The 57,671-nt window shown below is 50.1% G+C and carries 47 protein-coding genes, 2 tRNA genes and 1 pseudogene (1 of these 50 running past the window's edge); 17 read left to right on the top strand and 33 right to left on the bottom strand.

Going from position 1 to position 57,671, the window contains the following annotated elements; translation table 11 throughout:
* From gerPC to H583_RS37145, 4 genes are all read left to right on the top strand, one after another.
* On the top strand, window positions 1-692 hold the 3' portion of the coding sequence (gene gerPC, locus H583_RS35195; RefSeq protein ID WP_028559978.1) for a spore germination protein GerPC. The gene continues 106 nt to the left of window position 1, outside the view; 692 of the gene's 798 nt are visible here — the last part of the coding sequence; its start codon lies beyond the left edge, outside the window; the stop codon is at window positions 690-692.
* A 14-nt stretch (window positions 693-706) separates the two neighbouring features.
* Window positions 707-931, top strand: coding sequence for a spore gernimation protein GerPD (locus H583_RS32250; protein ID WP_036708874.1), 225 nt, complete (start codon window positions 707-709; stop codon window positions 929-931).
* Window positions 932-1,390, top strand: coding sequence for a spore germination protein GerPE (locus H583_RS32245; protein ID WP_051236158.1), 459 nt, complete (start codon window positions 932-934; stop codon window positions 1,388-1,390).
* Between the two features lie 110 nt (window positions 1,391-1,500).
* Window positions 1,501-1,650 carry a hypothetical protein gene (locus tag H583_RS37145; protein WP_169456470.1) on the top strand — a complete coding sequence of 50 codons (150 nt, stop codon included), beginning with the start codon at window positions 1,501-1,503 and terminating at the stop codon, window positions 1,648-1,650.
* A 200-nt stretch (window positions 1,651-1,850) separates the two neighbouring features.
* Here the strand turns inward: H583_RS37145 and H583_RS0107795 are convergent, their stop codons facing one another.
* From H583_RS0107795 to H583_RS0107770, 6 genes are all read right to left on the bottom strand, one after another.
* Window positions 1,851-3,821 (bottom strand): glycoside hydrolase family 15 protein, encoded by a 1,971-nt coding sequence (locus H583_RS0107795; RefSeq protein WP_028559977.1) that lies wholly within the window; start codon window positions 3,819-3,821, stop codon window positions 1,851-1,853.
* A 58-nt stretch (window positions 3,822-3,879) separates the two neighbouring features.
* Window positions 3,880-5,355, bottom strand: a complete 1,476-nt coding sequence (locus H583_RS0107790) for a glycogen synthase (RefSeq protein WP_028559976.1) — start codon at window positions 5,353-5,355, stop codon at window positions 3,880-3,882.
* A 6-nt stretch (window positions 5,356-5,361) separates the two neighbouring features.
* Window positions 5,362-6,477, bottom strand: coding sequence for a glucose-1-phosphate adenylyltransferase subunit GlgD (gene glgD, locus H583_RS0107785; protein WP_051236156.1), 1,116 nt, complete (start codon window positions 6,475-6,477; stop codon window positions 5,362-5,364).
* On the bottom strand, window positions 6,478-7,638 hold the full coding sequence (locus H583_RS0107780) for a glucose-1-phosphate adenylyltransferase (RefSeq protein ID WP_028559974.1): 1,161 nt from the start codon (window positions 7,636-7,638) through the stop codon (window positions 6,478-6,480).
* A 12-nt stretch (window positions 7,639-7,650) separates the two neighbouring features.
* A complete protein-coding gene (glgB, locus tag H583_RS0107775) occupies window positions 7,651-9,564 on the bottom strand; it encodes a 1,4-alpha-glucan branching protein GlgB (RefSeq protein WP_051236154.1) in 1,914 nt (637 codons plus the stop codon).
* 295 nt (window positions 9,565-9,859) lie between these two features.
* Window positions 9,860-10,591, bottom strand: coding sequence for a metallophosphoesterase family protein (locus tag H583_RS0107770; RefSeq protein ID WP_028559972.1), 732 nt, complete (start codon window positions 10,589-10,591; stop codon window positions 9,860-9,862).
* A gap of 304 nt (window positions 10,592-10,895) precedes the next feature.
* Between H583_RS0107770 and H583_RS35190 the strand changes: the two genes are divergently transcribed.
* Window positions 10,896-13,310 (top strand): septation ring formation regulator EzrA, encoded by a 2,415-nt coding sequence (locus tag H583_RS35190; protein WP_028559971.1) that lies wholly within the window; start codon window positions 10,896-10,898, stop codon window positions 13,308-13,310.
* 155 nt (window positions 13,311-13,465) lie between these two features.
* Here the strand turns inward: H583_RS35190 and H583_RS0107760 are convergent, their stop codons facing one another.
* Both H583_RS0107760 and H583_RS0107755 read right to left on the bottom strand, forming a co-directional pair.
* Window positions 13,466-14,482: a Gfo/Idh/MocA family protein gene (locus tag H583_RS0107760; RefSeq protein WP_028559970.1), complete on the bottom strand. Its 1,017-nt coding sequence runs from the start codon at window positions 14,480-14,482 to the stop codon at window positions 13,466-13,468.
* Window positions 14,483-14,495: 13 nt separating this feature from the next.
* Window positions 14,496-15,266, bottom strand: a complete 771-nt coding sequence (locus H583_RS0107755; protein WP_028559969.1) for a sugar phosphate isomerase/epimerase family protein — start codon at window positions 15,264-15,266, stop codon at window positions 14,496-14,498.
* A 209-nt stretch (window positions 15,267-15,475) separates the two neighbouring features.
* On the opposite strand from H583_RS0107755, the gene H583_RS32235 reads away from it, so the two are divergent.
* Window positions 15,476-16,345, top strand: coding sequence for a helix-turn-helix domain-containing protein (locus H583_RS32235; protein WP_081667047.1), 870 nt, complete (start codon window positions 15,476-15,478; stop codon window positions 16,343-16,345).
* 46 nt (window positions 16,346-16,391) lie between these two features.
* On the opposite strand, the gene H583_RS0107745 is transcribed toward H583_RS32235, so the two are convergent.
* The 3 genes from H583_RS0107745 to helD all read right to left on the bottom strand — a co-directional run bounded on the left by H583_RS0107745 (window position 16,392) and on the right by helD (window position 19,706).
* Complete coding sequence (locus tag H583_RS0107745; RefSeq protein WP_028559968.1) at window positions 16,392-16,670, bottom strand: DUF1294 domain-containing protein; 279 nt, start codon at window positions 16,668-16,670, stop codon at window positions 16,392-16,394.
* On the bottom strand, window positions 16,667-17,284 hold the full coding sequence (locus H583_RS0107740; RefSeq protein ID WP_028559967.1) for a DUF4309 domain-containing protein: 618 nt from the start codon (window positions 17,282-17,284) through the stop codon (window positions 16,667-16,669). The genes H583_RS0107745 and H583_RS0107740 overlap by 4 nt, the downstream gene beginning before the upstream one ends.
* A 73-nt stretch (window positions 17,285-17,357) precedes the next feature.
* The gene (gene helD, locus H583_RS0107735) at window positions 17,358-19,706 is read right to left on the bottom strand and encodes an RNA polymerase recycling motor HelD (RefSeq protein ID WP_028559966.1); all 2,349 of its coding nucleotides are present in this window, start codon (window positions 19,704-19,706) and stop codon (window positions 17,358-17,360) included.
* A 243-nt stretch (window positions 19,707-19,949) separates the two neighbouring features.
* On the opposite strand from helD, the gene H583_RS0107730 reads away from it, so the two are divergent.
* From H583_RS0107730 to H583_RS0107705, 6 genes are all read left to right on the top strand, one after another.
* The gene (locus H583_RS0107730) at window positions 19,950-20,426 is read left to right on the top strand and encodes a glutathione peroxidase (protein ID WP_028559965.1); all 477 of its coding nucleotides are present in this window, start codon (window positions 19,950-19,952) and stop codon (window positions 20,424-20,426) included.
* A gap of 166 nt (window positions 20,427-20,592) precedes the next feature.
* Window positions 20,593-20,668 (top strand) — tRNA-Thr (locus H583_RS0107725).
* A 4-nt stretch (window positions 20,669-20,672) separates the two neighbouring features.
* Window positions 20,673-20,749: transfer RNA gene (locus H583_RS0107720), tRNA-Pro, on the top strand.
* 328 nt (window positions 20,750-21,077) lie between these two features.
* Complete coding sequence (locus tag H583_RS32230; protein WP_081667046.1) at window positions 21,078-22,922, top strand: DEAD/DEAH box helicase; 1,845 nt, start codon at window positions 21,078-21,080, stop codon at window positions 22,920-22,922.
* The gene (locus H583_RS0107710) at window positions 22,919-23,899 is read left to right on the top strand and encodes a YqhG family protein (protein WP_028559964.1); all 981 of its coding nucleotides are present in this window, start codon (window positions 22,919-22,921) and stop codon (window positions 23,897-23,899) included. The genes H583_RS32230 and H583_RS0107710 overlap by 4 nt, the downstream gene beginning before the upstream one ends.
* Window positions 23,900-24,177: 278 nt before the next feature.
* A complete protein-coding gene (locus tag H583_RS0107705) occupies window positions 24,178-25,092 on the top strand; it encodes a hypothetical protein (protein WP_028559963.1) in 915 nt (304 codons plus the stop codon).
* Between the two features lie 101 nt (window positions 25,093-25,193).
* On the opposite strand, the gene H583_RS0107700 is transcribed toward H583_RS0107705, so the two are convergent.
* On the bottom strand, window positions 25,194-25,391 hold the full coding sequence (locus H583_RS0107700) for a YqzE family protein (RefSeq protein ID WP_028559962.1): 198 nt from the start codon (window positions 25,389-25,391) through the stop codon (window positions 25,194-25,196).
* A gap of 198 nt (window positions 25,392-25,589) precedes the next feature.
* Here H583_RS0107700 and H583_RS0107695 point away from each other — a divergent pair, with 198 nt between their 5' ends.
* Complete coding sequence (locus H583_RS0107695; protein WP_245585873.1) at window positions 25,590-26,312, top strand: N-acetylmuramoyl-L-alanine amidase family protein; 723 nt, start codon at window positions 25,590-25,592, stop codon at window positions 26,310-26,312.
* Here H583_RS0107695 and H583_RS0107690 read toward each other — a convergent pair.
* A complete protein-coding gene (locus tag H583_RS0107690) occupies window positions 26,280-27,071 on the bottom strand; it encodes a divergent polysaccharide deacetylase family protein (protein WP_028559960.1) in 792 nt (263 codons plus the stop codon). The genes H583_RS0107695 and H583_RS0107690 overlap by 33 nt on opposite strands.
* A 158-nt stretch (window positions 27,072-27,229) precedes the next feature.
* Window positions 27,230-30,340 (bottom strand): alpha-mannosidase, encoded by a 3,111-nt coding sequence (locus H583_RS0107685; protein ID WP_028559959.1) that lies wholly within the window; start codon window positions 30,338-30,340, stop codon window positions 27,230-27,232.
* A gap of 36 nt (window positions 30,341-30,376) precedes the next feature.
* Between H583_RS0107685 and H583_RS32225 the strand changes: the two are divergent.
* Both H583_RS32225 and H583_RS0107675 read left to right on the top strand, forming a co-directional pair.
* A pseudogene (locus tag H583_RS32225) lies at window positions 30,377-32,221 on the top strand (CocE/NonD family hydrolase).
* A gap of 109 nt (window positions 32,222-32,330) precedes the next feature.
* Window positions 32,331-33,440 carry a substrate-binding domain-containing protein gene (locus H583_RS0107675; protein WP_028559958.1) on the top strand — a complete coding sequence of 370 codons (1,110 nt, stop codon included), beginning with the start codon at window positions 32,331-32,333 and terminating at the stop codon, window positions 33,438-33,440.
* 306 nt (window positions 33,441-33,746) lie between these two features.
* On the opposite strand, the gene H583_RS0107670 is transcribed toward H583_RS0107675, so the two are convergent.
* The 12 genes from H583_RS0107670 to cyoE form a co-directional block, all read right to left on the bottom strand.
* Window positions 33,747-34,079 (bottom strand): hypothetical protein, encoded by a 333-nt coding sequence (locus tag H583_RS0107670; protein ID WP_028559957.1) that lies wholly within the window; start codon window positions 34,077-34,079, stop codon window positions 33,747-33,749.
* Between the two features lie 778 nt (window positions 34,080-34,857).
* On the bottom strand, window positions 34,858-37,182 hold the full coding sequence (locus H583_RS32220; protein WP_051236149.1) for a glycoside hydrolase family 95 protein: 2,325 nt from the start codon (window positions 37,180-37,182) through the stop codon (window positions 34,858-34,860).
* Between the two features lie 148 nt (window positions 37,183-37,330).
* Window positions 37,331-39,679, bottom strand: coding sequence for an AraC family transcriptional regulator (locus H583_RS0107660; RefSeq protein ID WP_028559956.1), 2,349 nt, complete (start codon window positions 39,677-39,679; stop codon window positions 37,331-37,333).
* Window positions 39,680-39,961: 282 nt separating this feature from the next.
* Window positions 39,962-41,533, bottom strand: coding sequence for an extracellular solute-binding protein (locus H583_RS0107655; RefSeq protein ID WP_028559955.1), 1,572 nt, complete (start codon window positions 41,531-41,533; stop codon window positions 39,962-39,964).
* A gap of 80 nt (window positions 41,534-41,613) precedes the next feature.
* Entirely contained in the window at window positions 41,614-42,495 is an 882-nt protein-coding gene (locus H583_RS0107650; RefSeq protein ID WP_028559954.1) for a carbohydrate ABC transporter permease, read from the bottom strand.
* Window positions 42,496-42,524: 29 nt separating this feature from the next.
* Entirely contained in the window at window positions 42,525-43,436 is a 912-nt protein-coding gene (locus H583_RS0107645; RefSeq protein WP_028559953.1) for an ABC transporter permease, read from the bottom strand.
* A gap of 505 nt (window positions 43,437-43,941) precedes the next feature.
* Window positions 43,942-45,456: a glucose-6-phosphate dehydrogenase gene (gene zwf, locus H583_RS0107640; protein WP_028559952.1), complete on the bottom strand. Its 1,515-nt coding sequence runs from the start codon at window positions 45,454-45,456 to the stop codon at window positions 43,942-43,944.
* A gap of 106 nt (window positions 45,457-45,562) precedes the next feature.
* Window positions 45,563-46,141 carry a peroxiredoxin gene (locus tag H583_RS0107635; protein ID WP_036708838.1) on the bottom strand — a complete coding sequence of 193 codons (579 nt, stop codon included), beginning with the start codon at window positions 46,139-46,141 and terminating at the stop codon, window positions 45,563-45,565.
* Window positions 46,142-46,158: 17 nt separating this feature from the next.
* The gene (locus H583_RS0107630; protein WP_028559950.1) at window positions 46,159-46,404 is read right to left on the bottom strand and encodes a glutaredoxin family protein; all 246 of its coding nucleotides are present in this window, start codon (window positions 46,402-46,404) and stop codon (window positions 46,159-46,161) included.
* 60 nt (window positions 46,405-46,464) lie between these two features.
* Entirely contained in the window at window positions 46,465-47,409 is a 945-nt protein-coding gene (gene trxB / locus H583_RS0107625) for a thioredoxin-disulfide reductase (RefSeq protein ID WP_028559949.1), read from the bottom strand.
* Window positions 47,410-47,548: 139 nt separating this feature from the next.
* Window positions 47,549-48,277: a winged helix-turn-helix domain-containing protein gene (locus tag H583_RS0107620; protein ID WP_028559948.1), complete on the bottom strand. Its 729-nt coding sequence runs from the start codon at window positions 48,275-48,277 to the stop codon at window positions 47,549-47,551.
* 193 nt (window positions 48,278-48,470) lie between these two features.
* Window positions 48,471-49,385 carry a heme o synthase gene (cyoE, locus tag H583_RS0107615; protein ID WP_028559947.1) on the bottom strand — a complete coding sequence of 305 codons (915 nt, stop codon included), beginning with the start codon at window positions 49,383-49,385 and terminating at the stop codon, window positions 48,471-48,473.
* 261 nt (window positions 49,386-49,646) lie between these two features.
* On the opposite strand from cyoE, the gene H583_RS0107610 reads away from it, so the two are divergent.
* Together H583_RS0107610 and H583_RS0107605 are read left to right on the top strand one after the other, a co-directional pair.
* Window positions 49,647-50,144, top strand: a complete 498-nt coding sequence (locus H583_RS0107610; protein WP_081667052.1) for a DUF420 domain-containing protein — start codon at window positions 49,647-49,649, stop codon at window positions 50,142-50,144.
* Between the two features lie 312 nt (window positions 50,145-50,456).
* Window positions 50,457-50,972 (top strand): SRPBCC domain-containing protein, encoded by a 516-nt coding sequence (locus tag H583_RS0107605; protein ID WP_028559945.1) that lies wholly within the window; start codon window positions 50,457-50,459, stop codon window positions 50,970-50,972.
* A gap of 144 nt (window positions 50,973-51,116) precedes the next feature.
* On the opposite strand, the gene H583_RS0107600 is transcribed toward H583_RS0107605, so the two are convergent.
* The 7 genes from H583_RS0107600 to H583_RS36000 form a co-directional block, all read right to left on the bottom strand.
* Window positions 51,117-52,187 carry a heparan-alpha-glucosaminide N-acetyltransferase domain-containing protein gene (locus tag H583_RS0107600; protein WP_028559944.1) on the bottom strand — a complete coding sequence of 357 codons (1,071 nt, stop codon included), beginning with the start codon at window positions 52,185-52,187 and terminating at the stop codon, window positions 51,117-51,119.
* Window positions 52,188-52,211: 24 nt separating this feature from the next.
* Window positions 52,212-52,706, bottom strand: coding sequence for a GNAT family N-acetyltransferase (locus H583_RS0107595; RefSeq protein ID WP_028559943.1), 495 nt, complete (start codon window positions 52,704-52,706; stop codon window positions 52,212-52,214).
* A gap of 5 nt (window positions 52,707-52,711) precedes the next feature.
* Window positions 52,712-53,575: an AraC family transcriptional regulator gene (locus tag H583_RS0107590; RefSeq protein WP_028559942.1), complete on the bottom strand. Its 864-nt coding sequence runs from the start codon at window positions 53,573-53,575 to the stop codon at window positions 52,712-52,714.
* Window positions 53,576-53,733: 158 nt separating this feature from the next.
* Window positions 53,734-54,063: a chaperone CsaA gene (gene csaA / locus H583_RS0107585; RefSeq protein ID WP_028559941.1), complete on the bottom strand. Its 330-nt coding sequence runs from the start codon at window positions 54,061-54,063 to the stop codon at window positions 53,734-53,736.
* A 38-nt stretch (window positions 54,064-54,101) separates the two neighbouring features.
* The gene (locus H583_RS0107580) at window positions 54,102-55,016 is read right to left on the bottom strand and encodes a DMT family transporter (protein ID WP_028559940.1); all 915 of its coding nucleotides are present in this window, start codon (window positions 55,014-55,016) and stop codon (window positions 54,102-54,104) included.
* Window positions 55,017-55,273: 257 nt separating this feature from the next.
* Window positions 55,274-55,984, bottom strand: a complete 711-nt coding sequence (locus H583_RS0107575) for an AraC family transcriptional regulator (RefSeq protein WP_028559939.1) — start codon at window positions 55,982-55,984, stop codon at window positions 55,274-55,276.
* A 221-nt stretch (window positions 55,985-56,205) separates the two neighbouring features.
* Window positions 56,206-57,557 (bottom strand): IS1182 family transposase gene (locus tag H583_RS36000; RefSeq protein ID WP_245585872.1). Its coding sequence is split into 2 segments (ribosomal slippage): window positions 56,206-56,990 and window positions 56,990-57,557, totalling 1,353 coding nucleotides; the frame shifts between segments, so codons are not numbered across the junction.
* Window positions 57,558-57,671: the final 114 nt, after the last annotated feature.

The raw sequence follows: 57,671 nt of genomic DNA, 5'->3' as shown, positions 1-57,671 counted from the left end.
AATATGAAGCTTTGCAGACACAGGTGAATCAAACCTCGGCAAAGCCAACTTACAATATTGAGCGGCTGGAGTATCATTTTGATCAATTGAAGGTGCAAAGACTTGACGGGACATTGAATATCGGAATGGCCCCTCCCGGAGGAAGCAGCCTGCAGGACAGCATTGACCAGTTGAATGTCCCCGGTGCGCCGCCTGTGCCAGGGACGGATGTATCGTCGCCTGTGAACGGGGAAGGGACGGATGTTACCGGCAGTCTGGGGGCTTCTCCTTCGAATCCTCTTACCCCTTCCCCGTTATATCAGGAGGTATTCCGTCAGGTGAACGACTATCTGGACCGCACAGCCCCGGGGGTTATTGACCAGATGGCAGCCGCTGGCGGGATCACTCTTGATCCATATCACCGCAGTCTCATTATTGAAGATATGCGGAAGCAGCTCTCGCCGCGCATTCAATTTTACGTTACATCCGCAGCCAAGCAGGACTCATCTTCCCTCGACCAGCAAGCGCTTGCCCAGAGCATCGCGCAAAAAACAATACGGGATATAGAAACAGCCATACAACAATATATCAGCAAGCTTCCGGCACAGGCATCTGCCGCTCCAGCACCTACAGCCGAGACAGGAACTATACCGACAGGCGGAACAATCGTGACCGAGCACTCCGGCGTAGAGCCATTTGAAGGGACGGAATAAGGGGGTATGTAATGATGAAAGTCCACATTGAAAACCATTGCTTGTCTGTAGGCAATATCCAAGTGCTTGGGGTGTCCAGCTCATCCCTTCTTCAGATTGGGGATACCGAATGCATAACCCTGTATTCCATGTTCGACACACCGCCGGAATCAGTCATTGTCGGGCCGCTCGTCCCGCTCGCACCTCCCGAGAACGCAGCAGGGGCAGAAGGCGAGACCACCGAAGGGCAGGGAGATTAAATGCAGCAGTGCGGCTCCAGAACCTCTTGTGTAAAAAAAATAGATGTCACGAACGTCTCCCTCTCCGGTATTGTGCAGTTGGGTGATCACTCGGATTATACCCCTGTACTGCGGGCGCTCGCGGTTCAGCGCGAGACTGACCATGGCAAAGAAGATAATGTTTACTTTGAATCCTATCCAATCTTTTCCCGTGAACTGCCCGATGCATGCGACTATCCGTTCTTCCGCCAGCAGACCGATGATGCCTATGTGGATTTATACACTGTAAATCACAATCCGAACATTACAGTTGGCAGCATACATGCCCTTGGCATAGGCGCATCCTCATTGCTGCAGATCGGCAACGGCTGTCAGGTGAAGACCGAATCCCGGATTAAGAATATTCGCCAATTTGCCGCTGCACATCCCTTTACCCGAATGAGGCCGCTCCAGCCCGGGGCAAATGTTTTCCCAAGGTAAGATTTTTTTCCTGCAGAATGGTACAACTGTCCATAACATTTTGCTCCCCCCTACATATATTGGGTATGTGATCAGCAGCATCACAACTACCATTCAGGAGGTATTACAAAATGGGATATAATGTTGGCGGAGTTGGCGGAGTTGGCGGAGTCGGCTGTGGTTACGGACCAGGTGTCGGCGGTGCCTTTACAAGCACTGGTGCTATCCTCGTTCTGTTCATCCTGTTGGTTATCATCTTGAAAGGCTGCGGCCTCTACTAGGAGCAGCGTTTCCCCCATTCGGTGTAACCGGCTGTCGTCGTCCATGATGGATGCAGCCGGTTGCCGTCAGGCATAACGAGCATACCTGCCAGGTTCAAGGGATACATGCTTACCAGCAGAAGGCTGTCACCACATAGGGGGCAGCCTTCTTGATTAGAGCAATTGAGCCGCGGCTCTCTGATTGTTCAACTTGAACCGGCCTATGCCTGGCTTCCGGTAAGCGACTTATATTTCTGCGTATACTTGCAGACACATTGTACATAGGTGGCATGTGACCAGGTGAGCGGTGCAACAGATAACGGGGAACCATCATGCGGGCTGAGCTGCTCCGGCAGCACTCCGCTTGGGAGCGCATGCCGAAGCACCCACTTCAGCGTGTTGCGCGGCGCATCCAGATCCTCCAGCTTCTTTGCTGAATCAATCTCGAAGGCCGCAACCCATAATGTGCAAATAATCCACGGATTACCCGGGACCCGTTCAATATCTCCGGACTGCTGAAAATAATAGTCATTGGTATATCTGGCGATCCCGCCGACATCGGTACGGACAGCCAGCCCCTGCCTGATCGCCGCAATCGTCCGGATGACTCTGCTGTCCTGGACAGGCAGCACGCCGAACTCCCATATTCCGAAGAGGCTGCTTTCCAAAGTCATATCCTTTACCCATTTTCCGTCCTTGCAGATCAGGCCGCGGGCAAACCGGCCATGTTCCTCATCCCACAAATGCTCCAGCATGGCATCCTTGACCATGTCTGCCGTTCTCCGGTACCGGTCACTGCGCTCATAGTCCCCGAATAAATCGGTAAAGAATGAAGCCGCCATCAAACCGCCATATACAGACGCTACCGTATATGTCCAGATGCCGTAACGCTCCTCCCACAAGTCATAGCTTGGCTTCGGCAGACCCAGTGACGGCTCGATATACTCACTAAGAAAGTGAGCCGCCTTGCGGATCAGATTACTGTGCAGCGACTGCGGCAGTTCAATCACCTGATGCCGGATATAGTCCTTCCACAGCGCATACAGCACCAGCGCTGTCTCATCCTCCTGCAGCGGAAGACGTTCGGCTCCCTGAACGATATAGGGATGCCAGCTCGACCCTACCGTTCCATCCGGATTGTACTTGTGATACAGATACCCCTCCGGGGACAGCGTGTCTGCGCAAAAATGAAAAAACGGAGCAATCACGCTCTGGTAGCCCGCCATGGACATGGCATCCGCAATGAGCGCCCCGTCGCGCGGCCACATATAGCTGTAATGATCCCGGTTGTACTGCAAAATATCGGTATCATTGGCAGCCAGTATAGCGCCGCGCTCATCAATTTGCGTGCGGACAAGCAGCAGGCTTTGCTTATAGGCCCGCACCACTTCTTCCGGCAGGTCGCCAAAATCCGACCCGGCCCGCTTCAGCCAGTGGTTCCAGTAAATGACGATGCGGCTGAGCAGTTTCTCCGGGTTGCTCTCCTGAACATATTTGTTCAGTTCCTTGACTTCGGACAAATTGCTGCCTATCGACATCCAGTAATAGAAGGTCTGATCGCTGCCGGCACCTGTTATGGCACGAAGGCTGATGACGCTGTCTACAGAGCCTTGGGCAATCGCATTGCCCATCAGCACGCCGTCCTCAGCATCGCGCCATGTACCCTCCGCAGAGCCGAATCTTTTGATTCCTGTAGAATATTGATAGATTCCGCCCTCCTCGGAACAGCCGTTGAACATGAAGTAAGAGGAACGCTTATAGTGAAACAGCGTACGGTTCTGCGGATAATAAGCAGCCGTGTCGCCAACCTCGGTACCGTCAATCATCAAATCCTGATGGAAAAACAAACGGATTTCACGGTCATACTCAGCCAGATTGCGGACGACCACCCGCTTGATAAAGATATGTTCCCGCTGATGTATGCCTTCATTTATTTGCAGTTCCAGTTCAAGCTGCCTGTGGGTAGCTGTAACATTCGTCACGAGCGAATCCTCAATGTAATCCAGCTTGAACTCCCACTGCGGTTCATCCAGCCAGGAGAAGCTTCCTTCTACCCACACGCCGACCCGGCAGCGCTGCCCCCCGACATGATTCAACTGTCCGACATAAGGGAAATAAATATCCCGGATATAGCTGTGATTATCCAGATTGACCAGCAGTTTTCCGTTACCGACTACCAGATGACGGGCCATTTTCCTTTTCTCCCTTCTTAGCTGTATAAAGTTGATGAATCACTTGCGAGTCGTGCCGCTAACTATCCTGATTTTCAGAAGAAGACCACAGTTCCTTGTAAAGATGCATATATGCCATGGCCGAGTTTCCCCAGCCGTAGTCCCCGGCTGCGATGGAATGTTGCAAGGCAGCCCAATGCCTGGCATCATGATAGACTTCAAGCGCCTGCCCGACCGCAGCAAGCAGCTGACCCGGATGGTAATCTTCAAATCCAAATCCGTTGCCTTGCCCGGTCTCCGGGTTATAGGGCCGAATTGTATCCTTCAACCCTCCGGTAAGCCGGACGACCGGAACCGTGCGGAATTGAAGCGCGATCAGTTGGCTGATCCCGCACGGCTCGTACAGCGAAGGCATCAGCAGAAAATCCGAACCCGCATAAATTTGCTTTGCAAGACGATCATCAAAGACCGTATGTACGGACAGCGATTCAGGATGCTGCACCGCAGCACTCCGAAAGAAATTTTGATAGTAATCCTCTCCTGAACCGATAACGGCAAGCTGAATGCCGAGAGAGAGCAGCTGAGAGAGCTGTGCAATAATCAGATCCAGACCTTTTTGCCGTACCAGACGGGACACGATTGCAAACAACGGTGCAGCGCCGTCTTCCCGCAGCCCAAGCCTCCGCTGAAGAGCAAGCTTGTTCGCTCTCTTGCCCGCCCAGGACTTGTAAGGAAATACAATTTCATGATCCTGCATCGAATCATAATATGCCGTATCTATGCCGTTGCAGATGCCCAGCACCTCATCCTGACGCGTGAGAATGACAGGAGACAAGCCTGCCCCTCCCGGCTCCCCCCGGATTTCTGCAGCATATGACGGGCTGACGGTCGTCACCCGGCTCGCGGCTACCAGTCCCAGCTCCAGGCAGCTCACGGTTTCATCATTTTTTGCAGCCGTATCACCGCCTGTATGCAGCTGACCAGTCTGCGACCAGGCCTCATCGTATTTGCCGCCCAGCCATTGCCTGAACTGCCCCTTCTCATCCCTGCCCTGATAGTGCATATTATGAATGGTCAATATGGAAGGCATAGTCCGCTCACGGCTCCCGGATTGCCTTGAATTTCTCATCAACACAGGAAGCAGCGCAGTCTGCCAGTCATGGCAATGGATAATATCCGGAGCGAACTGCAGGCCCGGGAGCACCTCTAGTACAACCAGACAGAAAAAGATATAGCGCTCCGTCTCATCCCCATAGCCGTAAAGCGTTGAGCTGCCAAAATAATACGCATTCTCGATCAAATAATAGTGAATGCCTTCTACATCCGCCTCCAGCAAACGCCAAGGATGCGGCACGCCGCCGATCTCCACCCTGCCCTGCATGACCTCCTGGAAGGCGCGGCGGTGAACCGCTGCGATTTCACGATGGCCGGGCAGCATGACCCGAACATTCGCTCCCAGGGGACCCAGCGACTTGGGCAAGGAGCCTGCGAACTCCCCCAGCCCGCCGCTTTTAACCAGAGGGACGGCTTCTGATACGACAAACAATATGTTCATCTCCGCTCAAATCACCTTTCGCTTGACTGCGATAAACGGAGAATCATGGACACCGCGAATATCCCGCCCGGCCTCAATATGCACTTCCTTGTCCAGAATGACATGGTCGACCGCGCTGCCGATGCCGATCTCTCCGTTTTGCATAATGATACTATTGCGGATAACTGCCCCCTTGTTAACATGCACACCCCGGAACAAAATACTGTTGATGACGGTCCCTTCGACGACACAACCATTGGCAATCAGCGAATTGATGCTCTTGGCTCCTTCCATATACGACGCCGGAGGCTCATCTTTGACTTTCGTGTAGATCGGACCAGGTGTGAAGAACAACTCCCGCCAAACCGCCGGGTCGAGCAAATTCATGCTGTTGGCATAATAGCTGGCAACCGTATTAATTACACCCAGATACCCCTCATATACGTATCCCCGCACTTCCAGCTTATCCAGCCTGCCCATGATGGCATGGCGGACGAGATGATCCTGGCCTTCAGCAAGCGAGGTCTCCACCAGTTCCAGCAGCAGCTCCTTTTTCATCACGTACATCTCCATCGAGATCAGATCGCTCTTCAATCGGCCGTAATGATCCTGCATCGCAATGATCCGGCCGGACTCATCCATTTTAACTTTGCGTGCCCTTCCCGGGAGCCCTTCCCCGGCCCGGCTGCAAATCGCTGTAATGTCCGCCCCGCTTGCGATATGTGATCTGACGACGCGATTAAAATCAATATTGCAAATCATGTGGCTGCGGGTGATGACGACAAATTCAGCCTGGGAGCGCATGAAGTAATCCCGGTGTTGGAAAAATTGATATAAATCTCCCTTCCGCAGGTCGCTCATATCATCTGCAATGGGAGGTAGCACAAACAAGCCGTTCTGGCGATGATGCAAGTCCCAATGCCTTCCCGATCCGAGATGGTCCATCAGGGAACGGTACTTGGTGTGGGCAAATACCGCCACCTTGGAAATACCGGAGTTCACCATACTGGATAATGTAAAATCAATAAGCCGATAGCGGGCGCCGAACGGGACAGTAGCCGGACACCTGCCCGCTGTAAGCGCCTCTAGCTCATCCGGCTCGTGAATCAGATTGATGACGCCGAGAATTTGATCACGCTTCATCTACTCCACCCCCATCAGCGTCTGATTGGACGATATATACTCATCGCTGGCGACGACTGTAATCTCGCTGCCATCCGGTGAGCCGATCGTTACATTATCCCCAATATGTGCGCCCTCTCCTACGATCGCCCGGAATATTTGGGCCCCTCTGCCGATCTTTGCTCCCGGCATCACCACCGATTCACTGATGAGTGTGCCCGGCGCCGCCTCCACACCATAGAACAAGACCGATCTGTCGACGATACCTTCTATGAAGCAGCCTTCCGACACGAGAGATGCAGTAACTTCGGCGTCGCCCGATACGTAATGGGCAGGACGGTTTGGATTGACGGAATAGATGCGCCAGTCACGGTCATACAAATCAAGCTGCGGATGCTCCTCCAACAGATCCATATTGGCCTCCCATAGACTTTCAATTGTCCCGACATCCTTCCAGTACCCGTTAAACGCATATGCACACAGCTTCTTGCCGTCAGCGAGCATCGCCGGTATGATGTCCTTGCCGAAATCATTGCTCGACAACTTGGAAGCCTCATCACGGATCAGATATTGCTGAAGCACATGCCATGAGAAAATATAGACGCCCATAGAAGCTAGATTACTGGCTGGTGTTTGGGGTTTTTCCTCAAACTGTACAATCCTGTCCTCGTCATCCACATTCATGATGCCGAACCGGCTAGCATCTTTCCAAGGCACCTCAAACACGGCAATTGTGACATCCGCTCCCTGTTTTTTATGATGTTGGAGCATCAGATCGTAATCCATTTTATAAATATGGTCACCGGATATAATCAGGACATATTCCGGGTCGTAGCGGTCGATAAAGCCCATGTTTTGATAAATCGCATTCGCTGTCCCTTTGTACCAGGTACCGCCTTTGGACTTGACGTACGGCGGAAGCACGGCCATCCCTCCGTCCCGCCGGTCCAATCCCCACGGGCTTCCAATGCCCAGATACTGGTTCAGTACAAGCGGCTGGTATTGGGTCAGCACCCCCACGGTATCAATGCCTGAATGAGCGCAATTGCTTAATGTAAAGTCTATAATCCGGTATTTACCGCCAAAATGAACGGCGGGCTTCGCCAAATCCTTAGTCAGCACGCCCAGTCTTTTCCCCTCACCACCGGCCAGCAGCATTGCGATCATTTCTTTCCGTACCATGGATACCACTCCTTAATGAGGTAAGCTCCCCGCCTCAGGCTTCAGTATGATAAAACCAAACGGGGGAAGTTGCAGGGTAACGCTAAAATGACGGCCATGCCAGCCTGGTTCTGCTGCCGTACAGCAGGTGCCGCAGCCTTGCTGCAAGCCGAGGCCGCTCTCATCACTGCGAAAAACAATCCGGTAACTGCCTCCCTGCGGTACGCCAAAACGGTACAAATCAATCGGGTATGCGGAGAAATTGCACAAAATGATCAGGAAGTCTCCGTTTTGCCTTGCACGCCGGATGAAGGCAATGACGGACTGCTCCGCGTTATGAACGTCAATCCATTCGAACCCTTCCGGCTTGCAGTCCAGCTCCCACAAGGAAGGCTCGCTGGCGTAAAACCGGTTGAGTGCTTGCGAATACAGATGCAGGCTCCGGTGCAGCTCATAGTCATGCAGCATCCAGTCCAGCTGCTCCCGGTCCTTCCATTCGTCAAATTGCCCCCATTCGCCGCCCATAAACAGCAGCTTTTTGCCGGGATGCGTCATCCAATAGCCAAAAAACAGCCGGAGTTGGGCAAATTTTTCCTCATAGGTGCCTGACATTTTATTCAGGAGCGACCGCTTGCCGTGGACAACCTCATCATGAGAAAGCGGCAGTACAAAATTTTCATTAAAGGCATATACCAAAGAAAAGGTGATCAGGTGGTGATGATGGCGTCTGTCTGCCGGATGAAGGGCCATATAGCGCAGCATGTCATTCATCCAGCCCATATTCCATTTGAAATTAAAACCCAATCCCCCCGCATAGGTCGGAGCGCTGACCCCAGGCCATGAGGATGAATCCTCGGCTATCATCAGAGCATCGGGATAATAGTGAAATACGACCTCATTCAGCTTCTTCAAAAAATGCAATGCCGCCAAATTGTCCTTGCCGCCATATTCATTGAAAGTGAACATCGATTCCGGCTTATCAAAGTGAAGATCAATCATGCTCGCGACCGCATCAACGCGCAGACCGTCAAGATGGAACATTTCCATCCAGAAGATCGCGCTGGACAACAGAAAGCTTTGTACCTCCGCCCTGCCGAAATCGAATGCCAGTGTCCCCCACAGCGGCTTCTCGGCGCGCTTCCAATCCGCCCCTTCATACAGCGGCGTACCGTCAAATTCCCGAAGTCCGTGATCGTCCTTGCAAAAGTGTCCAGGCACCCAGTCCAGAATAACGCCCAGGCCCGCCTGATGGCACCGGTCCACAAACCGCATCAGCCCCGCAGGATCTCCATAACGGCTTGTTGCCGCAAAATAGCCTGTCGCCTGATACCCCCATGAGGCGTCAAGCGGGTGCTCAGTTATCGGCATCAGCTCAATATGGGTGTAGCCCATTTGCTGCGCATAACTTGCCAGATGATCTGCCAGCTCATCGTAGGAATAGAAGTCTTCTTCCCCCTTAATTCTCCAGGAGCCAAGATGAACCTCGTAAATAAGCAGCGGTTTACTGTAAATATTGCGCTGCGGCCTGCCCTGCATCCATGCGGCATCACGCCACTGGTAACACTTGAGGGAAGCTGTAACAGAGGAAGTTCCCGGCCTGCGTTCCGCATGAAAAGCGAACGGATCTGCCTTGAGCAGGCGGACTCCCGACAAGGTTTCAATCTCGTATTTATACAGCTCACCTTCACCGATATGCTCAATAAAGGTCCACCATACCCCGGTTGTGCCAATCGGCTCCATCGGGTGAGATTGACCGTTCCATCCGTTAAAGCTTCCCGCTACCCCGACAGAACGTGCTTGAGGTGCCCAGAGTGCAAAACGCACCCCTTTTTTACCTCCTGCTTCCATGATATGCGCGCCAAACGTATGATAGCTGTGGTACAAACTTCCTTCATTAAAAAGATATAGATCCGTCCTGGACAAACCAGCTAACGGCGCATCTGTCATCCAAGCAGCACCCCCTGGACCAGAGTATGTGAAACAGGTGTAAATGTAGGATTAAAAAGTGTGGTGATAAAAATTTCAAAGCCTGTCTGAAGTGGAGGGGACAGGCTTTGAAGCTTGATGTCGAATTTGTGAGGTTTGTGTGAGATTTCGTCAGGTTATTAGCGATGTTTCCCTAATTATACTATGAATCGTGGAACTTTACATCCACATTTATCATGACAGTATCAAATTAATGTTAATTTTATTAACACAAATTTACATGGAGTTTAAATTTGTCCCGTTCTTTCGCCCATACTCAATCTTTCAGCCCCCGGTACTTCGCTGTCCGGATTTCCCGAATGTAGTTGTCCAAATCCGGCATTCCGGCATCTACGGCATCCTGGACCGCCCTTTCGTTATCGTAAGGCACACGTACAAGCTGAATGCTGAACGGGGCGGCAGCTTCGGAATCACGCTCCCCCTCCAGAATGGCGTAGGAAGCCTGCGGAATTTCCAGCGGATTGCCTACACTGCCCACATTAAATAGGGTTTTGCCGGTAAAATGCTGCATGTAGGCATTATGAATATCTCCGTACCCTGCCACGTCCGCCTGCAGGCTGCCGCTCGTATGCTCCGAAGCCTCAAATAGCGATATTCTGGCATCCACACTATCCCAGGGCTGAATACGTTCGTAAACACTTCGCGGGGAAGCATGAAACAGCCGGATTAATCTGCCGCTCATGTAAAATTCTACGGAGAACGGGAGCGACTTCAAATAATTCATCCGTTCTTCTCCCAGCTTGCGTTGATGCCATTCCAGCGTTTGATTGTCAGTGGGGTTCGATATAAAATCATCCCAGTTTCCGCGGATGACAGTCTGGCAGAGCGCACGAATGCGGTCCACGGACGTATCCGAATCCGGCCCCTTTCCCACCAGATCGCCCAGGCAAATCAGCTGGCGGATTCCGCGTTGCTCCAGATCCCTCGTTACTGCATCAAGGGCAGGCATATTTCCGTGAATATCCGATAGCACGGCTATTTTCTCCATGTCATCCTCCTCATTTCTCCCGAATGCTTGCTTCTTTGTCTTTCTGGCGCTCTCCTCAGAGATTTACAGCAACAGCCCAGTCTTCTATGCTTTTATCTGACGGAACAGGGAATGAAGCAGTCTATTGCACGCAGGCAAAAAATATGTGTTTGATTACGTAAAGTTCGCGAACCTTTTATTTATTTCCTGCATGCTCCCGAATATCCCGGGCATTTGATTTTTGGGAACGCAGCAGGTATGTTAAACGTATCTATTAAAAGTTTGCAATATTCATTATGCAACTTTGCCGGAGGAGGCTTCACCATTGAAAAAAATCGTTATCCTGCTAATGCTGCTTGTCCTCGCGCTGCCTCAACTTACCGCAGCAGCAATCCCCGGGAAGTCCGGGCATGTTGTAGACCAGGCAGCACTGTTTCCGGCAAATGAGATTCAAAAGCTCAGCCAACAGGCCGAAAAGGGTCCGTATGCCTTTTATATTCTCACCGTTGACAGCCTGGAAGGAGCATTGCCGGAGGATTACGCTTCACAGGTCTACAAGGACTGGCGGCTCACCGGGAACGATGTGCTGCTGCTCATTGCCAAAGAAGAGCGTGCGGTTGAAATAAATTACAGGAATAAAGCTCTTGATGCAGCATTTGCTGCCCTGCCCGCAGACTATGACCGCAACGGGAATCAGGAACCGCCGATTACGGAGTTTATTAACCGTCATTTTATTCCTGCTGCACAGGAAGGCGATTTTGCCCGGGGCGCTCTCGCCACAATTGAGGCCGCGGACAAGCTGAAATCCCCGGGCGCTAAGGGCGGCACTGCTTCCGGCGGGCCTTCTGCAACAACCATTGCCATTGCAGGAGCAGCCTGCACGGCATTCATCGCACTCATAATAGGCATCCAGGCCATCGCACGTGGAAGGAAGGCTAAGAACAACCTTGAAGCCCAGGTACAACGGGTCGGGGAACTGATGGCACGTATCCCCCGCGAGACTGACGAGCTTAAGCCGTTCACCGGTTTTTTACAAGGAGAAAGCGAGAAGCTTGCTGCTGCTGCAGAACGGATTCTGGCCGAGCAATTGGTGCTTCTGGACCAGTTAAACAAAGACACAGCCGGCAGGGAGATTGCCGCTCATAAAGTAAGGGCGTTACGTGCAGCCGAGCAGCAGCTCAAGCAGGGGCTGGATGAAATTGAAGCCCGAATCAATCATTGCCAACAGGAAATCGGGCGGCTGAAAGAAGCGGACAGCACAATTAAACAGCGGATAGGCAGGCTGACCGAGCTGCTGCAACAATGCCGTACCGATTTGAGCCAGGCGGTATCAGGTACAGGTTACCCCCTTTCAGCACTGCACAAGACGCTCCATGAACTGGAGGAAGAGCGGGATGCACTGGATAAGCTGAGAGTATTCGATCCAATCGCCGCCTGCGAAGAAGTGACGGATTCCAAGAATGACTCCGGCAGACTGCTGGAGGATGTCGGGAGCATCCGCTCCTATGAGGAAGGGTACCGGAAACTTCCTTCCGACGCAGCAGCCTTAAGACAGCGGCTGGATGCATTAACGCATGAACATGGAATTCAGCTTGCCATGTCCCGGCTTCGTCCGGACAAGCTGATCGACCAGGCCCAGGAGTTTAACGAACAACTGATTATCCAACTTAAAGACGGTGAGATGCGCCAGACCGGCCAGCTGGCAGACAAGTGCCGCACGTTACTGGAGGAAGCGCTGGCTATAACAGTGAGGCAAGGCGAGCTAAAACGTCTGACTAGAGAACAGATCGGATATATCGCGTCCAAACAGCTGTCCTATGAGCAGGAAATCAGCAAGATTCTTGAGCTGTTCAGCGCCGCCAAGCTTAAATATACGGATAATCATTGGCGGGAGCTCGAAGAGCAGTTCCAGCGCATGATTTTATTTGTGAAAGAAGTTCCTCAGCGGGTTTCCATGGCAGCACGTCTATGCGAGGATACGGAACAGCAATTCGATGCCGCCCACGAGAGATTAGAGCAGCTCTTGTCAGAAGTCCGTGACGCTGATGAACTGACGGTCCAATGCCGCTCCGGATTGTCCTCACTGGATATGAGAGCAGATACTGCCAAAAAACAGGCAGCTTCCTGGCGGGAACAATTCCAGCAAAGTGAAGTACTAATCCGCAAGGAAAATATCCCCTATCGTCCTGCCTGGACGGAACTCAGCGGACATATCCATTCCCTGCACGAGCAGATCCTTCGCCTGACTGCATCCGGCAAGGTGAATCTTGAAGAGGTGGAGCAGGCTGTTCAGCAGTTGAATCAACAGACATCAACCTTTGTTGAAGAGGTGAACCAGGCTGTTCATTGGAAGGCACAGGCGGCTAACGGCTTGGCCGATGCCCATGCCAAATATGAGTCGGTCAAGCGGCGCGGAAGCAACCGGATCAATCTGTCACTCTATAACAAGAGATATCTGGAACTTCGCAATTCAAGCGAGCAGTTATTCAACGAGGGGAATTATAAGGAAGCCATGGAGCGGATCGCAGCTGTCACAGCGATTATTCAAAGCATGGAAAGCGACTACCAGGCCGCACTCGCAATGGAGCGGATGGCAGCCGAACAGAGAAGAAACCGCTCAGGCAATGGGGGCAATTCTTCCGGGGGCAGCTCATGGGGCGGCGGCAACAACAAAAATTCCTCAGGTGGAAGTTCTTGGGGCGACAATGGCAAAAACTCCTCCGGGGGTTCAAAATGGTAGTACATGCAATCTGAAATGATATACGCCCGGCATTCTGGGGAATTTCCTGTAGCCCCAGGGCTGAGCTACAAAAAAATGCAGCAAAAAGCCTGCACCGCGATTCCTATTCAGGGAATACGCCGGTGCAGGCTTACGGTAGTTATCAGAATCCCGGTTTACAGAGAGATCATTTTCCCTGTAGCTTTGGATTCAAAAGCAGCCAGAATGACTTCCAGAGAGCGGCGGCCTTCCTCACCGGAAATAGCCGGCGGAGTTTTCGTCACGATGCTGTTCACGAAAGCATCGATCACACCACTGGTTGTCTGTCTTTCATTAGTAGCAATTGCCCCTACCTGATGACGCTCAACCGAGCCGTTGCGCAGTTCCAGAACGACTTGGTCTACAGGGTCCGTCCCAATTTTCAGCACCCCGTTCTCGCACCACAACACAGTGCTGTTGTCCTCGCCTTTGTAATATGTCCAGCTTGCAACGAGTGACCCAATTGCTCCGCTCTTCATTTGCAAAATGCAGACTGCATTGTCGTCAACATCCGTCTTCTTGTCGATCGTCGAGATCAACCCGCCGACAACAGCAACCTCATCATCCAGCAACCAGCGGATCAGATCAGCCTTATGGACACCCAGATCACCCATTGCTCCCATGATCGCTTCTTCCTTGCGGAAGAACCAGCTCGATTGTCCGTCTACGCTCCAGCCCTCTGGCCCCGGATGGCCAAAAGAAGTGCGGAAGGACAGCACGCGTCCAAGCTTGCCCGATTGCAGCAGTTCTTTGGCCTTGACATGTGGAGGCATCAGACGCTGGTTATGCCCAACCATCAGGTAGACGCCGTTCTCCTCTGCCGCTTTAATCATTTGCGCCGCTTCCTCGTCAGTGGATGCCATCGGCTTCTCTACAAGCACATGAGCGCCAGCCTTGGCTGCGTCGATGGAGATTTGGGCATGGGTTGCGTTTGGTGTGCAAACACTAACCGCATCCGGCTTTACTTCTTCAAGCATAACCTTGTAATCCGCATAGGCTTTGGCGCCAAACGGCTCTGCACACTGCTCGGCACGAGCCAGGTTCGGATCACAGAAAGCAACGAGTTCAACATGTTCATTGCCTTTGTACTCCGGGATGTGGCGTCTTTGCGAGATCGCTCCGCATCCGATTACTGCGACTCTAATTTTGCTCATATATAACTCCCCTTTAGCCCTTATAATTTTCGTTCAGCCATTGCTTGCTCGTCTTGACAGCTTCCAGTGAAGGATTGGCGCAGCGGTCCTGCTCGACAATGATCCATTCCACATCCGCCTTCTCGGCAGATGCGATAATGCTCGGCAGGTCAAGGTCGCCCTGTCCCAATTCAACGGTGTCGATCTGCTCGCCCGGCTCGCCTTTGCGGTAATCCTTAAGATGCAGAAGCGGCAGTCTGCCCTTGTACTTGGCGATATAAGCCAGCGGATCAAGTCCGGAGTATTGTACCCAGCCGATGTCCATTTCAACTTGCAGGCGCTCAGGCGCAACCTTCTCATAGATCGCGTCGAATACATAACCGCCATCCAGTTTGTCAGTAAATTCGAACTCATGATTGTGATAACCGAAGATCAGGCCATTCTGGCGGAACGCTTCGCCGAACCGGTCCAGCTTCTCAATCAGCGCAAGCCACTTCTCATCGCTTCCGCGGTCTTTTTCCTGCAAATAAGGCAGCACGCCATAGCGGGCGCCGATTGTTTTCAAATATTCAATCTCGCCCTCCAAATTATTCTCAAGCTGCTCCAGGCTGATATGGCTCCCGATTGCAGTCAGATTGAGCTCCGTTAGCAGCGCTTTCATTTCTTCTGCGCTAATTCCGCCGTACCCGGCGAACTCTACACCTTCGTAGCCCATGGCAGCTACTGCTCTTAATGTTCCTTCAAAATCTTTCTCTGTGTTATCGCGAACGGTATAAAGCTGTAAGCCAATTTTTAAAGCTCCCATAGCATATAGCCTCCCAAGGTTTGTAGTAAGTTATCTGATGTGTGCATGCTGCGGAATAATTCCCGGCTGCGGCGAATCCGCCCGGGGAATCTTCATTTCTATTTCATTATAAAAAAACTTGCGTCCATACCGCAATGCAGTATATCGTTATTACATGAACAATTCTGCTGTCAAAATGGTAACCTTACAGAAAGGAGCGGGTGACAAGCATGGAAGCCGGATTGCTGATGTGCGGTTTTTCACATCATACACAACCCTTCTCCAACATCTATGAGTCAAACCGGCCGGGCTACCTGTTCCGGCTGCAAACCGAGGGACGCGCTACCGCGCTTGTCAATGGGGAAATGCGCGAGATTACCGGGGGCGACCTGCTGCTGTACGCCCCGGAAGACCCGTATCAATTATCGATCCTGCCCTTCGATCATCCCCAGCGGGGACGCATCATATCCAGCAGCGATTATTATCTGGCCTGCCACGGCAGCTGGATTGACGACTGGTGGCGGAGGCGCAAGCGCCCCCAGCTTATTCGGATCGATCCCGAGGACAGGCTCTTGTCGCTATGGCGGAACCTCATTTTGGAGAGACGGGGAGTTGGCGGAGAACGTCCGGAGCTGACCGATTACATGCTGCGCAGCCTATGCCTGAGCATCGACCGGAAGATTGATGAACAATCCTCGCAGCAGGGTCGTCCTTTCATCGCTTCACGTATGAAGGCCTATATTGAGGAACACGCCACCTCCTCCATGCGCATCGAAGATCTGGCGGAGCATGTCCAGCTCAGTGTATCGCGAGCCTCCCACCTGTTCAAGGAGCATGTGGGCAAGACAATTATCGAATACGCGCTGGAGATAAGGCTGTCCGTGGCAGAAGAGCGGATGAAATACAGCTCCATGACGCTGGAGCAAATCGCCGAGACCTGCGGCTTCGGCAGCTACTCCTACTTTTTCCGTATTTTCCGCAGGAAGCACGGCATATCGCCGGCCGAGTTCAGGCGCAGCTACACATCCGGCGCATCCCAGTCCAAACCGGAAATTCAGGCGGGTATTGCAGACACTCCAGGCCGGACAGAACGCGAGTGAAGCTGATCGATTGGACCAGGACGGAACCCAAAGTGAGAAACAACATTCACCATCCGTCATTCAAAAGCCGTACAACTGCCCATACAGCGGCGGCATTCACAATTAGAAGCAGCGGAATGCCAATGACAAAGGAAGAATGCTTGGTCTTATGCCTCCACAACTGCATACCCAGCCAGATTCCTGCAGCACCTCCAAGAGCGGCTGTACCAAACAGCCGTCTTTCCGGTATGCGTCTTGCGCGGCGCCGGGCGAGCTGTTTATCTGTGTGCATCAGCAGCAGTGCCGTGATGTTCAGCACCAGCAAATACGCAATGAGAATGATCATTTGCGCATATAGTAGGCCGCATCTGTGGCCCCCTTCTCCTCTTCCCCGCTAAACACCAGCAAGTAGCTGCCGATTTCATACTCTATCGACCACGTATCTGCATAGAACTCATTGTGGCTGTTATCCTCTGGAGAATGGATGGTATAGCCGTCCCCGAGCACTGCTGCAATTTCCTCGAAGGTCTGCCCTACCTTGGCTCCGAACAGCTCCGTCCCTTCCCGGAAGCCCATCTGTTGAATCGTCCCGTCAATAAGCTGGTCGCTGCTGTCCTTGCGCGCATCTGTGAACAGTACAATATGGGGATAAGAGAAATACAGCCCGCCTTCCCAGTAGTCCATGTTCTCGGGCTCTCCCCAATCCCGGATGACATCTCCGGTCAAATCGCCAATGCTGAAGTCAATGCCATCGATTGTTCCCTCCGAAGCGGAAGGCGGGAACTTTCCTCCAGTGCCGCCAGACTCAGGCGGTTGTTGACTGGAGTTCCCCCCCTGTCCGTCTGTCTGCTGGTCATGATTGGTATTCTTTATATTGTTGTTTGCCGGTGCACCTGCGGTACATCCGGACAAAAGCACAGCCGAGATCATAAGACCGGCCGTGAAATGCTTCCAATTCATCCGTTACCCTCTCCTTTGCTCTATCTGTCTATTTTAAACCATGGAGAAGGACAAGCTCAACCGGACTCGCGAATCAACTCTCAATCATATAGCGCTCTGCAGGCTGGGAGGTAATAAACGGACTTGGCACCCCTGTCGTGAAAATCCGCAGCGCATGCATCGCCCGGGTACAGGCCGTATAAAACAGCTTCCGTTCGCTCTCCCTGGCGTAGCTGCCCTCCGAACCGTCATACAAAATAACGGCGTCAAACTCAACCCCCTTGGCCAGATAAGCAGGAATTACCTGGGCGCCTTTGGCAAATGAAGCCGTACCTTTTTTAATTAATTGCAGTGACAGCCGTTCCTTGAGATCCTCGTAAGCCACAAGACTTTCCGCAGCGGTCTTGCAGATCAGACCGATCGATTCATAGCCCTCGCTCTGAAGCTGCCGGATTTCCTGATACAGTCTGTCATGCAATTCTTTTTTATTCACAACCGCAACACGCGGCAGTTCTCCGCTTCTGTCGAAAGCAACGATCTCCTTGCCGTCCACCATGCCTTTTGTAAATTCAACAATCTCCTTCGTTGAACGGTAGCTGCGGGCCAGACGAACCACCTCGGTCTGTTCCTCCCCAAACAAGTCGGCCGCCGGCTGCAAATTGCCGAGAACAGAGGTATGGGCATAAATGGACTGGTTGAAATCGCCAAGCGCCGTCATTCTGCTCCGCGGGAACAGATGCTTCATAAATTCAAGCTGGAATGCCGAGTAATCCTGGGCTTCATCAATTACGACGTGACGCACATGCGTGTTCATGCGGAACCCGTTGAGCAGCTCGGTTAAGTACAAGAACGGCGTGGCATCCTCATAGGACAGGCTGCCCTCCTTCAGCATTTCCGCTGTTTGTGCCGAGATTTCACCCCAAGCCTCTGGAAGCTCTTCTCCGGACAACATTAACGAGGCGGCCAATCCATTCTGAAGGAACAACTGGCTGTACATCGCCTTCACATCAACAAACCTCAGCGATTTAATCCACTTGCGGGCTGAAGCCAGCCGCTGCTGCACAATGCTGCGGGCCAAAATCATTTTCTCCTGATCCAGATCATTGAAGGTTTCATCGGTATTGCGGTTTGTTTTTCGCAGACGCTGATAGGCACGCTGATAGTCCTCTTCGGTCAACAGCTCCATCTCTTCCTCTACCCATTGCTCCTTAAGCTGCAGCTTCTCAAATGAGCGGACTTCCTGCAGCATCCATTCCTTCAGCAGTTCAATCCGGTTTGGCAAACGGATGCCGCGGTCCAGAGCATAAAATTGCTCTGTCAGCCGCTCCGCAGAAATCACGATGGATTCTCTAAACCGGATCGGCTTGAACCTCATGCCTTCTGAGCCAAGCTGCCCGGCATAACGCTGAAGCAGATGAAGAAAAGCTGCGGAGGATTTATAGCGAATGCCCTGCAACCGGACTTCATATCCCGGAGCCCGCTCCTGCGTCAGCACATATTCGATCTGGTCAAACGGGTCCTCCACCGAAAACTGGCTGCCAAGCCGGCTCTCCAGATATTCCTGGAATGTCGTCTGCACCATGTTCTCCTCACCGAGCTCAGGAAGGACGGTGGAAACATAGCTGTTAAACAGCGGATTTGGCGAAAACAGCACCATTTGGTCAGCCTTAAGCGTATCCCGGTGCTTGTAGAGCAAATAAGCGACACGCTGCAATGCAGCCGATGTTTTGCCGCTGCCGGCAGCCCCCTGGACAACCAGCATTCTTGCCTTCTCATTGCGAATTACCTGGTTCTGTTCCCGCTGTATGGTGGCGACAATGCTCCGCATCTGGGCATCTGCCGTCCGGCTCAGCGCCTGCTGCAGCAGCTCGTCACCGATTGTGATTCCGGTATCAAACAGGAAGCGAATCTCGCCGTCCCTTATGACAAATTGCCGCTTGAGCTCCATCTCTCCGCTAATCTGGCCGGAGGGCGTCTCATATTGCGCAGCGCCAGGACCGAAATCGTAATAAAGACTGGAAATTGGAGCCCGCCAGTCGTATATCAGAAAATCCTCCCCGTCTTCTTCAATGAAAGAAGCAATGCCAAGATAGATACATTCGGCCTTTTGCTCCCCCTCCTCGCGAAAATCAATTCGTCCAAAGTAAGGGGTCTGGATAAGCCGCTTATACTTGTTCAGCGTTGCATTGGCATGACGGTGACTGCGCTCCCTCTCATTCATGATATCTGCCTGCTGCTTCATGCTGAAGTAGGTTTCAATCAGATCCTCTGAATTGCTTAAGTTAATTGTGACCTCATCCCAAAAGCGCTTACGGATATCCACAACATCTGAACGCACCCCGCTTGTTCGTTCTTCCAGCATCGCCGTTTCCTTGCGGATTTTCTCAATAACAGAGCTGACCCGTTCCTGTTCCTGCTGCCATTTTTCTTCAGAAATACTCATCGGTGATCGCTCTCCTTTTTTTTATCCTTATAATAAAAACCATCTCAGAAACATGCTGCACGTATTGACAGGAGATGAAATAGCACTTATAATAAAAAGTAAGAAATGATAATTGTGTCACTATTTTCTATTTTAGCGACCTTTTCTATTGTAGCAGCAGTCTGTCATGAAATCAATACACCTCCAGCTTTATTTAGGCTGGAGGTTTTTAGCTTAAATTCATGATACTGGAGGAAAAAGACGATGTCTATTTACAACATTCATGTACGCACAATTGATGGCACCGAGACGAACCTGGAGGCTTACGAAGGAAAAGTTCTGCTCATCGTTAACACGGCAAGCGCCTGCGGCTTGACCCCACACTACGCCGGTCTTCAACAGTTGTATGAAGCCTATGGCGATCAGGGACTTGTTGTCCTGGGTTTTCCTTGCAACCAGTTTGCCGGGCAAGAGCCTGGTACCGAGGAAGAAATCAAGCAATTCTGCGAGCTGAATTACAAGGTTACGTTCCCGTTGTTTGCAAAAGTTGATGTGAAGGGCGAAAATATTCATCCGTTATATGCATATCTGCTGGAGCATACGCCTGCCCCTTATCAGGATGGGGATATTGAATGGAACTTTGCCAAATTCCTTGTGGACCGTGAAGGACATGTGGCCAAACGATTTGGAGCAAGAACAGAGCCAGCCTCTCTGGAGAGTGACATCAAGCAACTTCTCTAATTTCCTCTTTTCATGCATGGCCGGATGTCTGTTTTTGCCTTATGGCGGACAGCAATCCGGCCATAAAAATTTTTTTTCAAAAAACTATTGCGCAAGTATAATTTTTATGGCATAATTCTTTTTGTGCCCGGGAGAAACAATTTCCTCTGAAGCACAATCATGGTACGCCGTTGTAGCTCAACTGGTAGAGCAACTGACTTGTAATCAGTAGGTTGGGGGTTCAAGTCCTCTCGACGGCACCATTTTCGGGACGTAGCTCAGCTTGGTAGAGCACCTGGTTTGGGACCAGGGGGTCGCATGTTCAAATCGTGTCGTCCCGACCATTATATCGCAATTATTGAACAATGAACCTGATCAGGCAGGTTTTTTTATTTGCCTTTTTTCTATTACCCATATTTAAATGATTGTCACAACGCGCGCCCCTGAGGCGCGCTTTTTTTTATTTCCTTCATTATTGCCCCTCCCCTTCTTCCCGGCGCGCGGTGCCGGTCACACGTCGGCTGTCCAACCTCGTGCGCCACTAAACGTTTTTCTGGTGTTCTGTTTCCGGCGTTTGATTATTTGATCCTATTTTTTCACTCCCCTTATGATTACAGCCCTTTAAGGCCATACTAAGTCTATCTGATTCCTTGTACTGGAAAGGAGCCATGTATGGCTGACAATATGAACAGTACCCCAAACCCGGCAACAGGCACAGCTTCCGGGTCATCATCTTCAGCTTCATCCGGAACAAAACTTCATCCGCTTGTAGAGTTCCAATTTGACCGCTCATGGCAGGATGAGCTGCAGGCCCGCTTGTCCAAAAACGGCCCGTGGGATGACTGGACACTGTATAAGCTCGCTGTGGAGGCTCAAGAGGCCGAGGCAATCGGCAGTTTTGATGAAATGCAATGCCTGCGTACGCTTCCTGAATTGGAGCCTATGCCCCATCAATTGTCTACAGCGGGCAAGGTCGTTCATGAAATGGGCGGACGCGCCATTCTCGCAGATGAGGTAGGGCTCGGGAAAACAATTGAGGCGGGCCTTGTGTTGAAAGAATATATGGTGCGCGGGCTTGTGCGCAAAGCTCTGATTCTTGTACCGGCCTCTCTCGTGCTGCAGTGGGTTCGTGAACTGAATCAAAAGTTTGGCATTGCTGCCGTAGCGCAAAAAAAAGCGCATATGTGGCATTATGATGTGGTTGTGGCTTCCATTGATACCGCCAAACGCGATCCCCACCGCGATCTGCTGCTCAACAGCGATTTCGATTTGCTGATTATTGATGAAGCACATAAGCTCAAAAATAAAAAAACGACCAACTATCAGTTTGTAACGCAGCTGCGAAAAAAATATTGTCTGCTGCTTACGGCGACTCCGGTCCAGAACAATCTGGACGAACTGTACAATCTCATAAATCTGCTTAAACCAGGACAGCTTGGCGGTCAAAGCGAGTTTGCGGCCAATTTTGTCGTCGACAAACGGATGCCTAAAAACGAGGAGCAGCTTCATGAGGCGCTCTCTACTGTCATGATCCGCAACCGCCGTGGCGATGGCGGAATCCATTTCACAAAGCGGATTGTCAAAAATATCCCGATCGCGCTGTCCCCCGAGGAAATGGCTCTCTATAACGGTGTAACCGGCTTCGTAAAGGAGCAGTATGACCGCAGTGGCGGAGACTTGACCAGCATGCTGTCGCTGGTGACGCTTCAGCGCGAGGTATGCAGCAGCCGGGATGCAGTATTTCTGACACTGGTCAACCTGTTCAAAAAAACTGCTGAGGACTCCCCTCTGCGGCCGAAAATATGGGAGCTTGTCGATACGATTAAGCAGATTACATCAAATACCAAGGCAGAAAAGGCACTGGAACTGATCCGGCAGATGAATGAGAAAGTCATCCTGTTCACCGAATACCGGGCAACCCAGGAATATTTGCTGCAATTTTTCCGCAGCCATGATCTGGTTGCCGTTCCTTACCGGGGCGGAATGAACCGCGGCAAAAAGGATTGGATGATGGATCTTTTCCGCGGGCGCGCACAGGTTCTAATTGCCACAGAAGCAGGCGGTGAAGGAATTAACCTGCAGTTTTGCCACCATATGATCAACTTTGACCTGCCATGGAACCCGATGCGGGTTGAGCAGCGGATCGGACGTGTACATCGGCTTGGACAAACTGAGGATGTCAAAATCTATAATCTGTGCACAATGGGCACAATCGAGGAATATATCGTCAATCTGCTGCACGAGAAAATTAATTTGTTCGAGCTCGTAATCGGCGAGCTGGATCATATTCTGGAGCGCTTTGAGGAGAAAGAGGCGCCTCTGGAGAAGCAGATTGCCAAAATGATGCTGGAAGCCTCAGGGGATTCAGAGCTGAAAAACCGCATCGACGAGCTTGGCAATACAATCGGACAGCTGCGCAATCCCAAGGCAAAATCGCCTTCATCCAAACAAAAATCCCAGGCGGAGATCGGCGCCTTCCTTAACCGCGTCAGCCATGAAGTGGAGGTAAGGCCATGAACCAAAAGCAGGTACATCGTTATCTTCAGCAGTATTTGGAGGCGACAAACTGCCATGTGATTGAGAAATCCCCTGCCCACTTTACTGTCAAGCTGTCTCCCGAAGCGGACCGCATTTTGACAAACCGGCCGTATTATTGGAGCTTTGTCGACCGGACAGGCGCAGAGCCGGAGACGATGTCTTTTTTATTCGTCACGGATAAAGAAAAATATGACGCACAGGCAAATCAGGACCCGGGCAGCGAACCATCCCAAACGACAACAACAGCACCTGCTGCAACTGCCCAAACTGCTGGCCAGATGAACAATCAGGTGAACCAGGCGCTCGCCCGCTCGTATGGCATTGTGCCTACACAGGTGCTGGCCATGAACCGGATTCCCCGTGACGATGTCCACTTCGGCTCCAAACGTCTCAAGCAGTTGTTCGCAGCCGCTCAAGACCAGGGCAGCTATGTGTACTTATTCCAGGAGCCGGATTCCCGCTCGCGCAATCCGTTCGACTCAACGCCTTATACGCCCTGGCTGGGCATCAATGTCAAGGTGGAGTTTCAATGTGACAGAAAGCGTGAGGAGCTATACTCCTTCGGCGTGTCCATGGCTACCGGCAACTGTGTAGAACAGTTCCATCAACAGCTGAATTCACTAAAAATGACCCCCCGTCTTCCGGCGAATGTACATATCGCACCTGCGGGAATTAGTTTGAAAAAGGCGGTTCAGACAGTAGAGGCTGCACTTGAACGCAAGCTGAAGGCACAGAGCTACGAGTGGGCTGAGGAAGCCCAAAAGCGGCTTGAGGAAGAACAGGGAATTGTGCGTCACTATTACGACAAGCTGCTGTCTTCTGCAGCAGAGGAGCAGAAGGAAGCGATTCAATCCCAATATGACAGCCGCAAGGGAGAAATTGACTGGCAGTTCCGGCCCCGCGTGACGGCATCCGCCATAAACTGCGGAATCTTCCATCTGGCCGGTATCGGCTAGCCGCAATAAGACGGAGTTCGCATCCTGACGCCAAAAATAGAACGTGCCGCGGATATTAGCCGCGACACGTTCCAACACCCTTCACAGGTCTGGTCCGTTACAATGACTGTAGTCTTGTATTCCAGTTCCATAAGGAATGCCTGGATTGGACAAGCGTATGTCCGCACTGCCTGCCACCCACGTGTCGGCCGTGCAGCAAATTCGCATACCACACATATAAGGCCTCCCTAAGCAGATTTTGCTGGAGGCTGATATATTGTCGAAGGAGACTTGGAAATATGAAAAAAAAATGGGTTTCTTATCTGGCGGCTGCTGTACTGCTGTTTACCAGCATCACTGTTGTCCAAGGCAGCCATACCAAAGCAGCATCCAATCCCCCCTCTGTCACGGCAGAGCTGGAAACACAAGTAACAGTTTGGCAGCATGAAATTGCTAAGCAGGAGCCTTTTCAGAACTGGAAATCCGCAGAAGCAGAAATCTCCGCTCTTGGCCCGGGAACGCATGGCTGGCTGGTGAACTTCAACCTTAACGGCAAAATTGTTGGCTACATGGTCGTCAATGCACGGCCGGAGGGCGGTTTCCAGCTGGGAGAATACGGACTCGGAGATGAACCGTTGTATTCCTATAAGACGCTGTACCATTCACTGGTGCAGCTTGAAATCATTCCTTCTATTCGGTCTCATGAGCAGCAAGACAGCCGAACCGAAAATGCCAATTTCACAGCAGAAACTGTCTATTTAAGCCCGCTTCATGCCGTGTGGAAGGTTCAGATTGCCGCAAGCGGCACAACCTGCTACATGGACGGCAAAACGGCGGAGCAGCTCCCCTATACAGATCAGCTCCCGTACGTCGAAACGGATTCTGAAGAAGTATTTGCCTCCAATATCAGCCAGGCCGCCTTTGCCATTTCACAAAGCCAGTATGTGCCGGAATTCGATGCCTATGAAAGTTTTCCTTGGCTGACCAAATCTCCGCTGGAGCATTCGCAGCAACTGCTGATCAAGCGTTTGGACCATCGTGAAAGGCTTGTATTTACTTCAGAGCCATGGGACTCGGCCATGCGATATGTCTGGGCAGTCAGCAGCTATCATCAGTGGGATAAGGATCTGCTTTACATCGGTGTGGAACAGAATGGACTTCGCTATATCCCTTATACTTCCCTTATTAAATACGGAAACTTTTACAAGCTATAGGTTAGCATCACAGATTGCCCCTGCCAGGGATGGCAGGGGTTTAATATTTGCTTGCGTAATTGATGAAGCACGGATTGCTATGCTTTTTGGTCTGAATAGCTTTATTCCAACGTTTTGTTCTTCCGACCATGCCACCATACTTTCAGCCCGAGCGGAGCAAGTCCGAACCATCTTATGAGCCACGGCTCTCTCGCCGCTTTCGCCTCCAGCCGGGTTTGTTTCCTTTGCTCCCTTGGGGTTTCAATATAATCGACAACCCGCTCAGTCATAAATTTGACCCACTCCGTTCCATTAGCCATCTGCCAACCCCTCCTCGTCGTTTGCCGAATATTCAGCCTCGTTCCTTGTCTTTAGTATCGCCAAATCATGCCCTGTCCATGCGGTAGGACCGGCTGGCAGCAAAAAGTACCTTTTGAGCCGGAAACATAATGCATGAGTTCGGCAAGTTTGAGCACGATAAGCTAAGAAAATGCGATATATAGGGGAGATTAATCCGTATGGCACAAATACATTCAAAAACTGGCCGTTTTGCAAGAATGTTTTTGCTTGTTGTCAGCTTGTTTATGTCTGGAGTAAGCCACCATGCCGCAGCACAATCCAGCCATACCCCTCATTTCGGTCAGCAACAGCTTCCGGTAGCACAAGTGTTGATTGATGTAGGTCATGGCGGGATTGACGGCGGTACGAGTTATAAGGAAGTGCTGGAAAAAGACATTAACCTGGCTGTTGCAAAGCAGCTATATTTGCAATTGAATTCACAGGGAATCCTGACTGCAATGAACCGTACCGGGGATTATGCCCTAAGTGATGACAATCGCTGGCATGGCGTCCGCTCCAGACATTTGCGGGATTTGTCGCAGCGTCTTCAGTTATCACGAGAAATCAATTTGCAAGTGATGGTGAGTCTGCATGTAAACTGGGCGCGAAGCAGCAGCAAGCAAGGGCCGCTCGTGCTGCACCAGGAGGATGGCGGCAGCGCATTGCTGGCTTCCCTGATTCAGGAAGCACTGAATGACCAGCAGCATTCAGACAGACTCCCCCAGCCCGGGAAGCCGTTTTATTTGCTGCGGCGGGTTGAAATTCCGGCCGTCATCATCGAAATGGGCTTTATCAGCAATCCGCAGGATAGGGCAATGCTCACCAGCACAAAAGGACAAACAGAAGTAGCACGAGCGATCGCAACAGGCTTACGGAAGTATTTGATTCTCGTGGGCGGATGACGGAAGCAGTTCGCTGACCCTTACGAATTGTGCCTGCCTGGAAATTTCCCCGATGGAATCACGGATTACGGCAGATGTTTTTAGCCCTGGAGGGCCGACATGCCCAATCGCTACGACTGCGGTAAGATCGGCCAGCTTTTTCTTCAGTTTTGCCATCTGCCCGGAGATGTGGCTTGTCGTATACACATCATCAAAAAAGATATGGTTGGTTATCAGTGGAACATCCAGTTCGGCAGCAACATCAGGAATCACTGATTTGTGTGTCGTGCGGCTATCCAGGAAAAAGAGTCCCCGCTCCTTGATTACGGTCAGTACAATGCGCATAATCCGTTCGTCTGCGGTGACCTTTGAGCCCATATGGTTATTCATTCCCGAGGCGTGCGGAACATCATCAATCGCGGCTTCCGTCCGCTTGCGAATTTCCGCATCACTCAGGTCTGTCGTAATCGCGCCTGGCCCCAGCCATTCCTTTTTCCCCCGGTTAGGCTCCATGGGCATATGAACAATGACATCCAGCCCCCGCTTGAACGCAGCCTCTGCATCTTGCTTGGTTGTCGGCATAAAAGGCATTACCGCAGCAGTAAACGGAATGGACAGCTTCATCATTTCCTCCGTGCCTTTCATTCCATTGCCGAAATCATCGATAACTATGGCTACTTTCTTGTCAGGCTTGTCCGCGGCAGTTCCCGCCAGCAGTACCGTTATAAGCATAACGATAACGGAGAGCTTTCTCCCTGTACGTTGGTTCAATCCAATCATACTCCCTTCCATTCTGATTCTGTACGCTTATCCTTATCATTGTTTGTTAAATAGAAGGGATTTATGTGAAATTCAGGGTGCCGAATACGCAGGACCAAGACGACAATAGCCGTGAACCCCTTAGGTAACAAGGGAATTCACGGCTATTAGCCAAATCTTTAGTAAGTGACTTTAATCGTCTTGATTTCGAAGGGACGGAAGGCAAGCTCAGCTTCATCTTGCCCCCCAAGCTCCTCCAGCGGCTCCTCCAGCATATTGGTGATGTGGCCCGCCTGTGTTCCGTTGCCCAAACGCAGCTTCGTGCGCGTGTATGTTCCCTCTGCTTCGTACAGCCTGACAATGAACGCACGCTCCGCATCTTCACAAGGCTTGATGGTCTCAATAATAATATTGTCCGCGTCTACAAGAGCAAGCGGATTGACCTCATAGTCTCCCTCTACAATCAGCGGCTGGCAGTTCAGCTCGTACGCAGGGTGAATAACGGAAGCCGCGCCGAAGCCTTCATCATGCGGATAAAAGGAATATGTGCACTCATGCAGCCCCTTGTCTCCACGATAATCCGGACGTACCCCGCCCTTATGGAGCGTCAGGCGCATCTCTCCGCCTTCTACGGAAATGCCGTATTTGCAATCGTTCAGCAATGCTACGCCATAGCGGTTCTCCGACAGATCGCTGTACTTATGGTTCAGCACCTCGAACATTGCCTTCTCTTCGTCTGTGTTGCGTGTCGTCGGACGGCACAAGTATCCGAACTGCACCTCCTGGCGCACAAAGCCGGTGTGGATCGACGTGCTGAAGGCTGTTTTGAGCAGACGGTGGTCATCCTGCCAGTCCATCAGCGTCTCGAACCGTACTTCAGGACTGTCAGCATAGAAGATCATATCCTGCTTCACTGTAGACAGCGGAGATACCCGGTACTCGCTGCGCAGACGAAACTCGGCCGCACCATTACCCGCTACCTGACGGCTGAGCAGTTCGCCCGCAGGCGCCAGTTTAAGCTCAATGTCCGCATCAATATCCCAGCTGTCCCAGGCGCTCGGCACATCCTCTGCCATCAGGAATGTATTGAGCGGCAGGCCGCTGCCACGCAGCTCCCGGCCGTTGCGCTTATCAATAAAAGAAGACATATAGCCCAGAGAATCAAATTTGATGGAAGCAAACGGAGTCTCCAGCGCATCTTCATTATAGATGAATGGAGAGGTTCCTTCCGGTGCGCCGTCTGCCAGCTTCAAGGATACCGATCCGAATGCCGGAATGGCAAGCCCCGCGATTGCCAGCTTCCGGTTGCCGTGCAGATCCTCAAACAACTGCTGTGCATAGGCACCCTCGACCTTCCGGTCCCCGTCTGCATCCAAATAGACAACATCCTTGCGGTCAAACGACAGTGTATTGATAACAGAAACGGTCTTCTGGGCAGGCTGTACAGATACCCGTTCATGCAGAAGCTGGTTGCCTCTCTCGAACAGTTCGGCCATCTCTTCATGTGTCTGATCGTGAGCCCTTGGAATGCTTGTTCCCGGCAAGGTGTCATGGAATTGGTTAACCAGCAATATTTCCATCAGTGGACGGATACCCTCATCCGAAACGATGCGCCCGGCTTTTACCGCTTCCTGTACAGTCACATATTCCAGATCACGCAGGAGATACTCGGCCTTGCGATTGTTCCGCTTGATATTATGCTGGTTCGTAAGCGTCCCGCGGTGCAACTGCAAGTACAGCTCTCCTGTATGTGTAGAAGGATTAACGATCGTCCGCTCCAGCTCCTGCATAAACTCGCTGACAGTAACGTGAGCGGAACGAGGAACACCTTCAAGATCTTGGACCCGTCGTGTCATTTCAATCATTTCAAATTGCGGTCCGCCGCCGCCGTCGCCAAAGCCGTAAGAAAGCAATCGCATATTATTGACCGTTTTCTCACGAATCGGGTCACTGTGCTTCTTTCCGTCGACAACAAAATCGATCAGGCTTTCTGCATCCGGCCAGATATGCGTCCGGTTGAAGTGGGTCAGCACCTCCGTACCGTCAATGCCCTTCCAGTAGAAGGTTTCATAAGGGAAGCGGGTTGTATCATTCCAACTGAGCTTTGTCGTCAGGAAGTAATCAACGCCGCAGCCTTTCATAATTTGCGGAATGGCTGCGCTGTAGCCGAATGTATCCGGAAGCCAGAAGGCGTTGGACGTATAGTTGAAGTGCTCTCTTGTATATCGCTGCCCCCATAAAAATTGGCGGATAATCGATTCGCCGCCCGTCAAGTTGCAATCGCACTCCACCCATACCCCACCGTTCGGCTCATATCGGCCTTCCGCAACCTTCTGGCGAATGTCCTCGAACAGATCCGGGTAATGCTTGCGGATCATTTCGGTATGATAAGAGGAGCTCTGAACGAATTTGTACTCGGGATAACGCTGCATCAGACTCATCTGGTTCGAATACGTACGCGCGCATTTTTTGATTGTCTCATCGCGATGCCACAGCCAGACGGTATCCATGTGGGAATGTCCGATCAATCCGGCAAATGGTGCCGAGGCGGAATTGACAGGCTTCAGCACTTCTTTCAATACGGGAGAAGCCTCTCGCAGCGCGGCATAGAACGGCTCTGAGTCTACAGCCTCGAAGGAGTAATATAATAGCTTATGGACTTCTGCAAGCGCATTCACAATGTTGGCGCGGCGGAAGCTGTTAGCATCCAATGATGAAACCATCTGGTTCAGTGTTTTCAGATCAAACAGAAAATCAGATACTTCTTCATTCATCAGGCAAATGTCCACACCGCTGTATTCATAATCGAAGCTGCGCATGCCAAGTTCTTCGAACGGCATACAGCCCTTTACATAATGACCGGCATAATATTCCAGCGCAATCTCGATCTGCTCGCCTGCTGCAGTATCCTGCTTAAGCAGGTCACAATAGTGATTGCCGTGTCCGGTAACAACAATCTTGCTGCAAAACGTTCCGAATGGCTTGCCATTCACCCACAGCATTGCCTCGTAGCCCCCGATATGCGGCATGATGTAAAGGGATTTGCCATCATATTGCGGCGGTACGTTATAGCTGCCCTTGAACCAGCAGTACGTGCCTTCTCCCTTGTATCTGTCACCAGACTCGCAAGGCTCGAACTTGCTGTCCTCCGGGATAGTATGAAATTGCTGGTCCGTATGGAACTTGCCCATGGTGACCTCGCCGATCTTCTGGAACATCAGCGGTTCCAATGTCGTCTCAAAGCGCTGCAGCTTGGAAAGCATGCGATCAATTTGTTTGGTATTCAGCATTTTGCGCCTCCTGAAATATAGTTTGGTATGGAGTAGATGATTGATTTATTTGGTATATTTACATTATTCATTTGTATGATACAAATTGCAACACCTTTTTTGTTTGATATAATAAAAATTAGTTTGGTATGTTTTTTCTATGCTATTGTGTTAAATATAGTTTTCATAATTAGGATACGGGAGGCACTAAGCATGTCGGATACGTTTGTAAACGAACTTCCAGATGTACGATCAGTGAAAGGAGAACGCCAGGATATCCGGGTTCGGATGAAGGATGGCATGCACCTGATGACACACTTATGGCTGCCGGAGGGCGATGGCCCCTGGCCTGTCATACTGGTACGGAATCCTTATGTGGATGAGGGGTTCAATCCTGACCCGGAGGTTGTTCTGTTTGCCGAATACGGATATGCGGTCGTCATTCAGGAATGCAGAGGACGCGGAGCTTCAGAGGGAGTATGGGTACCTTTCATCCATGAAAGGCAGGACGGGCTGGATACGCTGGACTGGATTATCGCAAGCCCATGGTGTGACGGGAATATTGGCCTGCTCGGCGGGTCTTATTTGACCTTTAACCAGTGGGTAATGGCCGACAGCCTGCCGCCCCAGGTCAAGACCTTATATTTGTCTGTACTTGGCACCGAGCAGTACCGTTTTATGTATATGGACGGCATGTTCCGGCCGGATATCTACACCGGGTGGGTGGTCACCAATTCATCAACAGATTTAGGAGGACGCAATCCGAAGGATGTCGAGGAGAAAGCACGCAGCTTCCGCCCGCCGATCAGCATGGATGAAAGCTTGCTTGGCAAAAAGCTGGATTGGTACCGCATCTTTTTGCAAAGTCCGGGGGCTGGCGATCCGCTATGGCAGGAAGGGCTTTGGGAGCGGCTCAGCAGTATGCCGGAACGAGTGAATATACCGGTATGCATGGTCGGCGGCTGGTTTGATATTGCCATCGACAGCATGTTTGCCGCTTATGAGAAGCTTCGCCCCGAAATCCGGGAGCGCAGCCGCTTCATTGTCGGGCCCTGGGTGCATTCCCTTACCCCGCATGGCGACCGCAGCTTCCCCGGCGGAACGATGCAGGGCGGCAATGGAGGCACAAGAGAGATTCTGGCGTGGTTCGATTATATGCTGAAGCAAATGCCCTGCGAGAATACACTCGGCATTGTCAAAACCTATGTCATCGGAGAAGACCGCTGGCAGGAGTGGGCTTCCTGGCCGCCGGAACAGCAATGGCAGACCTATAACCTTCATGGCAGCAGCAGGTTAAGCACACAGGCAGACGAACAACAATCCAGCGCCTCCTATATCTATGATCCGCTCGACCCGGTCATAACGGCAGGCGGCAGCGGCTTATTGTCAGTATTCGGGAATGCGTCCACAGATCCGCGTACGGCCTGTGTTCTGCAGCCGGAACCGGGTTACCGACAGGATGTGCTAAGTTTCTTATCCGGGGAAATCGGGAATGACCTTCAGATCGCCGGTTCGATTGAAGCTGGTCTTACGGTCAGCTCGACTGCGGAGGATACGGCCTTTACAGTCAAAATCAGCGAGGTGCTGCCTGGCGGCGAGACGTATAATATTGCTGACGGAATTACATCACTTGCTTATCGCAACGGTTCTCCTTCTGCTCTCTCCTATACGCCTGGTTCTCTGACAGAGCTTGATTTAAAGCTGTGGCCGACCGTCTAGACGATCCGGCAGGGCTCCCGTATCCGTCTGGATATTTCATCTTCCAACTTCCCGGCCTATCATGTGCACCCTAATCTGCCTGGCAACTGGGCAGAGCACAGCGAGACGACAACAGCCACTCAGACGGTATACTGGGGAGGCGAATACACAGCCCTGATACGGTTCCCTGTTAAAATTGGCTGATTGCCTCCATCTTGGGAAATTCGCTTGAAGCTCTGAATCGCTTTGCGGCGCATTGACTTATGCGGCAGGTTTGATACACTATGACATAAAACGAAACCGGAGAACGATTATGCCGAAAGACCCGTCTAAAATGTTATATCAAATCATAAAAGAGGATATCCGCTCACGCATTGAAAAGCAGCAATTCAGCTACGATGAGCCAATCTGTACGGAAAAGAGCCTGTCCGAGCAGTATCGGGTCAGCCGTATAACCTCCAAACGGGCGATCGATGATCTGGAGAAAGAAGGCGTTCTGTACCGCAAGCGCGGAGTCGGCAGCTTTGTGCGGCGTAATCCTGCTGCCGTTGAACATGAGCCTGATCTTCTTCCCAAAACTTTTACAGAATCACTCGACAGCAAAACCATTTCTGTGGTGTTGCCGTTCGCCGTTACGCAAGGCGGCATGATGCGCACTGTTGAGGCGGCAACGAGACAGTTGGCCTCGCACGGCTATCATTTGGCGATCCATATTTGCGAGCATGAACCGGACAAGGAGCGCAATCTGCTGCTGCATCTCTACACGCAGCAAACTGGCGGCCTGATTTTCTATCCGGCGGGCAAGGAGCTTCATGCCGATATTTTGAAGCTGTTCACAGACAGCGGCAGAAGGGTAATTATTCTTGACAAGCCGCATGACATCAACTATTTAAGCAGTGTGGTCTGTGATAATTACGGCGGCAGCTACATGTTGACCAGCCACCTGATCGGATACGGCCACCGCAAAATAGCTTATCTGTCGCGAAGCTCTCCAGAAGAACGAAGCAGCTTGTCCGGCCGCTTCAAGGGATTTATACAATGCATGGAGGATAACGGACTGGCCGTTGAATCCGAACAAGTGAAGGTAAACGTAAGCACGGATTATCACATGCTCAAGCACATTATTAACAGCCTGTTCCGATCGGGAGTAACGGCAATTGAGTGTGAGAATGACGAGGTAGCCTTCCATGTGCATATGTGCTGCCTCAGCCTGTCGATCCAGGTACCCGGGCAGATGAATATAACCGGATTTGACAACATCGAGTGGTCGGTTACAGGAAATGCGCAGATTACTACGGTGGATCAGAATTTCCCTGCCATCGGCGAAGCGATTGCCGGATTAATACTGGAGCCGGATAACAAGCCGGTAGTCCGGACGATTCCGGTGGAGCTGGTGCCGCGGGCATCGACGGGGCCTTGCTAAAAAGGCTTAGGCGAATCCCGGGAGATAACTGCGTGGAGCTGCGAGATGAAGGGTTTCTTCCGATTTCTGTTAAAGACCGGTTTCTTCGAATATTATTTTGAAGGTTAGAAACCGGTCTTTAAAGGAAAACACTTCGTTTCTCCAGAAACCCTTCATCTCTCCGCCAGCTACTTGAGCCGTTTTTAGCAATGATATTTTAAAAAAAGGATAAAACACGCCAGCCGCTATAAACTAAAGCGGCTGGCGTGTTTTTTGAAGATATAACATAAGCTGAATTCATTACCTATTCGGTTACCTAAACTCTTCTTAATCCCCTGCTGCCTGTAAATTATCATTGGTCCTTAATCTATAAAAGTTTGCATTCTCCTTTGCATTTGCCAAAATTGCAGCCAGTTCCTCTAGGTTAGAGACAACGATTACTTCGTCTTCTGGAGAAAACTCAGCTTCTTTCACTTCCATACCGAGGTATTCAGAGACGTCTTTATACGAATCAAACTGTCCCTCATACTGGTTAATCGAATTTTCATTTAGCAATGCCTTTGCATCCTGGGTATTGCTACTTTGAGCGAAGGCTTGACCTGGTAGCATAAGCACAACAACTAAACTCAACAACATAAACAACCTTGAGTTCATTTTCAATTTTTGATCTCTTTCCTAAATTATGATTTAATATATCAATAACTCCTAAATGAAGTTGCTGAAAGAAGGTGAATAATACGTGAGTTTTTTTCTTTCGTTTGGCCATTCATATGCATCATCATACTAGCCTATATCGTTTATGTGATACTTTACAAAAAAAGGAACAAATAAAGTCTACCACTCTCTATTTGATATTTTAAACATTAAAACCACAAAATAGTAAATATAGATCATTTAATTAAGATCAACCTACTAGTTTAAATTTTTGATTTCTAAAGAGACGGAGTGATAGTCCCACATTGTACGATTTGATTAAGACTTTAGTCTATATTTAAGCCGTTAAATGCTCGTAAGTACAAATGCATGATTACGACACTTATTGACCGTTACCTTAGTGCGGTCTATTTTTCTTTTCGATACATTAGCTTACTCTCGTTGACAACGCAAAAACACCTCCAAGGTTGTATCCATATCTTACGACATGTTCACATTTTCTTGCAGGTGTTTTGATTTGTTTCACATTATGGGGTCAGGTTGATATTAATTATTGTTTATATAGACAATAGCTTGTAAGTTGAACAAAAGAAATAAACATCAATAGCCAGAGTGTGAAAGGATTCAGGAGAAGCGAAGCGTTCGCATTTGTCCCCCGATTCCCCCTTACCTGTCGTTCATTCAAGAAATCCGGGAACAACAGCGATCGACATCACACGGCGGCCCTACGCGACATTCATTCGTTCAACTTATATAATGTTACTCGGGAATATTGTTCCCATGGTTAATTCCCCTTAGGCCGAATGACATATACGGTGCCGGCCACGGCCTCCCATTGCAGCAGCCCGGAGGCGTCCGCCTTGTGCTCCACTATTTCCCCATCCGCCAATACTTGGGCCGGGACAGCAGTTCTCACGCTGCAAGTGCCATTAAAGAATGGAAGGATTTCTGCCTCAACCAGTGATTGGTTGCTCCAGTGGAGATTCACTTCATACCCGCCTCTGGCTCGAAGGCCCCTGATCTCTCCCTCGGCCCAGCCCGGCGGAAGGGCAGGAAGCAAATGAAGCTCGCCCGCATGGCTTTGCAGCAGCATCTCGGCTATGCCCGCCGCGCCGCCGAAGTTGCCGTCAATCTGGAACGGCGGGTGATTATCAAGCAAGTTGGGCAGTGTGGAATGCGCCAGCAGCGCCTGAACATTCTCCCCGGCCTTCACGCCATCCTCCAGTCTCGCCCACAGGTTAATAATCCAGGCCCGGCTCCAACCCGTATGTCCGCCGCCATGGGCTAGTCTGCGCTCCAGTGTAATCCGTGACGCCTGCGCCCAGTCCGGTGTGCCCCGGGCCGTAAAGCGCGTGCCCGGGTGCAGGGCAAACAGATGCGAGATATGCCTGTGGCCTTCCTCCGCCTCCTCGTAATCCTCCAGCCACTCCTGGATCTGGCCGTATCTGCCGATTTCCGGCTGCGGCAACCGCTCCAACAGCTCAGATAAACGGCGGGTGAAATCATCGTCGATCCCCAGTTCAGCCGCTGCCTGGATGCATGCACAGAATAACTCATGCAAAATTTGGCTGTCCATGGATGGTCCCGCGCACATTATGCCAGGTGTACCATCCGGCAGCAGATATGTATTTTCCGGTGAGACGGAAGGAACGGTGACCATTCTCCCGTCAGGAAGTTCGGTGAGGAAATCATCGAAAAATTGTGCCGCTTCACGCAGCAAAGGATACGCCCCCGCCAAAAATTCACGATTTTTCCCGTACTCGTAATGCTCCCACAAATGAAGACAGAGCCACGCAGCCCCCATTGGCCAGTATGTAGCCGGGATGTAATGATCCTGAGGCGCAGTGTCCGCCCATAAATCCGTATTATGATGAGCCATAAAGCCCCGGCAGCCGTACATTTCCCGTGCAGTTATCCTCCCTGATTGCTGCATGCGTCCGATTAAATCGAATAAAGGCTCATGGCATTCTGCCAAATTTCCGGCTTCCGCCAGCCAGTAATTCATTTGGATGTTGATATTAATCGTATATTTGCTGTCCCATGGCGGAAGAAGCTGATCATTCCAAATTCCCTGAAGATTGGCCGCCATCGATCCCTGCCGGCTGGAGGAGACGAGCAGGTAGCGTCCGAACTGGTAGTATAAAGCGATCAGACCCAGATCGGTTGCTCCTTGCTGAACCCGCTCCAGCCGCTCATTCGTTGGCAAGCTTTCCAGCGCTTCATCCCTTGCCCCCAGCCTGACCGATACACGCTCCATCAGCGGCTGAATATCTGCGATATGCCGATTCTTTAATTTCTCGTAAACAAGCAACTCGGCCTGATTCAACAGCCGCAGCGCTTCCGCTTCAGGATCTTGTGCCCGGAAAGTGGTTGCCGCTGTTAACAGCAGTGTCACACTATCGGCCTGCTCCACAATCATATGCTCTCCGATCAGCGAGCTTTGACCTCCCTCTGCACATACCCGCAGCGCCATGCGGAAATCTACGCCGCCTCCCCCGCCGCCATTGCCTCTCATGACTAATGTCCGGTCATCAGCTTGCGCCATTTCATCGTAATAGCGGTTATTCGTCCCGCGTCTCATCCGTGCTGTAAAGCTGATCGCCCCCGGTTTGTCCGCAACCAGCCTAAGGACAAGTGTCTGATCCGGATAGCTGGTAAAGACTTCCCTGGTATAGCTGACTCCATCAGACTGATAACAGACGGAAGCGATACCTGTACTCAAATCCAGCTCACGGGTATAATCCTGCACAGCTCCTTGGTTATGAAAGGATAAAGACAACTCTCCAAGCGGTACGTAATGGCGCTGGGTCTCAGGTACGCCAGACAACGCCATTACTGATAATTGCTGTGCTTCCTGCACTTTGCCTGTCAGCAGCAGATTTTTAATGGTATCCAGATTCGCCCGCGCATCCGGATTGATGCGGTCCCTCGGTCCTCCATACCACAAGCTGTCTTCATTCAGAGTCAGCCGTTCCTCTGATGGACCTCCGAATATCATTGCTCCCAGCCGTCCGTTGCCCACAGGAAGCGCCTCGTTCCAATTGTCTGCCGGTTTGATATACCAAAGCTTTGAATGAGGGCTTGTCTGACTTTCAATAATTTGTGTCATGTGTAAATCTCCTTTCATATGAGTTATCTGTTTTTTGTTTTCTGCTCACTGCCAGTTATCCATGATAAACCGAGTGGAATGCGCTCAAATAAAATGCAAAATTTATATGTGGCTTCAACTTCAAGATACGCTTATCTATTCACTACGCCTAAATCCACCCTCGGTCAGACTCCTTCTCCGAGAGGGACAGCTCCCGGTAGCTGGAAGGCGTCAAGCCGACATCCTTTTTAAAAGCGGAATAGAAATAGCTGCTGTTCGGGTAACCGCACATCTCTGCTACCTCACTGACCCGGTATTCCTCATTTTTTAAAAGTTCCTTCGCTTTTTCCATGCGAACCTTGCGGATAAACTCGCCGGAGTTGATCCCGGTTACTTCCTTGAATAATTTTGAAAAATAATTGGGTGTATAGCCTGCTGCTTCGGCAAGCGCTTCCACACTGAGGCTGCTGTCCGCATAATTTTCTTGTATATAATGCATGATTTCTTCGATCTTGCGGTAAAATTTATGCTCCCTCAGCTGCTTGATGCTCTCCAGACTGCTGAGATAGGCATCAAATTGCCGGATCAGCCAGTCAGAGCCCTGCTCCAAAGTCTCCAGCTCGGTAAAAATAAGATTCAATTCGCCATAGGGAACGCCAAGACGCTTGTTCTCGTCGTTAATCATATGGTTCATATGGGTGATACAGACCAGCACCAGCTGGAAAAGCCCCTGAACTGCATCGGCATAGACATAACCTTTCAAGACATTCACGGCATGATCAAGCCCGGCCTTGAAAACCTCCCTGTCGTTCTGCTTGATGGCAGCGGTCAGCTTCTTCTCAAGCTCCGGCGCAAGACCGTAGCTGCGCGTCAAGGCCTGCTCCACATATCCCCGGTGAATAATCCGGCTGTAGCCCAGCACAAACCGTTGCCTGAGCATATCCAGCGCCTCGTTATAGCCTTGAGCACAATCTCCCAGATCAGCAACCGGCTCACTGATTCCCACACTGACGCTAAATGCGTAACCGGCGGTGACGGATTGCTGAATTTCTCCCAGCGTTTGCGTCAAATGGCAAAATGCATATTCCTCCTGCTCCCCGGTTTCGAGTGATACGGCTGCATCATTGATCATCACCGCAACCTCACCCTTGGGCATCTGAACCGCTTCATAGCTGAATTTGCCTTCAAGCTGATGCATAATGCTCATAACCAGTGCAGACTCGTAAAGCGTCATCTCCTTGCTGTCCAGCCGGGAGAACCCGTCAATTTTAAATACACATAGCCTGTAATGCTCTGGAGAGATATTCAGAGTATGGCTGCCCAGCTCAATCAAACCCGGCCTGTCAGCTCCTGATGCCGTCAGCAAACGCCGGAGGAAGCTCTCCTTCACTACCTGCAGATGACCGCGGTTCTCATCCTCAAGGGAGTGCAGCCTTTGCAGCGTGTCGGTGTAGACAGAGCGAATCAGGGACAAATCGCCCGAATATGCGCCTGACACATTGAACTGGGAGCGCTTGAACAGGTCCATCAGTTTCTGAACCGGATTGTAGAGCCGCTTGGAGATCAGGAAAATAGCTATGAGACACATCACGAGAATAGACAGGCAGACGGCAAGCAGATGATTTCTTTTGTCATGAATGGGCTTGATGATCTCCTTGTAAGGACTGTGGCTAAGAATGTACCAGCCGCTTGACTGGTTGGTCACGTAAGTGACAAGCGAGCGCTGTCCCTCGCCCTGTGCATCAAAGGCGACTTCTCCGCTGCCTGCTCCCTGATCCTGTATCCGGCTAAAATAGTTTGCGTCAGAAAGCTGTTTGCCGACCTGGGTCATGTCGGTATGGGCCAGAAGGGTTCCGCTGCTGTCAGCGATTAACAGCTCATCACCCGATTTTTGCAAATAGTCCCGCACAAATAAATCCTCATCCAGATTAATGACGACCGAATGCTGCTCCCCGTTTAACGTACGGTTCGTATACTCCATACTGATGACATAGTCCATCGTCCGGTTCGTCAGAAAATTAGGGGAGCTTCCCGTAGGCTTCAATTCGGTCAGATAGATGGCCCGGTTCCCTTCTGCGCTTTTATGAAAGGTCTCGTCCTGCTGAATAAAGCCGTCCCCGTCAAAGCCGGGCTCCCCTTCGGAAATGTATTCACCCGAGCCTGAATTGTAGACGAAAATGGAGTGAATATAAGGGTTGATCTGCCGGATATTGCGGATCTGAATCCGCGCACGGTTGCTCGTCAAGGGATCGCTGATATTGGAGGCCAGAAAGAAATGAACGTCGTCGTTGACTTCAAGGTGCAAAAAAATCTGGTCCATCTCTTTAAACAGATTATCGATATTCCCGCTCAGTGTTTCAAGTCCCTTGATTTGTTCCCGCGATACCTGCTCATAAAGTGTTGCGGAATACATATTGGAGAAAAAAAGAGTCATCGTGACAGCGAGGACCATCACAAGCGCCGTAAAGGACAGAACAATCCGAATAAATAAGGAGTCCCGTTTTAGCCTGATTTTCAACTGCATCCCCCTCTATCTATTAAGCGCTTACAACACCAGTTAACGGTATAAGCGTAAACGGCTATACCATCTCTAATAAGCACACCACCGTTTCAGTTAAAAATAGAAGCCGTTGTGCACACCGCTTCCGCCGTCCTTGCAGCACCCGAATCTTTGCATAGCGGCATGGCGGTCTTTGATCCAAATATATGCGTACTTTTATTTTAATGGAAAAAGATCACGAATGGCAATGAAACGCTTCCATTCGTGATCAACTTTCTGACTTTCATCACTGGAACAGGCTTAACGGTTGGCCAGGAACTCATTCAGCTGCTGCTGTACGTCCGCTACAATTTTATCCGTTCCGGCATCTTTCTCCTTCGCAATGAAATTGGCTACATCCTGATCTACGTCCTTGACGTTAATCCCGCACATAAGCAATATGCCCATTTCGCTGCGCAGCTGTTCCCGTTTGGCTGCTTCTGTTTTGAACCCGCTCTGGTCGGGAACAAAGTAGCCGACGGTAGAAGTAATCTGATTTGGACGGTTAATAAACGCGTCGTAGGTGGCGTAATATTTTTCTGTATGCTGATCGTCATACTTTTGGAATTCCTTGCGCCAGAAGCCCCACTGGCCCGGCCAATCCAGGTAGTTGGTCGGCTGTCCATTTCCTTGCCCCGGCATGTAGGATACCTTGTTATTGTCCAGTTTGTAGGTTTTATCTACAATCCCGTAAATGACTGCATCATACACCTTCTGGTTGGTGGTCAGCTCCTCCAGGAACATCAGGGCGCGTTCCGGGTTGGCAGCGTTTTTGTTTATCCCAACGACGTTATCCAGCGGTGAAGCAATGACCCACTTTTTATCCGGATAAAATTCAGACCATGTTTTGACAGCTCCCTCCGCTTCGACAGAAGGCTTGAACGGATGCGGATTTTCCAGAATGCCGCCGTCAATCTGGTTGATGGCTGAGCCAAGCGTTCCTGCGCTGAAGTCCGCCTCGTTTCCTTTGGTGGCAAGCAGATTTTTTGGAATCAGTCCGTTTTCATTCCACTTCTTCACATAGGTGACATACTCCTTGAATGCCTCGGTCTGCTCCCAAGGAATGACCGTATGGTTCGGATCATCGATTTTGACGACGAGACCTGAGAAGTTCAGATTTTCATACTCATATTTTTGCAGGAATACCTGGGCGACATCGCTGAACCAGCTGTCCGGACGCCAGGAAATCGGAAGAATTTGCGGAGATGCCTTCTTGACCGCATGGAGATATTCATCCAATTCCTCTACTGTCGTGATCTTATCCTTGGTATAGCCTCCCTTGGCAGCCAGATCGCCGCGGTACCAGACAATCGGCTTAATGCTTTTCTTCACTGTCCAAGGAGCTGCATAAACCCGGCCTTTGATTTTGATTGGATCAAGCAGCCCCTCCTTCTCATAATACTCGCTAAGCTTTGGCGCATACTCCGGAAGCAAGTCTGTCAGGTCAAGATAGCCTCCGCGGTTCATGGCGTTCGGGAAATCCAGCCAGTTGGCGTCGAAATTCAGGTCATAATTATCACCAGAGGCTTGCAGCAGCTTCATTTTGTCCTTGTAATCATTCCAGTTGACGTAATTGATTTCAAACGTGGCGTTGAGCTTTTCCTTCGTCAAATCGGCAACATACTGCCACACCTCGTCCGTCGCCTGCGGTTTATCTCCCGGGAAATAAAACCGCAGCTTTGCCGGCTTCAGCCCTCCGCTGCCTGCGTTTTTCTCCCCTTCGGCGCTGCCTTTGTTACCTTTGTTTCCCTCGTTGCCTCCGCAAGCCGCAAGCAGCCCGGCAGTCAGCAGTAATGACAGGCCAATCAATAACGTTTTTCTCCATGCTGCCATTGTTGTTCCCCCTCTTTGATTTGAGTATATGATGAACGGCCTGGGGCCGGTCAAGCCTTGCACGAATTATTTTGCAGTGTTTACCCTTTGATCGCGCCCATCATCAAACCTTTGACAAAATATTTTTGCAGGAACGGATAGAGAAAAATGATCGGGCCAATGGTGATAATTGTGGCCGCCATCTTAATCCCCTCCCGCGGCATCATCTGATCGACGCTGGTTGAAAGCACGCTGGAATTGGCCAGATAGTCTACATTGGACACGATGGTGCGGAGCAGAAGCTGCAGCGGCTGCAGCTCAGCCTTGTCAATCAGCATCAGTCCCAGCCACCAGTCATTCCAATAGCTCAAAGCAACGAACAGTCCAACCGATGCAAATACAGGGGCCGACAGCGGCAACACCACGGACCATAGAATTCTCATCTCCCCTGCTCCGTCCATCTTGGCTGATTCCTGAAGCTCTTCCGGAATCGTGCTGAAGTAATTGCGCATCAGAAACACATTAAAGCCGTTGACGAGTGCCGGCAATATTAACGCAGCCAGACTGTTGTGAAGGTTTAAATATTTGACGCAAATAATATACCAGGGCACCATCCCGCCGTTGAAAAGCAAAGTCAGCAGCACATAGCCGGAAATCACTCTGCGGTATTTCAGCCTGCGCAGCGCAATCGGATAAGCAACCATCGCCGTAACAGCCAGGCTTCCGAAGGTGCCGGCAATGGTGACAAAGGTCGTGACCTTGTATCCGTTCAGCACAACGTTCATCCGCTGGAACAGGTACTGATACGCGCTAAAATCCACCGTCTTTGGAATCAGATTGTAACCGCCTGTCAAAATATCCATCTCTTTGGTCATGGAGCTGGACAAAATAATGATAAACGGAATGATGCAGAACAAAGCGAATAGAGCGACAATCAGATTGAGCACGCTTTGTCCCCAATTGACAGATCGAGTGCGACTCATGTTGAACCTCCCATGCAAATTACCGTTTTTTAGAATAATGCGGAATCACTCTCATACTTGCGGGCGATCCGGTTGCAGAAGTAGACCAGCGCAAAGGCCAGAACCGATTGATAGAAGTTCGCTGCTGCCGCCATCCCCATATCTCCAGATCCTCTAAGGCTGCGGAACACGAAGGTGTCGATGACATCAACGGTGGAATACAGCTGCGAATTATCCCCGACAAGCGCGTAGAACATGCCAAAATCCGAGTTCATAATATGTCCGACTGCCAGCAGCGTCAGCACAACTACAGTTGGCCGCAGCAGCGGAAGGGTAATGTAACGGATTTGTTGTATTTTGGTTGCCCCGTCAATACGGGCGGATTCATAGAGCGTATTGTCTATCCCCATCAGTGTAGCCAGATAGATAATGCTGTTATAGCCCACACTCTTCCAGATAAAAATAATTGCAATCAGGATCGGCCAGGCTTCCGGCTTGGAGTACCAGTCCACCTTATCCATTCCCCATCCGGCCATCGTCTCATTGACCATTCCATGCTCGTAGCTCAGCAGGTTATAAGCGAATACGCCGACTACGATCCAGGAGATGAAATAGGGAAGCAGGGTTAGCGATTGGGATAATCGCTTGAACCAGACGGAGCGGATTTCATTGAACATGATTGCGAGTCCTACATTGACGATCGTGCCGACAGCGATGAACAGCAGATTCAGCAAAATTGTATTGCGGGTAACCCGCACCCAGCTGGACGAGGTGAAAAAGTATTGAAAATTTTCATAAATCGGATTTGCCCATGAGGATTGAAAAATCCCTGTGCTTAAATTAAAATCTTTGAATGCGATGATGATACCGGCCATCGGAAAATAACTGAATACAAGAAGCAGCAGCATCGCAGGCAAAGTCAGTACGTATAGAGCCTTATGCCTGTTCAGTTCTTTTAGCAAACTTCTTCCCCCTTCTTTTAAATTGTCATGAAATTCTGGCGTTGTGGGCGCCTCGGGTATGCCCCATACACTGCGGATGCCTTTGGGATCGTAATTGAAACCGCAATCAAAATGATTCCGAATCTGGAATGTATCCGCTTACTTCTCCATGCTAGTATGCAAAAAGGCCGAAGTAAACTTTGAGTTCCTGTGATTTTGTTATGTATTCGAAGATATTTGGGGTATGATCTGCTACGATTTTGTTTCTTTTTCTATCGTTACAGCGTTTTTATAGGGAAAAAGGGGTGTTTTGCTGCCCTAAGGCAGAAGCAGCTTGCCATTTTGAAACTTTGAATCAGGTGTAAACTTTCAAGAAGCATTCGAGGTCTGCAACAATGAGATCTAGAGCTCTTATAATTGAACAAAGAAAAAACACCGTCCTGGAACGGTGTTTTTTCTTGCATCTATTTAAAGCGCAGAACCTCAAGGGAATCGCTAAAGGCAAGAGCAGCTTTCCAATTGTGAATCAGACATGTGCCTTTTCTCTTATTTTGATATTTGCGGCGGATAACTCGTCATCCCACCATTTGTGTCCATCTTGAGCGAGCAGTTCTTCAGAGGCAGCAGGTCCATAGGAGCCTGATGGATACAGATGAAGCGGAACAGTCCCGGTTTCGTATGCGTCCAGGATGGGCTGCACCCATTCCCACGCAAGCCTAACTTCATCCCAATGCGCAAAGAAGGTGGCATCCCCCAAAATTGCATCAAAGATCAGGTTTTCATACGCCTCCGGCACATTGTCGTGGCGGGATTCGAAGCGGATCTGGATCGGCTCGAACCGGCCCTTGATCAGCGGGTCCTTCGTCTTGGCATGCATCGTAATCCCTTCATCCGGGCTAATATCAAGCACCAGGAGGTTCGGAAGGGACGAGTCCTGTGGATGGTTCAAATGCAGGTTAGGCGGCAGCGGGTCCTTGAATTCAATGACAATCCGGGTCGATTTCTCTTTTAACCTTTTTCCGGTACGAATGTAAAATGGAACACCCTTCCAGAAATAATCATCAATCCATAACCTTGCTGCGATAAAAGTGTCATTTTGTGACTGCTCCGGCACACCATCCTCCCGGTTATAAGCAGGCACAGCCTCTCCTGCAATTTCACCCGCTCTATATTGGCCGCGGACGATGCTGGATGCGAAATTGTTTTGATCCAGGGGACGAAGAGCATCCATGATTTTCCGCTTCTTGAAGCGGACTACCTCTGGCGTGCTCGTCTCAGGCAATTGCATGGCTGTCATCATCAGAAGTTGAAGCATATGGTTCTGAAACATATCCCGGACAGCACCCGAGCGGTCATAATAAGCCGCCCTGGTCTCAACTCCCACAGTCTCATCGGCATAAATCTGCACATTGGAGATATGGCGGTTGGTCCACAGGGCGTGCAGCATCGGATTAGCCTGCTCCAGCACCTCCAGATTTTGCACCATCGGCTTGCCCAGGAAGTGGTCGATACGGTATACCTCATGCTCCTCAAATGACTGGCTGAGCTGATCGTTTAGTTCATGCGCGGATTTTAAATCCCGGCCAAATGGCTTCTCAATAATCAGTCTTCTCCAGCCCTGCGTTTCTCCAAGACCGCTGTCCTTGATCGCCGAAGCGACTGTCTGATACAGCTCAGGCGCAACGGACAGGTAAAACATCCGGTTTTCCGGGATATTTAGCTCCTGCTCCCGCTGCTTCACAAGCTTGAGCAGCGACTGATAATCCTCCGGGTTATTTACATCAAGCACCTGATAACGGAAGGCTTGCAGGAATGAATTCCATGCTGCAGGACCATTTGCAGAATTTCTGGAAAACGTATCGATTGAATCTTTAATTTGGGCATGAAACTGTTCATCCGTCAACGCTCTGCGGCCCAGACCAATGACAGAAAACGACTTTGGCATTTTACGATCGGTAAATAGATTGAACAAGGCCGGGAAAATTTTTCGCTTCGCCAGATCGCCTGTTGCCCCAAAAAGTACAAAGGTGATATTTTCCATTGCAAATTCTCCTTTTATAGCCAAGTATGCCAAGACCGTACCCGGTATATGCGGTACGGCCATTGACAAATGAAGTTTAGACTAGTTTGACGTAGTTGGGATTGAATTATCCGTTGATCAGTTTTTGTCCGGGCTTCCAGTTGGCCGGGCACAAACCACCGGCCTGCAGACCCTGGAGTACGCGAAGCGTCTCGTCTACACTGCGTCCTACATTAATATCGGTGACGACCTGATAACGCAGGATGCCCTCAGGATCGATGATGAACAAGCCGCGGTGGGCTGCGCCTGTAGTGTCATCGAGAATGCCGTACGCATGTGCGACTTCTTTGGTAAAGTCGGAAGCCAGCGGGTACTCAATATTGCCGATTCCGCCCTGCTCCGGTGTTGCCTGTGTCCATGCACGGTGCGTGTACACACTGTCCACCGATGCGCCTACAATTTCACAGTCCAGATCTTTGAATTGCTCATAGCTGTCGCTAAAGGCAATAATTTCAGTCGGACATACGAAGGTGAAGTCGAAAGGCCAGAAGAACAGAACAAGCCATTTGCCTTTGTAGTCTTCAAGGGATACATATTCCTCAAGCGACTCCATATTTTTGGTGGAGAGCAGCTTGAAATCCGGAGCCGGCAAACCGACTTTGGCAAAAGGGTACGGGGTAGCAGCAATAGATTGTTGTTGTGTCATGATGAATCCTCCTCTTATTATGATAATTCTTGAAGTGCTTTATTTAGCTGGGTCTGGTTGAACCCGAGAATTTTCTTGTCGCCAATAACAGTAACCGGAACAGAACGCATGCCTGTGTTCCACAGTTCTTCGGCGTACTTCTCATCCAGATCAATGTTTCTTTCCTCAAATTGCACATTGTTTTCGTTCAAATATTTTTTCACCTGGCCACAATATTGGCAGTGGGTGCTGGAATATACGATAACGTTGGCATTAGCTGACATGTACAAACACTCCTTTAATAAAAAAATTATGGCTCAAAATCGAAATCAAGTTGAATTTGTTTATGAATTAGCGACGACGACCGGTTCAACCGATTCCAAATACCGTTCACAATCGAGTGCCGCCATACATCCGGTACCTGCTGCGCTGATCGCCTGCCGGTAGCGGCTGTCCTGCACATCGCCGCAAGCAAATACGCCAGGAATATTGGTCTCTGTAGTACCAGGAGTTACAACCAGATACCCGAGGTCATCGGTTGTTAACTGCCCGTCCAGGAATTTTGTATTTGGAGTATGACCGATTGCGATGAAGATACCTTCGGCTTCGATTACCTCTTCGGCGCCTGTCTCATTATTTTTAACTTTCAGGCCGGTAACGCCTTGTTCGCCGGACAGCACTTCTTGCGGCGTTGCGTTCAAATTCCAGCTGATTTTCGGATTTGCCTGCGCACGTGCCTGCATGATTTTGGAGGCGCGCAGCTCGCTGCGACGGTTCACAAGCACAACTTCGCTGGCAAAGCGGGTCAGGAAGTTTGCTTCCTCCATCGCCGAATCTCCCCCGCCAACAACAATAATTTTTTTGTTGCGGAAGAAGAAGCCGTCACAAGTCGCACAGGTGCTGACACCACGGCCGACATTTTCTTTTTCACCAGGAATGCCCAGATATTTGGCTGTAGCTCCTGTCGATACGATGACCGATTCAGCTTTCAGCTCTCCATGTCCTTCAACATGCACAGTGAACGGACGCTCCGAGAATTCTACTTTATTGACCCAGCCGGTCATGAATCTTGCCCCGAAACGCTCAGCCTGCTGTCTCATGTTGCTCATCAGCTCCGGACCCATAATGCCGTCCGGGAAGCCCGGGAAGTTCTCGACTTCCGTCGTTGTTGTCAATTGCCCGCCTGGTTCTGCACCTTCAATGACGAGCGGCTCGAGTCCGGCTCTTGCCAAATATATTGCGGAGGTCAATCCTCCGGGACCAGTTCCGATAATGATTGTTTTGTTCATAGCGCTTCTCTCCCATTTTCGTATAGGTGTGTTCCCTTCATCTGTAACCAATTGTACCTTGTTGGCGTTCTTTTCTCATGAACATTAAATGAAGGCAAAATGAAACCTTCATGAAGGAATCATGAAGGTTTAATGAAGATTATTCATCTGATATCCGGTAGCCTACGCCCCGGACGGTTATAATAAATTTCGGATTTTTAAGATCGTCCTCCAGCTTTCGCCGCAGGCTTTTGATATGCACATCGACGGAATTGCTGCCGCCAAAATAGTCGTCGCCCCACAGTTCCTTCATAATATCGTTCCGGGTCAGTGCTGCTCCCCCTACAGAAAGCAGAAGCTTTAACAGATTAAACTCGGTTTTGGTCAGTTCAAGCTTGACCCCGGATTTATGAACGGAGAACCGCTTCAAGTCCATTGTAATATCTTTAAAACGCAGCTGGTCCGCATCCGACCAGGGCAGCGCCTGATTTTGATTAGCCAATTGGTCGATCTTCTCCAGTGCCTCAGGTATCGGACACGGCCACACAAGCACAGCCTGCTCATTGCCGCTCTGCTGCACCTGCTGCTCGTCTCCAACCAGAAGAAGCACCGATCTGAAATTGGACGGCATTTTCATCTGCTCTACGGCCACCGCCTTGGACTGGTCAATCACTAATAAATCGCTCTGAATCGTTGCCAATACCGGATCGTTCTCATGATGAAATACCATGACATCATAACAACGAATTGTAAGTGCCATTACCAGCGACCGGATTAGCGCCGGGAACGGGCTAATGATGACAATCCGTCTTGTCGTTTCACAAAATGCGCCTTCTTCAAAGCCACCTGCATCGTCTATGAGTTGCCCTCTGTCATTAAAACCTTGCACGCGGCATGCCTCCTCTTTACATTCCTTATCCTTCTATTAAAGCAGTAAACGATAAGCTTTGGCAACCGTATTCGCATCATAGAGTTCATCCATTAAATTGCACCCTCAGCCGAGGTTTATACAAAAGACAAAAGAACCCCTCATGGGTACTCGACAGTGCCGAAGTACGTCACGAAGGGGTTAGCGGTGTTATTTACAAAAATGATCCGATAATCGAGTACAAAATAATCACCGAAAACAGCACGGTCACATGGTTAAGCGAAAAAATGAACAAGCTCGTCGCCCATTTCTCGGGCTGCATCCGTCTGTAGCCGACAATGCTCATTACAAGCCATGCAATGCTCAGGATCAAAGCAATGACTACAACCCAGACGCTTAAAGACATGAACAGAAAGCTTGAGGCGATCAGTGCAACCAGGTAGACGTTCGTCTGCAAATAAGTACGCCTGAAGCCTTTGACTACCGGCAGCATCGGGATTCCTGCGGCCTTGTATTCATCATGCCTGCGAATGGCAATCGCGTAGAAATGCGGCATCTGCCAGAGCAGCATGACTACAAACAGTCCAAGTGCTCCCATATTAAAATCGGATGTAATGGCTGCCCAGCCAATCAGTGGCGGCATCGCTCCGCTCAAGCTTCCGATTTCCGTGTTGTAGATTGTGTGGCGCTTGGACCACATTGTATACGCGACTGAATAAGCGAACAGTCCCAAAAAACCGAACAATGCAGCCAGCGGAGAAGCCAGCCAAAGCAAGGCCAGACCAAGAACGGACATGCCTCCTCCAAGCCATAGCGCCTGTGCCAGTGTAATAGCTCCGGTAACCGTTGGCCGGTTTTTGACCCTGTCCATTATCGAGTCAATATCCCGGTCATATATGTTGTTCAGTGTGCCTGCTGCGCCAATGACCAGACTTGATCCCAGAATCGCAAGAATAATCTCTGCAATCTTATCCAGCGGATTAATATGGTTCGTATATAAAGCTACGGACAGCCCGGCGAACATAACAATCAAGTTGGAACGAATAATACCCGTTTTTATCGTTTCCCCAAGTATTTTGGACCATGACTGGGGCTGGTGAGCCAGATTTACGCTCCTCGCTTCACTCATCGTTTTTCTCCATCCTTCCCTGCATCAAACTTGCTTCCATACCAACTTACTATATAATGAAGTATAAAAACATCTTTTTTGCATGATCTTCAAAAATTGTTCGAAAATAAATGAACACTTCATGGATATCACGACATTTTTGAGGCTTTGCAACTGCCCAGGGATTATAATTTCAGAAGCAATGCAATTGAAACGTCACAGGAGGAGAAAGCTTTGTCTCACAATCAGCAATCACTGCCGCGCAAGCGGAATTATAAGCCGATGATCATTATGATTACCATTATTGTAAACGGATTGGTCATCCTTCTTTCCGGGATGCCGGGTTATAAGGATTTCGATGCTTTTGATGTTACCATTTTGCCGCTCTTGAACGCCATATTTAACAGCTTCACCTTCTTATTCCTGGTGGGGGCGCTCATTGCCATCATGAAACGCAATGTCAAGGTGCACCAGCGCTTTATCTATGCCGCACTTACGACGACCGCGCTTTTTTTGGTGACCTATGTCAGCTACCACTTCCTGTCCAGCTCTACGAGCTACGGCGGGACAGGCTTCCTGAAGGGGCTCTATTACTTTATTCTGATTACCCATATTGTTCTGGCTGCGGTAATCGTACCGCTTGTACTGACAACTGTCGCAAGAGCTTGGAATATGGAAAACGAGCGCCACAAAAAAATCGCCCGTTGGACGATGCCATTATGGCTGTACGTCAGTATTACCGGGGTTCTGGTCTACGTTATGATTTCCCCGTACTACTAAAATTAAAAACAAATCCGGGATACGCCGGACAAATATTTTCACTACAGAAATAAACAGGACAATTGGCTAACCGCTCAGCGGTTAGCTTTTTTTATTTCTTAACAGCCTCTTTTGCGGCATGGATATGAGCGGATCACTTTTAAATATTCCTTTACAGGAATATTCCCGATATGGTATATTTTCATTACAGAAATGAGAACCTGTCCGGCAATTGAAAGACAGGCCCTGGGAACAGGTCTGTTATTCAAGGTCTGGTCAATAATAAGAAGATGCGATTTCTTTCATATGATGAACATTCAGGAGGCATGTCAGATGGCAAACAAAATGACGTTTACGGTTGATGGTTCAGTACTGATTATGGAGAGGGAGTTCAAGGCTCCGCGGGAGCTTGTATTTGAAGCTCATTCTACAGCAGAACATCTAAGTGCCTGGTGGGGGCCACGAGGGTGGACATTATCCGCTTGTACGGTAGATTTCCGCCCCGGCGGCATCTGGCACTACTGTATGAAATGCATCGACAAAAACCAGGGAGACTTCTTTGGCTTCGAATCATGGGGCAAGGCCGTCTATAAGGAAATTGTCACTTCGGAAAAAATCGTCTATACGGATTATTTCTCCGATGCGGGAGGCAATGAAGCCGAGGGGATGCCTGCCTCAGAGATCGCCGTAACTTTTGAACAGCTTGAAGGCAACCGGACAAGGATGGTGAGCCGTGCAAGGTATGAGTCCGAGGAAGCGCTCAAAAAAGTCGTCGAGATGGGTATGGAGCAAGGAATCAGCGAAACTTCCGACCGTCTGGAAGAGTATCTGGAATCGCAAAGCAAATAGTATTCTCTTATCACCTATTAAGTCTGCGATCAGACACAGACATGGAACCGCCCCGTACAAGCATCTGCTTTGATTATACAGCGGATGCCTTTGTATGGGGCGGTTTTTATTGAATGTTATAACCTTTTTGATGCCCTCTATCCTTTAGCTTCGTTTCCGCTTCTTCACCTGCACATACAGATGAGCCGAATAATGAGAGAGCGTATAGGTCAAAATGGTTAACAGTATCGTATTTACTAGTCCCAGAGCCGGATAAATCAGAAGCGTGCAAATTCCGATCAGCAGGAAATGAAGGATATAGATTTCCGTGGTCAGGGCGCTGGCGCTCCTCAGGAAAGCCCATACCAGCCCGTTGACATGGCGGGAAGCAAAGTAAATACTGCTGATCCAGAATAATATAAAAAGGATGTACACGACATTAATGATCAGGGTGTGGTGATAGTAGTCAGCTTCCGATTCGTATCCGGTAGGCCAGTGGAGCAGGATAACGAACATATAATAGAACAAAAGCAAAACCGAGGCACTGCCAAAAATCCGTTTATAAAATTGTGGCTTGTCAGCCGTCCGGATCAGGCAGTACCCGAATAGAAAGCCGGCTATCGGATAGGCCACCCATGTGAAAAACGGGAAATAGGAAAGCCCGTTGCCGAACCATAGGGCAATAAATGGCGCTGTCAGTGCCGTTCCTGCTTCCGAGAAGTACGGGGCGAGCCATAAATTCACGATTGCAAACAATACGCAAGCAGCCGCATATTGCAGAGCGGAAAATTTAAACCTGACAGTCACTGCAAAAAAGAGCATAGTCAATCCGGCAAACTGCAAAATATCAATATAAAAGAAATTCTCATACCCGGTGCTGCGGAAACTCTCAACATGACCGGGTTCCATCCACAGCGTCGTCCATGCCGGAATAACCGATCGAAGCAGATTTAATGCGTATCCTCCGGCAAACAGCAACAAGCCACGCTTGGCCAGAAGCAAAGGGGTGCTTTTCCGGGAATAGACCACGCCGACCCCAAGCAAAAACATAAATACCGGAGCCGCAGGCACACCCCCCAGCCATTGAACAATCATCCCGTAAATGGATTCCATTTGTGTATAGTAATTGCCGAATTCCAGCAGAATGTGTACGAGTACCATAAAAATAACGGCCAGCCCTCTGGCGATATCCAATTCCTTTTGACGGCCTTCATTATTCATCATTTGAGCCTGCAACGTATCGTCTTCCCTCCTTAATGATTACAGCACTCTTTTGCGGTACATCAAATGGTAGCCGTCTTTCGGTTCAATCCGGGTCACATGAAAATGATTGCGGTCATATAAAATTTGCGCCTTCGCTTCCCTTGCATGATTGGAAGTGTACAGGCATAGATTCGCTTTCCCGCGCTCCCGCGCTTTTTCAATCACATGCTCCAGCAGCCGGATGCCCACCTTTTGCCCGCGATATTGCTCATCCACACAATACCAGCCGACCCAGTCATTCTGCTGATAGTCCTCCTCCATTTCGTACAATCCAATAATCCCCAGCACATCTTCCCCATTCACTGCAATGTAATATTGAAAGGAACGGATACTTGCATCAACAACAGCCTGATACTTCCTGAGCATCCCCGGGTCAAGGCTTGCCTCCAGCTCCCGTGCCGGAAAAACCTCTTCCTCTTCATCGCTGAAAACAGCATTTACCAGTCTGCTTGCCTTGCTTGCATATTGCCTGTTTAATTCCATGATCTTCATCGGTCTCATTCCTCATCATCAGTATTCACGGGAAACCATATTTCCGGCGATGCCGGCTCAGCTTCCGGAAAATACTCAATTTCCGGAAGCATGGAAATGGAACAATTAGAGATCAAAAGCCATTCCGACAGTACACGATGGCGGATTTCCCTGAAGTGTGCATCCGTCTCCCCATGAACCTTGAATTTGGCCCAGCTCCGCGACGGCAAGCGTATCTGTTCATACCCGGCTATGAACGATGGGCTGCTGTCCGTCAAGACGCCGATTCCGTACTTGAAGCGGTCTTCTTCTCCGGGAAGGCTAAGCCCCACGAATGCATCTGCTGCAAATCGTTCTTCCAGATAAGCCAATGAGCCATTCATCGTCTCCTCCTGCCAGAACTCTTTGATAACTTCTACATATTGAGCGGCCTCATTGGGTACCGTCTTAATCTTTCCGACAAAATATAAAAAGGAATGCGCTTCTTTTTTTACTGTCAGAGGGGCACTCGTCTCCATACTGAATTTGATATGCTTCGGCCCGAAGTATTGAATCTCACCGTCACCGTGATCACTGCGGACTTCCTTGGGAGATTTGCCGTGAAATCTTTTGAAAGCCTTGGAAAAAGCCTCCGGGGTCTCATAGCCCGTACTCAAGGCCGTCTCCAAAATAGACGGGACACCGCTCTGCAAGGAAATGGCAGCGTTGCTCAGCCTTCTGTTGCGGATATATTCGCCGATGGTATAGCCGGTTAAAATCTGAAAGGTTTTCTGCAAGTCCGATACATTGGTATAATATTTTCCGGCCAGAAATTCGGGCGTTAATGCCTTGCTGTACAGGTGCTCTTCAATTTCAAGCAAAATATCGGAGATGATTTTAATCTGTTCCATTTTTTGATTCCCCTTGTCGCTACTTATTATAATGAACGCTGCCGAAAAAGACCTGTCCGATTCCATGGCATTTTGTCCGTTGTTTGCCTAAGTATTAGCATACAAAAAAAGCCCGTTCATTACACGAAGCAATGATACGGGCTTTTGATATCCATCATCTATGCAATTGGCGTCCCGTCCGCCAGCGGCGTATCCGGACTGAGCAGCACGACATCGCCCTCCTCCGGAACTCCGCCGAGCACCAGCACCTCGGATTTAAAACCGGCGATTCGCCTCACGGGGAAATTGACCACGGCTACGATTTGGCGGCCAATCAACTGCCCGGCTTCATACCGCCGCGTAAGCTGTGCCGAGGACTGCTTGATGCCGAGCGGGCCAAAATCGATTTTCAGCTTGATCGCCGGCTTTCGTGCTTCCGGAAAAGGTTCAGCCTCCAGAATCGTTCCAATTCGCATATCCAGCTTCAAAAAATCTTCAATCTCTGCCATAAATAATTCCTCCTCATTGGGTACTGTCCTGTCAGGCTCTATTTTCCCGGGAATGAGCGGTCGCGGAAGCGAACCTGAAACTGTCTGAGCGGATGAATATGGATATTGCCCGACAGAAGCAATCCCGTCACTACAAACAGTGTGGCCACGATATCAAAGACCGTAATCGTCTCGTTCAAAAAGACGGCGGCCAGCAGGTAACCGAAAATCGGGGTCATGAACAGCCAGTTGTTGGCCTTGACCGCATCCCGCTTGAGCAAATAGAACCACAGCAGCATCGTACCGATGGAAATGACGAATATGAGCCAAATGAGCGAGCCGACAAGATAGCGGTCTACATGCATGAAAAATGTATCTTTCTCCAACATGTAGGCAACAGGAATGGACACAATACCGCCTATCAATAGCTGCCATGTATTAATGACAATGCCGGGAAGCTGCAAATTCACCTTTTTAAAGTACACGCTCCCCAGCGCCATCGCCGCCATGCCCAATCCCAGCACGATGAACCCGCTAACCTTCCCTTCTGCGCCTGCAAGCGAGGGCCATGTTGCAATCAATAGCCCTGCTGCTGCCACCGCCATTCCCGCCCATTCCTGAACAGAGATCCGGCGTTTCAGCCAGATATACGACAGAAAAGCGACGAGAAAAGGATTCGTAGTAACAAATAAATTAAATAATCCTGCCGACACATATTTGAGCGCCCAAAGTGTTGCGCCAATATAAATCGTTGTGTTCAAAAGTCCCAATACAAGAAGCGGTCCCCAATCCCCGCGCTTGGGCAACGGGTATTTGCGGCTGATGCCGTAGACAAAAATCAGCAGCAATGACCCTGCAATCATAAATCGGATTGTCGCCAGAACAAGCGGCGTCGTGGAATGCAGGCCGAATTTGATCGCGATGGCTGCAGATGACCATAAAAGTGTGAATAACAAACCTAAAACCGTTTCCATGATGTGCTCCTTTTCATGCAGATACAAGTGTAAGCGGCTGGACCGTTGTTGGTTGTACAGCGGCATTTCACGTAAAAAATAACCGTGTCTACGTCCAGCACAGTTATTTTGGATTTTCCCAACCCACAATGAATCGGGTCTATATTTAATTGTATCTGCATGAAGGAAACGGTTTTGACTGATTGCCGGAAATTTTTTACCGGATGTCGTAAGGTTAAATGAATGGACAGCGGAATGCTTCCGATTGCTGCACTCAGCTAGCCGGCCGCATGCATTTTACGAAATTGGCTTGGCGTAACCCGCTCATACTGCTGGAACAAGCGGGTCAAGGATGATTGATGCTCCAGACCGACCTGAATTGCAATGTTGAGTATCGATAAATTCGTGTTCCGCAGCAGCTCCTTCGCTTTATTCAAACGCACTTCCTGAATATAGGACGACGGTGTCTTCCCCGTCTCCTTCAAGAACCAGTCGGAATAATAAGAGCGGTTGTAATGCTCCATCTCGGCAAGCTTCTGCACCGTCAGTTGCTCATCGTAATGCTCATGAATATACCGGATTGATCTGGGCTGCTGTTCCTGGAACAGGCAATGCGATATATACGGAAACAGCTCCTTCAAGGCTGGCTCAGGCCGGTCGTCCATCTCGTTGAGAATCAGATAGCGGATGCCCTTCCACTGATTGTTCAGCGGGCAGGATATCCCTGTGTCCTGGGTGTCGCCCGCAGATAACATAAAATGCGGGATATCCAGCACCAGAAATTCGTTGCGTACAATGGAATGATACGTATGCTCGCAGGCTGGCGGCACATAAAACAAGGTGTCCTTCAGCATCAGGCTCTGCGGCCCCGCCTTGATCGCCAGCTCGCCCTGAAGCGGAATAATGAGTTGTCCATAACCATGGGCATGGGTATTCTTGGTTGCCGTATAGGTTCGCCGTTCGGCGATAATGTCTCTGAATGTCTCCATGTCATCTTGCTCCCCTGATAATCTCTCTACCCATCATAACAAATTATGCGGCAGCTTGAAACTGGCTTGTCTTCAAAAGATGCTGCTGATGCCCTGGCACAAAAAGGAGCCGCTCCAATGAGCGGCCCAGAGTGTCGAGAAACCCACGTTTTTTCTAAAACGTTGGGTTTCTCTTTTGTTTTATGAGCGTTCGCGTAGCGAACGAGAGGGGGATAACCCTCTCATCCTCTCTTCTCAAGATGAAGGGCGATCTTCTTCATGTTCTGAACGGCAGCGGTCATCAACGCTTGTTCCATAACGTTGCCCAACCCCCGCAACCGGCAATAGCGAAACCCGTGGAGCTGTTTAGCATCCGCGAAGCTTCGCTCAATCGTTTCTTTTCGTTTTCGGTACAGCCGTTTCCCCGACTTGCTCAGCCGGTTTAGACGCACGTGTTCCTTACTGTCCTCCCAGATATGCCGTGTGACGATCTTTCGTTTGGTTTGAGATCGTGTACATGTGGCTAACAGGGGGCAAGATGCACATTGCTTGGGATCCGAAGCATAGTGGCGGTAACCCTGGCGGTCTGTCGTTCGGTAGGGCAACACTTGTTGTGCTGGGCATACATACACATTCCGCGTTCCATCATAGGTGAATTTCCACTTGGGAAACAACCCTTTTGTGGGGTGAAATCTGCGGTGCGCAATCACACCAAAAATATTTCGTTCCTCAAGTCCTTTGCAAATCGGAGTGGTCATATAGCCGGAATCCAGTGCGACGGCTTCTACCTGAAACCCAAATTGGTGACGCTGACGATCTAATCGCGAGAGGTACGGCACGGAATCATGCACATTTCCGGGGGTCACGAAAACATCCGTGATGAGGTTGTACTTCACATCGACCGTACGGTGATCCAAGTAAAAGAATCCTTCCGGCTTCCCTTCACGGTACATATAGCCGCTATCAGGGTCTGTTGTACTGACCTTCACTTCCTTGTCTTCGTTCACCTCCTCCCGTGGTTTTAGGGCTTTTTTCCTTGTGTTTTTCGTTCACTTTCCACCGCTGCATTCAGCTCATCGAGGTAGTCTCGCGCGTTTTGTTGTACCTGAGCTTTGGTAAACTTGTGTTTATTCGCACTAGCTTTGACATGAGTAGAGTCCGAAATAAGCACGCGGCCGCCAACCATACGATGAGAGATGGCTTGCAGCACAATTTCATCGAAGATATCTTGAAATACAGTCGTGTCTTTGAAACGAGTCCGGCGATTCCAGCTAATTGTCGTGTGATCGGGTACACGATCGGTGAGTCCTAGCCCAAGAAACCAGCGGTATGCCACATTCGTTTGAACCTCACGTTCCAGTTGGCGCTCGGAACGTATGCCATAAAAATAACCCAGGAAAATCATCTTGAAGAGAACGAGCGGATCGATAGCAGGGCGGCCATTATCTTGGGAGTAGAGGTGGCGTACCTTTTCGTCTATAAAAGAAAAATCAATATACCGATCGATCTTACGCAACATATGATCAGCGGGCACCAAATCTTCAATGGAAACCAGTTCAAAGTTCTGTTGTTTATCTCGATTAGACCTCAGCATACAAGAACACCATCCGTTCATAATTGGTTACTATTAGTATATAGTATTAACGCGGTGTCGTGTTAAACATTTTGGATATAAGAAAGGCTGTCGAGACTTTCTCGACAGCCTGAG

Origin of the sequence: Paenibacillus pinihumi DSM 23905 = JCM 16419 (assembly GCF_000422505.1) — a bacterium.
Classification (GTDB): Bacteria; Bacillota; Bacilli; order Paenibacillales; family Paenibacillaceae; genus Paenibacillus_D; species Paenibacillus_D pinihumi.
The sequence above is the reverse complement of the archived record's forward strand: the minus strand, read 5'-3'. Positions and strand labels throughout refer to the sequence as shown.

Bases quoted from the DNA above. Each gene is read 5' to 3' on its own strand.
- H583_RS0107590 (WP_028559942.1), bottom strand. From the start codon at position 53,575: ATGGAACAGATTAAAATCATCTCCGATATTTTGCTTGAAATTGAAGAG.
- H583_RS32220 (WP_051236149.1), bottom strand. From the start codon at position 37,182: ATGACACAAATTATTGAAAGTCAGACAAGCCCTCATTCAAAGCTTTGG.
- H583_RS0107630 (WP_028559950.1), bottom strand. From the start codon at position 46,404: ATGTCAGCTAATGCCAACGTTATCGTATATTCCAGCACCCACTGCCAA.
- H583_RS0107605 (WP_028559945.1), top strand. From the start codon at position 50,457: ATGGCAAACAAAATGACGTTTACGGTTGATGGTTCAGTACTGATTATG.
- H583_RS0107795 (WP_028559977.1), bottom strand. From the start codon at position 3,821: ATGGCCCGTCATCTGGTAGTCGGTAACGGAAAACTGCTGGTCAATCTG.
- trxB (WP_028559949.1), bottom strand. From the start codon at position 47,409: ATGAACAAAACAATCATTATCGGAACTGGTCCCGGAGGATTGACCTCC.
- H583_RS0107595 (WP_028559943.1), bottom strand. From the start codon at position 52,706: ATGAAGATCATGGAATTAAACAGGCAATATGCAAGCAAGGCAAGCAGA.
- H583_RS0107650 (WP_028559954.1), bottom strand. From the start codon at position 42,495: ATGAGTCGCACTCGATCTGTCAATTGGGGACAAAGCGTGCTCAATCTG.
- H583_RS0107635 (WP_036708838.1), bottom strand. From the start codon at position 46,141: ATGACACAACAACAATCTATTGCTGCTACCCCGTACCCTTTTGCCAAA.
- H583_RS0107655 (WP_028559955.1), bottom strand. From the start codon at position 41,533: ATGGCAGCATGGAGAAAAACGTTATTGATTGGCCTGTCATTACTGCTG.
- glgB (WP_051236154.1), bottom strand. From the start codon at position 9,564: ATGACAGATGCGCCGTTAGCTGGTTTGTCCAGGACGGATCTATATCTT.
- H583_RS0107685 (WP_028559959.1), bottom strand. From the start codon at position 30,340: ATGCTGAATACCAAACAAATTGATCGCATGCTTTCCAAGCTGCAGCGC.
- cyoE (WP_028559947.1), bottom strand. From the start codon at position 49,385: ATGAGTGAAGCGAGGAGCGTAAATCTGGCTCACCAGCCCCAGTCATGG.
- H583_RS0107690 (WP_028559960.1), bottom strand. From the start codon at position 27,071: ATGATTGGATTGAACCAACGTACAGGGAGAAAGCTCTCCGTTATCGTT.
- H583_RS32235 (WP_081667047.1), top strand. From the start codon at position 15,476: ATGGAAGCCGGATTGCTGATGTGCGGTTTTTCACATCATACACAACCC.
- H583_RS0107745 (WP_028559968.1), bottom strand. From the start codon at position 16,670: ATGATCATTCTCATTGCGTATTTGCTGGTGCTGAACATCACGGCACTG.
- H583_RS0107575 (WP_028559939.1), bottom strand. From the start codon at position 55,984: ATGGAGACATTCAGAGACATTATCGCCGAACGGCGAACCTATACGGCA.
- H583_RS0107580 (WP_028559940.1), bottom strand. From the start codon at position 55,016: ATGGAAACGGTTTTAGGTTTGTTATTCACACTTTTATGGTCATCTGCA.
- H583_RS0107760 (WP_028559970.1), bottom strand. From the start codon at position 14,482: ATGAGCAAAATTAGAGTCGCAGTAATCGGATGCGGAGCGATCTCGCAA.
- H583_RS0107730 (WP_028559965.1), top strand. From the start codon at position 19,950: ATGTCTATTTACAACATTCATGTACGCACAATTGATGGCACCGAGACG.
- H583_RS32250 (WP_036708874.1), top strand. From the start codon at position 707: ATGAAAGTCCACATTGAAAACCATTGCTTGTCTGTAGGCAATATCCAA.
- csaA (WP_028559941.1), bottom strand. From the start codon at position 54,063: ATGGCAGAGATTGAAGATTTTTTGAAGCTGGATATGCGAATTGGAACG.
- glgD (WP_051236156.1), bottom strand. From the start codon at position 6,477: ATGAAGCGTGATCAAATTCTCGGCGTCATCAATCTGATTCACGAGCCG.
- H583_RS0107610 (WP_081667052.1), top strand. From the start codon at position 49,647: ATGATCATTATGATTACCATTATTGTAAACGGATTGGTCATCCTTCTT.
- H583_RS0107695 (WP_245585873.1), top strand. From the start codon at position 25,590: ATGGCACAAATACATTCAAAAACTGGCCGTTTTGCAAGAATGTTTTTG.
- H583_RS37145 (WP_169456470.1), top strand. From the start codon at position 1,501: ATGGGATATAATGTTGGCGGAGTTGGCGGAGTTGGCGGAGTCGGCTGT.
- H583_RS0107780 (WP_028559974.1), bottom strand. From the start codon at position 7,638: ATGGTACGGAAAGAAATGATCGCAATGCTGCTGGCCGGTGGTGAGGGG.
- H583_RS0107790 (WP_028559976.1), bottom strand. From the start codon at position 5,355: ATGAACATATTGTTTGTCGTATCAGAAGCCGTCCCTCTGGTTAAAAGC.
- H583_RS0107700 (WP_028559962.1), bottom strand. From the start codon at position 25,391: ATGGCTAATGGAACGGAGTGGGTCAAATTTATGACTGAGCGGGTTGTC.
- helD (WP_028559966.1), bottom strand. From the start codon at position 19,706: ATGAGTATTTCTGAAGAAAAATGGCAGCAGGAACAGGAACGGGTCAGC.
- H583_RS32245 (WP_051236158.1), top strand. From the start codon at position 932: ATGCAGCAGTGCGGCTCCAGAACCTCTTGTGTAAAAAAAATAGATGTC.
- H583_RS0107770 (WP_028559972.1), bottom strand. From the start codon at position 10,591: ATGGAGAAAATAGCCGTGCTATCGGATATTCACGGAAATATGCCTGCC.
- H583_RS32230 (WP_081667046.1), top strand. From the start codon at position 21,078: ATGGCTGACAATATGAACAGTACCCCAAACCCGGCAACAGGCACAGCT.
- zwf (WP_028559952.1), bottom strand. From the start codon at position 45,456: ATGGAAAATATCACCTTTGTACTTTTTGGGGCAACAGGCGATCTGGCG.
- H583_RS0107705 (WP_028559963.1), top strand. From the start codon at position 24,178: ATGAAAAAAAAATGGGTTTCTTATCTGGCGGCTGCTGTACTGCTGTTT.
- H583_RS0107710 (WP_028559964.1), top strand. From the start codon at position 22,919: ATGAACCAAAAGCAGGTACATCGTTATCTTCAGCAGTATTTGGAGGCG.
- H583_RS0107740 (WP_028559967.1), bottom strand. From the start codon at position 17,284: ATGAATTGGAAGCATTTCACGGCCGGTCTTATGATCTCGGCTGTGCTT.
- H583_RS0107675 (WP_028559958.1), top strand. From the start codon at position 32,331: ATGCCGAAAGACCCGTCTAAAATGTTATATCAAATCATAAAAGAGGAT.
- H583_RS0107755 (WP_028559969.1), bottom strand. From the start codon at position 15,266: ATGGGAGCTTTAAAAATTGGCTTACAGCTTTATACCGTTCGCGATAAC.